Genomic DNA, 57,440 nt, shown 5'->3' on the forward strand with positions numbered 1-57,440 from the left:
CGCCGCCCGCGCGCCGCTACCTGCACTGCTACTGGGTTCAGTCGCATCGCAACAATGACGTGGTCGTCTGTGCGGCGCATGCAACGCATGTGCCGCGCATCGGATGAGGCCACGGTGATCGGTCTGCAGGGATGTCCATGTCCGCGCCCCGTCAGTGCGCGGGCATCCGGTACGGCGCGAAGGCGTCGTTGCGCCGGATGCATCCACGGTCATCGCCCACCCGCTGGTGTGTTGGCAGCTGGCGAGCGTGGCCCGTCTATCCATCATCGGAGTTCACCTCATGCACGTGCACGAACGTTTCCGTTTGCCCTTGCGTCGCGGCTTACTGCTGCACGCCACCACGCTGGCCTTGGTGCTGGTTGCCTCCAGCGCCAGCGCGGCGACCGGCGAGACCAAGGTTTACGGCACGCAATACGCTTACAACAATAATTTCAACGACAGCAACAACAACATCAAGGCGACATTCGGGTCTGGCAGCACGCCCAGCCTGACGGTCTCCTACAACTTGCCCAGTGGGCAGTTGTACGGTTATCCGGCCATCTGCCGCGGTTGGCATTACACGATGAACCCGGCCACCGACAGCTATTTCCCGCATCAGGTCTCGAAGGTCGGCAGCCTGAGCGGCACGCTGGCCTTCACCACCAAGGGCAGCGGGCAGACCGGCGACTTTGCCTACGATCTGTTTTTCCGCAAGGACACCAGCAAGGGCAATCCGCAGCTGGAAGTGATGATCTGGGGCGCCAACAATTCGTACCCGCTGGGCACGTTGACCGCGTCCAATGCATTCACCTCTGGCGGCGTGACCTACGATCTGTGGGAAGGCAATAACTCGGCCGCCGGGTACTACGTCTACACCTTCATCCCACATGGCAGCGCCGGCAACAGCAACGCGCTTCCGGCCAAGGGCAACCTCAATGTGGACGTCAAGGCGTTTTTGACCAGGTTGCAGACGCTACGCGGTGGCGATGGTCGCTACAGCAGCGAGCTGTATCTGCAGGTGGTGGAAGGCGGTTTCGAGGTGACAGGCGGGATGGGGACGGTCTCGCTGACCGGCTCGATTGCGGCCAAGTAACTGCTGCGAATCTCCATCGATGCGATGTGGCGATGACGTAGTCGATGCATGCGTCGCGCGACGTGGCGTATGTGTGTGCGTCACCTGATGCGGCGCCTCAAAAGATGACACCGCCAGCTTGAGTCATGACCATCACTGCACGTGCGTGTGTGCAGTGGTGGTCATGTAGGTGCTTCCAGGGCGCAAGCGATTTAGAGCCGCTAACAAACCTGCAATGCTCACCGCCAGGCAGGCGCGGCCGACGCTCGGTGCGGCAGGTGCCATGCGTGCACTCCGGTTATGGGCGCGCCGTCCACATCCACCTGACGACTGCTCGCTGCGTTTTGTGGCCAGTCTTAGAGCAACTAAAAACGACGGTGCTCAGCGCCAGGCATGCGCGGCCAGTGCTCGGCACGGCATGTGCTCAGCATCCACTCCGGTTCTGGGCGTGCCTTACCCACCTGGCCACTGCTCGCTACGTTTTGTTGGCCGCTCCTAGAGCGCCACTAATTGGATGCTGTCGAACACCACCGCGGGGCTGAGGAAGCCGTTGTCCGGCGATCCCGATGCAAGCCCGATCTCGATGCGGTTGCTGCCGGCCTGCAGCGCCGAGGCGGGGATATCCACCTCATACAGCGTGTTGTTGCCGCGCGTGGTGCCACGGGTGATGCCGCGCGTCTTTGGTTGGTTGGGTGCGGCAGGAAGCGGGCCATTCCAGCGCGCGTTGACGGCGATCTGCGGGCGCGCGCCGACCTGCGCCAGCGGCACGAAGATACGCAGGCGATAGTTGCGGAGTTCATTGGAGGCCAAGGTGAAGTCGATGCGGCTGGGCGTGTTGATGCTGCGCCACTGCACGGCCGGAAAGCTTCCCACGCTGCTCGACCCGACGGTATAGGTGACCGGTGTCCAGCGCATGCGCGTGTCGGAAGGGTGCGCACGCGGCAACAACTCGGCATGGCGAAATCCGGCCGGCGTGCCATCGAGCACGCCGATCTGCCATTTCACCGTGCCCGGTAACGCCACCGCCTGCAAGGCCGCCTGCGCGGTGGCATTGGCGAATACTTCGACATCGCGTTGCGCCACTTCCAGTTCGCCTTGATACAGCGTCATGCGATAGCGGCCCGGCCGCACGCCGGCAATCTGGTAATCGCCGCCGCCGTTTGCAGTGGCCCAGTATTGCGCCTGCTCGTTGCGCAGGCCGATCACGGCCGGCTGGCCGGACAGCACGCCGCTGACCCGCCCGCCCACCGCACCACGCCCGCTGCCGGCCAGATAGCCGCTCAATCCCAGTGTGGCATCGACAAAGTCGGTGCTCAGCTGCGCACTGCTCGGTGCGCCGCCATCGGTAAACAACAGGCCGTACACACCCTGCAGGCCGCCGCGAAATGCTTCGGTCTGGGTATGGTCGGAATACATGTAGTTGTAGAGCTCATGCGTTACGCGGGTTTTCTGCGTGGCGATGTCCTTGAAGAACGGACCACCAGCACTGCGCTCGCGATTGCCCATCAGCATGAACACCGCAACGCCCGAGCCGCTGACGCCATGTACCTGGTCGTCGATCATGCGGCGCGCCGAATAGAACTTGGAGCTGGTGCGTCCGTCCGGCAGCAAAAACACGTCTTCGCCTTCGATCACGGTGCCGACATTGGAGTCGGGTTCCTGCTGCGCGGTGGGCAGCTTGGCGACGTTCAAGCGCGCGATGAAGCGCAGCTCGCCCACTGGCAGCAACGTCGGCGCATAGGTGGCCATATAGATCGCATTACGGCCCTTGCGTGCGATGTAGTAATGGGTCAGATCGCCGGCCTTGGCCGACACCACGATCGCCCCGCCCACGACGCGTGCCTCCACGTTGGCACTGCCCAGTCCCGAGGCGATATGCGAGCCCTTCGATTCGGTGGTCTGCAGCTCGTTGTCGCGGTAGCGCATCGACACGATGTCGCCGTTGTTGGCGTTGACCGAAAACACCAGCTCGGCGCCGGTGTCCACCACCACGCGGTCGCCGCTGCGGGTGAATCCGAAGGCGGCCATGGCAGGCGCGCTGACGCCCCCGTACAGACACAGCGCGCATGCCAGCGTGCGCAGGATGGAGTGGCGCATGTTCAGTTCCTTAGAGCAGCTAATCAACCTACGGTGCAATCGCCAGGCAGGTGCGGCCGGCGCTCGGAGCGGCATGTACCACTCGTACGCTCCAGTTCTGAGACGCACCTGACGACTGCTCGCTACGAGGTGTTAGCCGCGTTTAGTTGAGGGGAGGACGTGGCCGTGATGCCGATGCGCGATGCTAGGCGGGCTGGACCTTGGCTGCGACCGCCGAAGATGCAGAGCGTGCGCCCGGTTCAAACTTCAGCAATGAATCTAAGTGCGGGTCACGCTTGTACTGCGACCTGGAGACGGCGCGTTGCTGCATGACCGCGATGGCTGCGTTTGGTCGTAGCTGTTTCAGGGCTGCTCGGCTTGGCTCAGCGCGTCACGTGCGTTGGCGATGGCGTCAATCCATTGGTCGCGTTTGCCGATCACAAACCGGTGCTCGTCGCCGTTGTCCACCTGCACGGCCAGCGACGTCGGTGCCACTGGCAGCAGCCCGAACAGCCGTGTCCAGCGCGGTTGCAGCGACACGATCTGGCTCAGCGGAACGGTGAGCGAACGCGTTTGCACATTGAGCGCGTGCGGCTGGAACAACAGCGCGTTGGCGGTGAGGATCAGGCGTCCGCCCACCGCCTCGATCCCGCGCTGCAGATTGGCCGGTGCCTGGCGCAATACCACGCGCTGGATCGAGCGCAAGCCGCCGCCTTCAAACATCATGTCACTGGGAGGGGTCGGCGGCATCGCAAGCACGGCGCGGCTGCCAATCCCATGCACCTTGCGCGTTGGCCAGACGGACCTGCCAGTGCTGGGTGTCGTCGCTCAGACAGGTTGCGGTGGCCTGCAGTTGCGTGCCGAACCACTGCGGTGCGCTCAGTTCGGCGATACCGGTGGTGGCATCCTGGCTGAGCAGCATGCTGGTGGTGGAGATCAGCGTGCGCTTGTTGAAATCCAGGACGCGCCACTGCTCGCCGTCCATGCCGTCGACTTGTACAACGGCCAGATAGCGGCTGCGGTCCGGCGAAATCACCACCTGGGTACCGCCGGGGAGCTGCTTGCCGCTGCGGGTGTCGATCAACACGCCGGCAAAGCTGTCGCCATCACGGTGATGCAGCAACACATAGGCATCGCGGCGATCGCAATAGCGGTACTCGGCGCCATCCAGCGGCTCATCGTAGGGTGGGCTGTCGTCGAACATCTGCGTGCCCGCATCGGTTTTCACTTCCAACCGATGCGCCCCCACGCGCCGCACGCGATCGCCGGCGTCTGCGGCAATGGCGGCGGTTTCCTGCGCTGCATCGTCCAGATCTTCGCAGTGCAGCGTCAGTGCTGTGCGGGCAGGCGTCGTGGCGGCAGCAGCGATCGCCCCGGCACTCGAAGGCGCTGCAGGCGCGGTATCGCGCCCACAAGCGCTCAGCGCAAGTACGGTGGCAAGGGCGGCGCAACGGGTGATGGTCGAAACCAGAGGGGTAGGCATGGCAGTCCAGGGCGAACGGGATCAATCAACCAGCATCAATCAACCAGCATCAATCAATGAGGGGCGCTGCAGGCATTGCGCGTCGTCGAGGTCGCAACAGCGCATCGCAACCAAAGGACATCACGCCGCCGATGGCATACATCAGCACGTCGTGCAGCGTTGCGGTGTTGCCGAGCGCGATGTAGGCCGCACTGCCTGGGCGCAGGCCGAGCCGGTCGGCCAGATGGATGGCCTGCAATCCTTCGATCGCGCAACCGATGCCCACGGCCAGGAGGCAGGCCCATCCGGGCGGGCAGCCAAACACGCCACGCAGCCCGCAGTAGACCAGCGCCACGGCGAGTACATCGCCCAGGCTGCCGCGCACCCACTCACCGCCGATCCATCCGGCAGCGATCGCCACTTCGATCAGGAACAGCGCCACGCCCACCAACACGTAGCCCGCACGTGCACGGAATGACAGGTCGCTCATGGCGTTTTTGCGGCCGGCCGCTGACGGCCCATGGTGAAGGAACTGACGAGCGGAATGCGGATGCCGCGTTGGCGGTCGTTGACGGTGACCTGCACCTGCCAGCGGCCGGGCGGGTCGCTGGCCTCCGCGCGCACGCCCAGGCTGACCTGCGCCAGATAGACATGCCGCGGATCGCCCTCGATCTGCGTCTGCAGACACGGCGCATCGACGGTGTTCTGCTCGGCATGCCCGGTGGGGTCGATGACGCGGATGCTGCACACCACATCGGCGCGCCGTTGCGCATCCAGCCCCGGGTTGGACAGGAAGATCAGCACGAACAGCGTGTCGCCGGTGGCGACGTGGTCGACCTCGTTGAAGTGCGGAGCGGTGTCGCTGGGCGTGTTCCACTTCTGCTGCCAGTCCGCATCCGGGGTCAGTAGCAGGCTGGCGCCCATGTCCTGCACGGTCTTGCGGCTGGGCGATTCTGCAACCGATTCGCCCTGCGCGTTGATCCATCCCGATTGCGCCATGCCCGAGAGCGGCATCAAGCCCAGGGAGGCAGCGATGATGGATGGCATCAGGCGGCGCGGCAGGCGCATCGGCAGTCCTTGCAAATGGTGCCGGCACGCTGCCGGCGAGGGTGGATGCGCGGGCCGACGCATGCGCGGGCCTGCGCTGGCGAAACCATTGCGATACACGACACGCATCCACACAGGCGGCACGCACGTGGGGCGGTGAAATGTGCAGCAAGCGATCCCCAGTTGAGCGTGGCCGGCGCAGAAGAATCGCAGTGTACGAGGCGTCCATGTCGATTCCGAGCACCGGCCGCGCGCACCTGGCGGCCGCCCAGCTGTTGTGTTCGCTGGTCTTATTTCAAATACGCACGCGGTAGCGGTCCAGCCTGCTGCATGTAGCGGTCGCGCAGTTCGGTCTGACGCGAGCGCATCGGCATCTCGCGCCCACCCAGCCACACCTGCTCGGCGTAATGCGCCACATCCAGCGGGTCGCCGTCCCACAGCACCAGATCGGCCTGCTTGCCCACTGCGATACTGCCGATACGATCGGCCACGCCGAAGATCTCCGCAGGCACGCGGGTCAGCCCGGCCAGGCCGGATTCCCACGGCAAGCCATTGGCCACCGCATTGCCGGCCAGCTGACGCAGCTTGCGCGCGTTGTGCGAGGCATCGCCGCTCTGGGTGAAGCTGACCTCCACACCGGCGGCGCGCAGACGCGCGGCGTTTTCCAGCGTGGCGCCGATCTGATCGAAGGTCGATGGCAGATCCGCCAAGGCGTTCACCAATACCGGCACCTTGGCCTGCGCCAGTTGCGGCGCCAGCTTCCACGCTTCGGCACCACCGGCGATGGCGATGCGGACCTTCTCGCGCTGCGCCCAGCGCAACAACTGACGGATGTCGGCGGCGCGTTCCACTTGCACCACGATGCGGCCTTGCCCGGCCAGATACTTGGCCAGCACGCTGCGGCCCATCGGGGTCAGCAAGGCATGTGGCGAATCCGCCGGCACGCGGCCGCGCGCTTCGGCCACCAGCTGATCGAGCAGCATCCATTGCGCTGCACGCGAGCTGCCGGTGAGATCGGATGCTGCCGCGCCAATACGGATGAACAACGCATGCGGGCCGACCGGGTCCGGGCTGCCGTCCAGCCGCACGATGCCGCCCTGGCCGGCGATGAAGGCGCCGCTGGTGGTGGCGCCGAGCGCGGTGAAGCCGATGCCTTCCACACGCGCCACCGGCACCAGCACCGAGTCGGGGTTGTAGGCCAGGGTGACGTCGAACTCGGGGCGCATCGGTTGCTCGGCCAGCTTGAGGCCGCTGTCCACGGTGCTGTCTTCGCCGGACACTTCTTCGATACCGATCTCGGTGATGCCGCCGAACAAGGCCGGTGTCAGCGGACGTCCCTTGGCATCGACCACGCGGCCATCGGCAGGCGCGGCGAGGTTGCTGCCGATCGCGCGGATCACGCCGTTTTGCACCAGCACGTCGGTGTGTTGCAGCGTGCCCTGCGCGGTGGCGGTGTGCACGGTGGCATCGCGGATTAGCACCTGCTGTGCGACGGCAGGCAGTGCCAGCGCGGCCATGACCAGCGCGCTCAACGCGCGCAGACGCGGGCGGGCGAACCGGGCGCGGCTCATCGTGCCACCTCCTGGCCCAGCATGAAGTCCGACACCGGCTGCAGGGCGCGGTTATGCCGGTCGTAGACCTGCGCGCCGTCGATATACACCTGTTCGGCCAACGCATAGGAGCTGAAGGGATTGCCGTTCCACACCACCACATCGCCCATCTTGCCCGGCTCCAGCGCGCCGGTCTGTTGCTCGATGCCGAGCGCCTTGGCGGCGTTGCTGGTGAGCCAGCGGATGGCGCGTTCGGGCGCAATCTCGGTGCCGCTGCGGCGTGCGTTGGCGATCACCTTGGCGGCCTCCTGGTTCAAGCGCTGGATGCCTTCTTCCGAATCCGAATGCACGATGGCGCAGCTATTGGCCGGGCGGTCGACCATGGCGATGTTTTCCTGGATGCCGTCGAAGGCCTCCATCTTGAAGCCCCACCAATCGGCCCACAGCGCGCCGCAGACGTTTTCCTGCGCCAGCCGGTCGGCCAGCTTGTAGGCCTCCACGCCGTGATGGAAGGCGGCGATGTGGAAGCCGAATTCCTTGGACAGGTCGAGCATGGTCGCCATTTCGTCGGCGCGGTAGCAATGGATGTGCACGCGGATATCGCCGTTGATGGCGCCGGCCAGCGTGTCGAGTTTGAGGTCGCGCTTGCCGCCGGCATCGCCGCTGCTGTCGTTGTCGCCGCCGCTGCTCCACCAGTGGCGCTTCTTGGTGGTCTTTTCAGGCGCGTTCTTCTGCAGATACTCGGCCGCGTCAATGAACGCGGCGCGGTAGCCGGCCACATTGCCCATGCGCGTGGCGGGGCCGCCCTTTTCGCCGTAGACGCGCTTGGGGTTTTCGCCGCAGGCCATCTTCAGGCCCCACGGCGCACCGGGAAACTTCATGCCCTGGTAGGTGGTGGAAGCCACGTTCTTGAGCGTGACGCCGCGCCCGCCGATCAGATTGGCCGAGCCCGGCAGGATCTGCAGCGAGGTGATGCCGCCGGCCAGCGCGGTGCCGAAGCCCGGGTCCTGCGGCCAGATCGAGTGCTCGGCCCAGACGTTCGGGGTGACCGGTGCGGTCATCTCGTTGCCATCGCTATGCGCGCTGACGCCGGGGCTGGGATACACGCCCAGATGCGAGTGCACGTCGATGATGCCGGGGGTGACCCATTTGCCGGTGCCATCGATGCGGCGCGCGTCGGCGGGCGCTTCGAGTGCGCGGCCTACTGCGGCCACCTTGCCGTCGCGCAGCAGCACGTCGGCATCGTCCAGCCGCTGCCCGGTGCCGGTCAGTACCGTGGCGTGCTGGATCAGCACCGGACCGGACGCGAGCGCGTGGTAGGTGCTGGGGTAGGGGTCTTGCACAAACCGCGATGCCGCAGACGCAGGCCCGCACAGCAGCGCCGCGCCAAGGGCGGCGAACAGAATGGAACGCATGGATTTCCCCGGTGAAACGAAAGCGTAGGCCGCAAACCTAGCCGCCAGCGCCGTACTTGCCAAGTGCTGGAGGTCGGGGAGCGGTGGCCTCATCACATGCGCACGTGCATGCTGTGCCGTATTCGTCAGGGGGAACGTCGATGATTGCCAAAACAGAGCGCAACAAACAGGCCGATGTGGTGCTGGCCTTCTGGGAACTGGCCGGCTCCGCGCGCTGGTTCACGCATAACGATGCGTTCGATGCCAACTTTCGCCAGCACTTCAGCGAGCAGCATTTTGCCGCCGCCCGCGGCGACTACGCGGACTGGATGGCGCGTGCCGAAGACGCACTGGCGCTGTTGATTCTGCTGGATCAATTCCCGCGCAATGCGTTCCGGGGCAGTGCGCACGCCTACGCTACCGACGGGCTGGCATTGCGTTACGCCAAGCAGGCGCTCGAGCAGGGATTCGATCAACAGGTCTCGGCGCAATTACGGCTGTTTTTCTATCTGCCGTTCGGGCACGCAGAGGATCTGCAGGAGCAGGCGCGCGCCATGCAGCTGACCGCTGCATTGGACGATGCGGAAGCCACGCGCTGGGCGGCGGAGCATCAGCAGATCATCCAGCGCTTTGGCCGCTTTCCGCACCGCAATACGGTGCTGGGGCGCGAGACCACCGCCGAAGAGCAGCAGTTTCTAGATGACGGTGGGTTTGCCGGTTGAGAACCGGCGTGGCCTGTCCACGCCAAGTACGTTGAGACCGAATCTGCACCCCCTGCGCGATGCCGCAACCGGCATCGCACAGGGGGCGGCAACCGGATCAGCAGCCGCCCGGCAATCCTTCCGAGCGCCAGCCGGTGCCTTCGCCGAGCAGCAGATAGAAGCCGTAGCTTTCGTAGCCGCTTTCCGACAGTACGAAGTCGAGCGTGCCATTGCCGTCGATATCGCCGAACTGCAGCAGGTGCGTGCGCAGTGGCAGGTCCTCGCAATCGTCGCAGCCACTGGCCGCGCTGCCGCGGCGAAACTGCCAGCGGTTGCCGTCGTGTTCAAAGATCGCCAGCACGACGAGCACGCCGGTCGGGTTGTCCGGGTTGCCGGTCTTGGTCGGGTGGTTGGAGGTGAGCACCGCCACGCGCCGCTGCGGCTGCTGTGCATCGGTCACGATCTGCAATGACGCCGTGTCCTGCGCCCGGTCCGCAGCGAAGGCCGCCAGTGCTTTGGACAATTCCGCCGGCTTGACGGTCTTGCGCAACTGCGCGGTGTCGCCGGCCTGACGCAGCAACTCGGTCTGTTCGGCAGCGGTGGCGGCGCGGCCGGCGAAACGCTTGCCCGGATTCAGATCCACTGTCGACAACAGCGGCGAGTGCGACAGCGCGGGGTTGCCCTTCAAGCGCAGTTTCGAGGTGCCGCCGCACATGCTGTTGTCGTCCACGGTCAGTGCAGCAAGCCGCACGTTGGCGCTGGAAACGCCGTTATCGAAGGCCTGCAGCGGCTGGCTCAGCAGCGACTTGGGCAGGGTGGAATCTTTGGCCACGGTCTTGCCCAGCCACACCGGAATGTATTCCAGCGGATCCTCGGACGGCTGGCTGTCGTAGGTCTGTACCAGCAGCACAGCGCGGGTGGGTTCGGCGGCCTGTGCGGCCAGCGGCAACAGGGCGGCCAGGGCGAGCGTTATCAGAGAGGTTTGCATTGCGGCGGGGTCCTTGTGGGTGTTGATCCATGAAAAAACGGACGCTCCAAGGAGCGCCCGTTTCGGTATGCAGTGGTGCGTGGCGTGTCTGGCCGCGCTCAGTATTTCGCCACGCCGTTGTCCACCTCGTCCGACCAGGCGTCGATGCCGCCGGTGACGTTGTAGACGTTGCTGAAGCCCAGGCCGCGGAAATGCTCGGCCGCCTGCAGGCTGCGCCCGCCGCGATGGCACAGGAACGCCAGCGGGGTGTCCTTGGGCAGTTGCTCGATCGCCAGGCGCTCGTGCGCGTCCAGGGTGCGGAACGGTGCATTGACCGTCGCCAGTGCACGTTCGTCGGCCGGACGGACATCCACCAGGGTCAGGCTGCCGGCCTTGAGGCGGTCGTCGGCATCGCGCACCGACAGCTCCTGCACCGGCTTGGGCGCGTTGGGATTGTCGATGGCCAGGCCACGGCCACGGATGTCGTCCACCCAGTCGATGGTGATGCCGTCGGCGCGGCGCGCGCTGGCCAGGTCGAACTGCACGCGCAGGCCGTTGGATTCGGCCGCGATGGCGTTCGGGTTGGTCGGCGCCAGCTGGAAGTTCGGCTGGAAATTCGCATCGATGGCCAGCGTCAGCGACGCATCCGGGGCATCGGCCAGCGCGCCCTTGAGCATGTCCACCGCGGCCGGGGTGATGGTGATCTTCGGCGGGCTGCGATCCGGCGCCTGCAGGCCCAGCATCGTGCTCAGCTCGCCGCTGTCGGCCATCTGCAAAATGATGTCGCTGCCGCCGATCAACTCGCCATCCACGTACAGCTGCGGAATGGTGGGCCAGTCGCCGTACGCCTTGATGCCCTCGCGGATCTCCTGGTCGGCCAGCACGTTGACGTGGGCATAGTCGATGCCCAGTCCGTCCAGCACGCCGATTGCCTTGGCCGAAAAACCGCACTGCGGCATGCTGGGCTGGCCTTTCATGAAGAGCACCACGCGGCTGGATTGCAGCAGCGTATCGATACGGGAACGCAGGGCGGGGTCGAGGGACATGGCAGCACTTCGGTGAGAGCGTGGAGACTGGGCATTCTACGCCGCGTGGCATCATGCGGCATGACCACGCCGGAAACGCTGTATCGCATCCCCTCCCACCCCTACCGCTGGGTGGGCTTGTTCGCCCTCTCGCAGGTGGCGGTGGCGGTGCTGTGGTGGCATCTGGGCTGGGCCTGGGGCCTGCCTGCGCTGCTGCTGTCGCATGCGGTATTCGTGGTGCCGGTCTTCCTGCCGCGCGCACGCTTGTACTCGCCGGTGGTGGCGCGGCTGCCCGGTCACGCGCCGCAGGTCTGGCTGACCATCGACGATGGCCCGTCCGACGACACCCCGGCCATTCTCGAATTGCTCGATGCCTACGATGCCAAGGCCACCTTCTTTGTGGTCGGCGCGCGTGCCGAGCGGCGGCCGGAGCTGGTGCGCGAGATCGTGCGCCGCGGGCACGGCATCGGCAACCACAGCCATACCCATCCGCAGGCCTGGTTCTGGGCGTTGGGGCCGCGCCGTATGGCGCAGGAAATCGGTTTGGCGCAGCGCACCCTGGCCAGTATCACCGGGCAGGCGCCGCGGCTGTACCGCTCGGTGGTCGGCATGACCAACCCCTTCGTCGCCTCGCCGCTGCGTGCGCACGGGCTGACCCGCGTGGCCTGGAGCGCGCGCGGCTTCGACGGCGTGCGCTGCGAACCGGACGCCACTGTTGCGCGGATCGTGCGCGACCTGCGCCCCGGCGCGATCGTGCTGCTGCACGAAGGTGCCGCGCACGGCCATAACCTGACCATCCTGCGTGGCGTGCTGGACGCGATGCGGCTACGTGGGCTGGTGGGAATCGTGCCGATGGCCAGGGCGTCGAGCAGTTGCAACGACTCTCACAGTTCCTAGCTGACCGACATCCTCAGATTCAGCGGTGGCGGTGACGATGACCTGCCTTCGCGCAAGGGTGCGGTGGTGCGGCGCTTTTGCGGGGCGCTGCTGTTGATGCGATGGCGTTGAACCGGATCAAACGTGGCGTAGCTTCATCGGCATGGCGCTGGATCAGGCGCTGGGTGCCGCTGCTGCTGGAGTCGGGCGCGCCGCCGCTGCGGGAGGCGTGGTTGTGCTGGACGCGGGTGTGGGCGACTGGCGACCGGCCGGCATGCCGCTCGTTGCGCTTGCTCCGGTGGGTGCACGACTGCCGCCTGCCGTAGCTGCTGCAGCACTAGGCGCAGCCGCGGCAGGGCTGCGTGCGGCGGCCGCAGACGGTGCTGTCGGTGCGGTAGGTGGCGGGCGCGCCGCCGCAGGCGCGGGTGTGGCATTGGTCGGCGACGGGTTTGCCGGGCGTGGCGTGGTGCTGCCGGCGATCGCGGCGTCCATGCCGCTGCGCCGTTCGCGCTCGCCGGTGAGTTGCGCCTGCATGCGCGCAGTACGCGCCGCACTGGGGTCGGGGATGTCCGCAGAGGGATTCAAGGTGGCGCTGCGAATGCGATCCGCCTGGGCTTGCGCGGCCATCTGGTTGAGCGGCAGATAATCGCTGTGGAAGTTCAGTTCCACCGAAGAGCTCAGATCCAGATCGGTATTCATTTCTTCGGTGCGCTGCGAGCGCTGGGTGGAGACATAGCCGATGTTGTTCTCGATCTCCGCACTCGCGCCCCACGCCCCCATCCCGAATTTCCCCGAGGCCTTGACGCGGTTCTGCATGCTGAACTGGCTGCCGCGGTCTTCATTGGCGGCACTGCGCGTATCGATATGAAAGCGCATTGCGGCATTGATGCGGCCGCTGTCCACCACGATGCGCTGCATGCCCATCGCCACCATCGTGGCCAGCATCTGTTGGCGCTGGCGGGCCAGGTAACGGCGTGCCAGTGGAACCAGCTGCTCCGGGTTGGAGGCGTCCACCGATTCGTCGTCGGCCAGACCCAGCGTTGCGCGGATGTCGTCGGCCACCGGCATGCTGGCGCCGGAACGCAGGCGGAGCCGCTGTTGGTCCTGTTCGTCCGGGTCGGGCATATCGGCTGGATCCGGTGCGTCGTATTCGATCGCTTCGGGAAAATGCTCTGCCACCCACTGGCGAACCTGCGCAAGACCGAATTGGGTGCGCTCGAAACCGCTGGCCGAGGCCGAAACGGCGCCCAGCAGTTCGACGTATTGCTGCATTTGCTGGGCGTTGGAGTCGAGCATCGCGCGAAACACGCCGTTGATCAGATCGGTGACAAAGCGTGGAAACGACACCGCGTTGAGCACACCGCGCGTGGTGTCGGCAATCCGCTGCGCAGCGTCGCCGAATGCGGGTTGCTGCTCTTGCGCGCGCGCCAATACCGCCGGCGCAGTCCGAGCGATCTGTTGATCTGCGGCATGTTCCTCGGCAAGCAGATCGGCTGCCAACGCCGACACTGTCACCATGGAGCGTGCCAGCGCCTGACGGTCGTGCGGTGTCAGTGCCTGGTAGTGAGGCGCGCGTTCGAGCACCTCGCGCACGGCGGCGCGAACCCAGGGCTGTGGCGCATGCCCTGGCGGCATGCTCGATGCGGTGAGCGAGATCGGCGGCAGGATGCGGGCGGCAGGCATGACGGGGCCTCCAGGCCTAGGCCGCCGGCTGCGGAAGCGACAGCAACCAGCGCTGCGCAGCCGCCATCACTGCGCCATCTTCGGCGCGTGCGGCCTCCAGACCGAGCGGCATGGCCAGGTCTTGTGCGGCCAGCCATGCCAGCACTTGCTGACCGTTGCGCCCCTGCTCGGCGAAGGCCTGTGAGTGCGCAGTGCCGGGATTGGCAACGCCGATCAACATCCATAGCGACTGCACGCCGAAGGCCAGTTGCAGTTGGCGGTCGCGCAGCATGCCCAACGCAGCGTTGAGATTGTCCACGATCTCGCGCGCGGCCATCGCTGCCATCGCATCGGCACGCTGCGACAGAAACTCGCCCATCGTCTGCGCGGTGGCGGCCAGGGCGACGTCTTCGCGCATGTCGCGGCCATCTGCTTCGGCGACAATCGCAGTGCATAACGCCTGCATCAGACGATCGAAATGCGGTTGTTCGAAAACGCGCTGGAAGATCGCATTGCGCTCGGCTGCGCTGAGTCGTTCGCGGCGGCTGCGCCAGAACGTGGCCAGCGATTGCGTGCCAGGCCCGAGCGGCTGGGTGATCGCGCCGCTGGCAAACAGCGCGGCGATTTGCTCGGCAGCCGGCAAAACGCCAGCCTGTTCCAGCGCAGCGGCAAAATACAATGGTGCAACTGCCAGCAGGCGCGGCCGATCCTGCGCATCCGGTGCGCCGGGCGGCAGGTCGATCTCGCCCAGTTCGGCCAACGTGCGGGCCAGCGCCGCGTCGTGCACCGCCACGTTTGCCTGTGCCAAGGCCAGCGCCTGCAGCAAGGTCGCGTAGGGATGCGGCCAGGCTGCAGCGATGCGGGGTGCAGAGGGCGGGCGCATGCGGCGATTCCTCAGACGGCCGGTGCGGCGGCAGGACGACCAGCGGCCGGCGGCGGATTCGGGTTGAACGGCGTGGCATTGCCCTGGATGCTGGCGATCATGCCGGGCGAGGCCAGTTTTTCCATCGGGAAGTAATCGGATTTGAAGTTCACCCGCACCTCGCCGGTCAGTTTTGCCTTCATCTCCTGATCCGAGGACGACTCTTCGTTGACCGAGGATTGCACCGTGGTCATGTGCCGCTGCACATTGGTGTTGACGGTACCGGCAGCCCCCCAGCCCAGGTTGATGCCGGCGCCGGATTTGCGGCGGTTGTAGCTGGATTGCGTGTCGTATAACGAAGCGCCCGCGGTGCGCTGCGCAGAGTCGGAGGCACGGAAGTCGAACACCACCTTGGCATTGATCGCGCCATCGGTCACCACGATGCGGTTGATGCCCAGGATCACCATCGACGAGAGCAGCTGTTGGCGGCTGCGTGCCATCTGCAACCGCGCGCCTTGCACCAAGCGTGTTTCCTGCTCCGGGTCGGACAGGTCGGTGATGGGTTGGGCCAGCTGCATGTCGTCCTTCATCTGCGTCAGCACCGCGCCTGCCTGATCTTCGTCGCGCACGCCCACGCGCGGGCCGGTATCGCCATCGGTCTCGATGGTCAGCGCCTCCGGAAAGCGTTCCACCAGCCAGTCGCGCGCATTGTTCATGCTGATGTTGTCGGTAGCGAATTGATCCACCGTCTGCGCCACCGATTTGAGCAATTCGCCGTAGGCATTCATCTGCTGGATGGAGGCATCGACGATGGCCTGGAACACGTTCTGGATCAACCCGCCGACGAAGGCAGGAAAATCCACCGAGCCGATGTACTTCTTGAAGTTGTCGCCGCCTTGTTCCACCGAGGCGGCAGTGAAGTCGCTACCGGCAAACGTGCCGATCTTGTCGGATGCCTTGTTTTTGGCCTGGCCGACGGGGTCGGCGAGTGCGCGCGCGCTTGGCGGCGTGTCGCGCGCAAGGATGCCCCCATCGGTGGAGAGCTCCTGTTTTGCCAGTCCGTCGGGGTTGGACATGTAGGACGCAACGCGCACCATATTGCGTGCCATTTCCTGCTGCTCGGCCACTGGCAACTGGCGGAAGCCAGGCGAGGATTCCAGCAGGCGTCGCACCTGCGGCCGCACGGCCGCCAGAGTGTCGTCGTCGAGCCAGGCGGGATGACCGGAGGTTGCACTGAAACTGTCTGTGGCAAGTGCATGCATGGCAGTGGTGATCCCAGGTCATGCCGCAGGTGGAGCGGAGGGCGCAGCAGCGGTGTTACTGCCAGGGCGGTTGGTGGCCAACGATTTCACCATGCCCGGTTGCGCATTCATCTGGATCGCCGCAATCGACTCGGGATTGGCCAGTTTTTCCAGCGGCAGGTAATCGCTCTTGAAGTTCACCTCGACTTGTCCTGCCAGGCTTGCCTTGGCTTGCAGCGAAGAATCGCTCTGCAATTGCGAGGTGCTCATCATCTTGATGATTGGTTGTTCGTTGTACTTGTAGCTGCCCTTGGCGTAGTAGCTGCCATCGCGCTTGTCGCTGGAGCCGTCGGCACTCTGGCTAGAGGTGCCGCCATCGCTCTTGTAGTCGTAATCGCCTTCGTAACCGCGCGTTTTCTGCACGTTGCCGAACATATCCTTCTGATGATCCATCTTGCTGGCACTGTAGCGATAGCGGCTGTCGTCGCGCGCCTGGAAGTCGTACAGCACCTTGGCCGAGATGCGCCCGTCGGTGACCACGATGCGGTTGATGCCCAGCATCACCAGCGTGGCCAGCAACTGCTGGCGGCCGGTAGCGATCTGGGTACGTGCAGCGGGCACCAATACCGCTTCGACCAGATCGTCGTTGAGCGTAGTGACCGGTTTGTCCAGCGGCAGCGATTGATTGACGCGTGCGATGGCGGCGCGTTCGTCGACATCCTGGCGCATCACCACGCGCGGTTGCGGTGGCGCACCGGTGTCGCTGCTGCCACCGAAATCGCCGAATGCATCGTCTCCCATCTGCAGCTGAAAGATGTCCGGAAACTGTTCCACCAGATGATCGCGGCCCTGATTCTGGGTGGTGTTGTCGTCGCGAAATTGATTCAGGCTTTTGGACACGTCGGCGACCAACTTGGCATACGCCTCCATCTGCTCGATCGACGAGGTGACGATGGAGTGGAACACGCCATTGATCAGCCCCGAGACGAAGGTGGGGAAATTGACCGCTGCCATCAATGCGCCGGCCTGCTGTACGCCGGTCTTCAGGGCCTGTCCGAACTCTGGCTGTTCTTCCTGTTTCAAGGGCGTGGAATCTTCGCCAGCCATCGCGCGCACGGGCGCGCTCTGCTGTTTCAGGCGCACGCCATCAGGTTCGGCGAGATAGGCGCCGATCTGCACCAGCCCCTTCGCCAACACTGCGCGCTTGTCGGCAGGCAGCTCATGAAACGCGTCGCTGCGTTCCAGCAACTGACGTACGGCCAGGCGTGCGGCGTCGTGTGTTTCGCGGTTGCCAGGCGGTGTGGCCGTGCGCGCGCTGGATCCGGCTGCGGGAAAAATAGCACTCATGGCAACTCCTGCACGACAGGGGGGCGATGGAAAGGCGATAGGTGATGCGACTCACTGCAGGGCGCGCGCGTCTTCGATGGCTTCGCGCATTTCGAACTCGATCGGTCGTACGTACAGGCTGATGCGTGCCGGCGAATTCGGCGTCACCCGGATACTGAGCACGGAGAAATGCCCTTGTTGCTCGGCATCGTCCATGCCGAAGGCATCCAGCCAGCGCGCCAGCGCAGCCAGTTGCCGGGGGCGCTCGGCCAGGCCGAGTTTGAGCAGATCCAGAAAGCGCGCCGGCAGGTCCGGAATGGCAGCGAGCAGGACTTCCAGTTTCAACTCCGCACCATCGGGCGCATCGCGCAGGCCGATCAGCACACCACCGGCCGGCAGTTCGAACCGCCCGCCCAGGGCGACGCCAACCACGCGCATCAACCCCGGCAATTGATGGCCGATGCCAAGCCGGTTCATCAACGGGCCCAGTCCATTCACCGCCAATGCGCCGCGATGTAAGAACGTCACCCGCTGACTACCGGTATCGCGCTTGCAGCCGATCGAGGTGAAGATCGGCACCAGTCCGGGAAGTTCGTCGCAGGCCAGCTTGGTCAAGCGCGACAACGCGGGCGCCAAGGCATCGATCTGATTGGGCAGCAGCTCGTAGTAGATCTTGGTGGCGTAGAGCCCATCCTGATCGAACGCGCTACCGAACCAGGCGCCGTAGTTCATCCAGCTCAAGCCGCCGAAGCCGCGCCATGCTTCGCTGCGCCTGTCGAACCAGCGCAAGGCATCCTGGCCGAAGATCGGCGCGATCAACCTGCGTGCCTCGCGGGTGGCTTCATCGCGTCGTGCGACCGGTGAGGCCTCCGGGCCCAACGGTTCGATGGTGAAGCGCAGCAGGTTGGGTTCGGATTCGGAAAACGAGGGTTCGTAGGGCACCGCACCGGGTGTGAGCGAGTTGCGTGCGTACGACACATCGTCGTCGGGCAGGTAGAAGGTGCGGTCGATCAAGCCATCGACGTAGGGCAACGGGTCGCGGGTGCCCAGCGCCTTGGCCGCCGAACGCAGCGATTGACGGACCAGATGTTTGACCGCCTGCGGGCGATCGTCATGAGTGCGCATGCGCGTGCTCCTTACAGACCGGGCAGGCTGATGCCCGCCTGGTTGAGCAGATCGCGCGCGGCCTGCGGCATCTCGATCGGACGGCTGGTAATCACCGGCGATTCGGCTGGTTGTGCGTACTGCTCGACGCTGTTGTCCTGTACGCCGCCCACCGCAAGCCATTGTTCGCACGCCTGCAGCAGATCCCAATCGGTGGGATCGACGGTGGGTTGGTCGCTGCCGCGTAGCTGCGGGTTGGTGAGTGCGCTGATCGAAATGACTTCGCCATAGCGGCCTTCCAGGCGTTGTCGCGTATTGGCGATCCAGCGAATGATCACCGCACCGGCGCGGGCCTGGGTACGGAAGCGGCTGGTATTGCGCGGGCCTCCCAGGTAATTGGCGTTGACCTGGTCGATCACCTGCCACATGTCGCGTGCGCCGAACGCGCCACGCACTTCCGGGTCGCTGAGCAGGTCGCGGTATTCCAGGATCATCTGCTGCAACTCGGTGGCAGCGAAGTAGGCGATGCCATAGCCGCTACGCGACAGGCTGGCGCCCAGGTCGCGTGCGGCCTTGCGCACCTGCTCCTGCGAGACCGCCACCGGTACGTTGGTGCGCAGCATGCGGTCCACACTCAGTTGGCGTCCGAACGAAGACACCGCCGACAGGAAGCGCAACCACAGCTCGTTGAACTCGCGATTGGGTTCGTTTCCGTTCGGGTCGCCACCAGGTGCGCCGAAGCAGCGCATGTACAGGTCGCGGCGCTCGCCTTCGGTGATGCGTTCGGCGGCCGTCTTGTAGTAACGGAATAGATAATCGCCGGCTTTGCCGCGTCCCAGCGGCAACATGCCGCTGCGGAACAATTCGACGATGCGTTCCACCACCTGCGGCATCCGCGTCTCTTCCAGCATGTAGGCGAAGTAGATCGCCTGCACGGCGTTGAGATTCTCACGCACGATTTCCACATCGGTGGAATCTTCCAGATCGGGCAGGATGATTTCCATGGCCGACGGGGGCGCGCCGGCCACCACGCCGGTCTGCATCTCGTACCCGTTCTGCAGATGACTGGCCAGCCAGGCGTTATCGGCACCGATGCCGTTGCTGGCAAGCCGGCGCACGGTGGCGGCGAGATTGCGCGAACTCAACGCGCAGACGGTGTCTTTTGCGGAAGGTCGGAAATCGGTGTCGGTGCTGTAGCGGTCGCGTCGGTCTTCGGGATTGTCGTCGGGCCACTCGCAACCGACGATGTCCGCATCGATCAGCCCCGAGGCGATCTGCGACTGGATGGTGACCTGGTAACGCGGCACCAGTAGCTCGAAGGCGGCGTCGAACAAGGCGCGGTTTTCGCGGTACTCGCCTTGTGCGGCGCTGACGCGTTGCACGAATCCGCGCAGGCTGGCGTCGGTGTAGCCATCGAGCTGCAGCAGCCCGCAGATGCCGATGATTTCGCGCTCGTCGCAGCCAAGCGGGCCGCGTAATTCCTTGGGCGAGCGTTGCGAGCCGATCAGGCCGTATTTGTGGACGTTTTCCGTCGCACAGGCAAGTTTGTTCCAGTCCTTCTGTTGCTGGGTCGCAGTCACCAGCTGGTAGAACGGATCGACCACCACGTCGCTGGACAGCTTGGCCTTGATTTGCGCCAGTTCGTCGAGTTGCCGCGGACTGAGCCCGCCGCTGGTATCGGCAGTCTTGTCGATGGTCTGCAGCACCTGACGGCGTGCACGCAGTTCCTGGCGCTTCTTGGTTTCGCGCTCGCCGAGATCGACCAGCAGGATGCGATTCATGGTGTTCACTCCGGGATCGGACGGTTTGGGTGAAGGAGGTTTGCTGGAGGCGGTGCTGCTGGCCGCGGCCGCCTTGCTGCGACCGTTGGAGCGTGGTTTGGCTGCCGGGGCGACCGTCTTAGGGGTGGACTTCTTGGTAGTGCGCTGGGTCGCCATCGAACGTTCCTCGGCAGCGGGTGGGAGGTCAGGCCGCCACCGGCGTGGACGACGCCGGGACGGTGGGGGAATCGGCTGCGCTGTCTTCGTCGCGCAGTTGCAGGTCCAGATAGGCATCGAGCGCGCGGAGCGCCGCATGCGCATCGAGCACGCCGGCACCGCAGTCGGCGACGCCGGCACCGCCAAACGGGCGCGCGCTATCGCACAGCAACTGGCGGGCGGTTGCGCCATCCAGTGGCCAGGCGCGGCGTTGCGCGCGCGCTGCGAGCAAGCCGCACGCCGCCGCAACGAAGGGAGCGGCAAAGCTGGTGCCCGAGGCGCTCTGGTAGCCGTCCAAGGCACAGGTGCGGATATCGCGTCCCGGCGCGCACAGGGCAACGTGCGCACCGCGCGTGCTGAAGCTGGCGGGCACCAGGTGCGCATCGATACCGCCCACGGCGATCACGCCGTCGTGTGCAGCGGGATAAAAACGCTCATGCAGCCCGGAGTTGCCGCTGGCGGCCACCAGCACCACGCCACGTGCCAGCGCGTAGCGCACGGTCTCTTCATGCGGTGCGGGCGCATCCGGCAGCAATGCCGATTCCGGCGTGCCGAAGCTCATGTTGATGACTTTCACGCCCAGATCGATCAGACGCTTCATGCCGGCATCGATGTTGTCCAGCGCACCGACACCGACGCGGCGATCGCCAGCCTCCAGCGCGGCGCCCAGCACGCGTGCCGGGGTGAGTCCGCATGCGCCTGCGCCACCGGGTGCGATCTGGCGACCGCTGGCCACCAGGATGCCGGCACAACCGGTGCCATGGCCTACTTCGTCCTGCGGACGTTCGCCGGCACGGCGATAGTCGCCGACCAGCGACAACCCGCCGACCGTTGCCGGGTCCAGATCCACGCTGTCGAATCCTGCGCGCAAGTGTCCGGCCAGTTCGGGGTGCTGCAGCGCCACGCCGGTGTCGGCAAGGCCGATCAGCACCGCCGGATCGCCCGGTTCCAGTTGCAAAGCCTGCGGCAGACGAATGGCCTGTTGCGCCCAGCTCTCGTGTGCGGCCAGGTGCGCTGCCGGGCCCGCAAGCGTGCGCGGGGTGCTGCTCAGATAATCGGCACCGACCCGCTCCACGACCGGGATCTCGGCCAACGCCCGCAACAGCGCAGGCAGCCGGGCGCCATCGCGTAATTCCACCCGCAAGACCCGCGCGACGCCGCTCAGTTGTTCGATGGCATCGAAGCGCTGTGCGCCACTGCGGCGGCTTTGCTGGCGGCCCAGGCGCGCGCTATGCAGACGCACCGCGCGGAAGGCATCGCCGTGGTGACGCAACAGCCGGTCGATCGGCCCGTGGTCCACCGCGTCGCTCATCGGTGTGCCGTAACCCTGCACTGCACGCAGCCCCGGCAGATGCTCGGGCACTTCGCCTAGTCGCAGCGTCAGCAGCAGGCGGCGTGGCAACAAGGCGGCATGATGTGAGACGGTCATGTCTGCGCACTCCATTGACCAAGACTGCCTGCGCGCAATGGCACGCAGGCGCTGCGCCCATCCTCGAAGTCCAGCTGCGCATCGCAGCCGAGTTGGCTGGCCAACGGTGCCAGCACCAGCTGTCCGTCATCGGCCGAGACGATGGGAATGTCGATTCCCGCCGCACGCACCAGCGGTAGCCTGCCGCTGCGCAGTCCCGGTGCGCTCAGGTGCACACGCGTGCCGCTGTTGCCATCGCCATCGCTCGCCTGCACACGCGTCACACGCGGTGCTGCGGCACGTAGCAGCGCCTGTTGCAGGCGATTGACCGGCATCCGCGACAGCCGTGCGATGACATCGGCGCCCGCGGTTTCCTTGAGCTCGTTGAGCTGAGTAACGGTGCGCACTCCGATCCGTTCGAGCTGGCGTTGTTCCTCATCGGAGAACTGGTCGCCAAGCGCGGTCTTGAGACTGAATTCGGATTCGTCGGCGCGGAAATCTGCCGCGTTCTCTTCGATCATCGGTTTGGTGATCGTGGTCAACGCCAGCCGCACGGTACTGGCTTCGCTTTCGCCGGGACCCGCCGGGCGCAGATAGACATCGTCGTCGAGCATCTGCACGAACACGCGCAAATCCAGCGTCACGTCTTTCACCGCGAAGGTCAGCGGCAATTTGCCCACACGTGCCTTGATCGTCATCGCGGCCTGCGCCTTGTCCAATTGCTCGGTCAATGCCTGGATGAACAGGTCCAGTGGAACGCCAAGGGTTTGTAGCAACGGGGGCAGTTGCGCGCTCATGACTGTTCTCCCAGCTGCCAGACCACATGCAGTAGCGACGGCGCAGCGTTCCAGTGATTGATGGCGAAGCTGCGCGGCACATCGGCCAGCAGGCGGCAACCGCTGTCGCGCAGGATCGGGCGCAGCTCCAGCGGCAGGCGCATTTCCACATGCGTCAACTGCATGCCAGCGCGGTCTTCGATCGCCAGCAGGCCAGCGTGCAGTTCTTCCAGCAATCCGGACAGTTCGCGCAACATCACGCCGCTCCTTCAGCGGGCGATGGTGCAGCCGGCGGCGCCGCGGCGGGCGCGAGGTTACCGGCGGCGGCACGCATGGCAGGTGCGTTGCGTTGCACCAGCGCCACCTTGGCGGCATCTGCCAGGCGCTCCAGCGGCAATGTCTCGCTGACGAAATTGAGCTTGACCTCGCCGAACAGATCGGCGCGCACGTTCGATTCGTTCTGTGCATTGACCTGCAATGTCGACACCATGGTCGAGGTCTGCCCGGCATAACTGGAGGAGCCGCGCTCGCCCCAATTGTCTGCCTGCGCGGGATCGCTGCCGGTGGCATAGCCGACCTTGGCCACATCTTGTGCAGCGGCGCGAAACATCACCTTGCTGCTGATGCTGCCATCGCGCACCACCACCCGGTTCATGCCCAGCAGCACCATCGTTGCCAGCAGTTGCTGACGTTCGCTGCCGACCTTCAACCGCACCTGCGGCAGCACGCGTTGTTCGAGCAATTCGGCGGTGAGTTCCTCGTCGGCCAGCCCATAGTCGGCCAGCCATAAGGGTTGGCTGCCAGTCGTGCGTGGCACCAGCTCCGGCACGGTGCGCGCGCCGCCATCGGGGAGCAGCAAGACGATATCGCCGGGATAGTGCGTGGCCAGCCAATCGCGCGCCTGATTGAGCGAGACGTTGTCCTCGGTGAACTGATCCACCGTCTTGGACACCGCCGCCACCATGCTGGAATAACTTTCCATCTGGCGGATCGAGGCATCCACGATGGCGTCGAACGTGCCATGCACCAGTTGCGCGACGAAGCCCGGAAAATCCACCTCATTGACCATCGCACCGGTACGCCGCGCGATGGTCTCGGTCGCCTGAGGCTTGACCGTGGCCGTTGCGTCGCCAGCCGGCGGCGTTGCCGCGGTCGGGCCGGCCAGCGCACGCGCTGCCGCCGCAGTGGGGCGCTGCGGAAAGATCAGGTTGCGGTGGCCTGGAGCGCTCATGACCCGCTCAGCCCGCGACCACGGCGTCGGCCGGTTGCGCGACCCAGGTGTTGCTGCGCTCATGCCGCCCATCGCCGAGCAGACGCAAGGCGATCCGCGCCTGCGGGTTGCCCTGCGCGAGCCCGCTGAAGCGGTAGTCCACGATGACGGCCAGCGCCGCAACACCGCTCACTGCATCCGCATCTTCGATACGCGCCGTCACCTCGACGCCATGGCTCAGCAGGGGCGGGGTGCCGGCGGTGATGCGAACTTCGCCGACGCTGCCGTGATCGGCAACAAACTCCAGCGTGATCGGCAGCAGAGTTGCTGCACCCTCCAACGCCGGCCAGTCATCGAGCACAAGACGGACATCGATGGCGGCGTTGCCGGAATCGATCGGTGTGGAAACGGCAGGCTTGCGGCCTTCCAGCTGGTCGAGGGTCCAGCGACAAGCGCCCGCACTGCCGCGCACCACACTCATGCGGGTACCGGTCACCCGGCTGGGCGTCACTGGCTCGCGCTGTTCGCCGGTGGCAGACGTTGTCTCCAATGCCTGCGCACGCACCGACGCTGGCGGCCTGGCCAGGCGCAACTGAGCACCGCCAAGCGATGCGGCGTGCGTGCTCGCTGCCGGTAGGTACAGCACACGCCAGTCGCCATAGTCGTCGGCAGCCATTTCACCGAATGCGCTTGCAAATTCCTGGAACGGCAACCAGTCGGCATAGCCTTGATTGGGTGGGTTGAAGACGACCGGATCGTTGTCGAAGGTCTGCCGGGTATCCCAGGGATTGAGAATGTTGACGATTGCGCTCGACGGATCGGCCAGATCGCCAGAGATACCGCTGAGCACCACCGCATGCGGCGCACCCACGATGACCACCCATAGCGGGCCATGCCGGTTCAACCAGTCCGCCCACTGTTGCGGCGTGTGGTACAGGCTGGTGTTGGAAGGTTGTTCGATAGCGTTAAAGCCGTAGCGCTGTCTGACCGCGTCCAGCAACTCGAAGCTATAGGACGTCGACAGGGTGGTGCCGACCTCGTTGGCCAGCGTTTCCGGGTCGATCGACGCGTGGCGCCGATACGACAACAGCATTGCCATCGCCGCCGCCCAGCAAGCGTGCTTGTCCGGTTGCGCGATCAAGGGCACGTCGTATTCGTGGACGGGCGCATCGCTCAGCGAACGCGTGGACAACGACTGCGCAGTGGTCGGGTAGAGGATGCGCACCACCTCCGGATGGAAGCGTTCGCTGAAGGGAGCAGGCGCGCTGGCGCTGCCGCCGCCATCGCCCGCCATCAGCCAGCTAACGAGCTTGTCCTGGAAGCTCTTCCAGAGCCGGTCGGCAGCAAAAAAGCCGATAAACGCGCCCGGTCCACCGGTCCAGCGATCGGCACCACGGGTGTAGAACACGGTGGTGCCGTTGTCATCGCGGATTCCGAATTCACGGTGACCGCTCACTGGATGATCACCGGACCATTCGGTATGCACAGTGGTGAAACGCCAACGTGTCGGCTCTACCAGGCTTACGACAACCGACGCATTGTCGGGACCACCGATATTGACTTTGAAGACGGTACCGACGGGAGTGGACGACTCCCATCGAATGTCGTCCACACCGCTGTCGTACGGGATGAATTCGCTGTAGGCAGTATCGACAAAATCGTTGAGATGCAGTCGCAGGTGTTCAAGAACCTCAGGACCGCTCCAACCATCGGGTAGACGCTCGCAACGCACTTCATAACGGTCCAGGCTGAGTTCGCCCTGTGCATCTGCGATGCGCTGAACCGACATCCCGCGTGCGCTGACGGCCTGTTCCACCGCGGCCGGTGCGCGCCAATTGAACAGGTCGGCCCACTGCGGCGCGTAGCGCTGCGCGCGTTCGACATCGTCCGGCCCGATGATCAGTGCGCGCGCGTTGGTGGTGCTGCGTGGTGGTGCGGGTCGCGCATGCGGTGGGGACATTGCCTGCCCGGTCTGCATGGCGGAGCCAGACCGACGCGGCGTGGCGCCGTTCTGCGAGTCCTGTACGCCCAGCGAGAAGCTGACCGCCTGGCTCCAGTCCAGTGCTTGCTGGCGGATCCAGGCCAGCTTTGCGTCAGTCATGCGGCAACCCAGATTGGTCGTCGCGTCATGTTGGGCCACATGCACGCCGACCACGTGGGCACGCGGTGCCTCGGTGGTGTCGATGTAGTAGACCGGCGAGCCGCTGGTACCGCCCAACGACTGCACATCGTAGGCAAACGTGTCGTCTGTCGGGAGCTGACGGATACGCCCGCCGTGCATATGTTGGCGATCCGGGTCGATAACGGCATTGACCACGGTGCCTGCAGTGCTGCTATCGAGCGAACGCGCTGCATAGCCGCTCACGACGATCTGTTCTTCGCGCGATTGGGTCAGTTCTTCCAGAATGTCGAAGTACTGCGGGTAGGCAACCGCGTTGGCCTCCGGCACGCGAATCAGTGCCATATCGAAATCGCGTTGGGATGCGTTGTATGCGGGATGGATGACCCATGCATCCGAAGTGACCTGAAAGCGCCCGAACGGCTCGCTTTCGGTGGTTGTTCCTGCATCGTGTTTGCCGGGCACGATGATCAGCGCACGCTTGCCATCTACTACGTGGGCGGCGGTCAATAGCAGACGCGGCGCGATGAAGAATGCGGTGCCAGCCGGTTCTCCTTCATCGCTGTCATTAAGACGTCGCACCTGGCAGATCGCGCTGTAGGGCGCAACGGTGGTATTGACGACGCCAAACACCCAGCGCGCACTGCTGGCAAAGAACGCCAACTGCGCCAGCAGCGCTTCGCCCAACGTTGTGGGGCTGTCGTATTGATCGATCACGCGCAGTGCGTTGACTGGGGCCGAGCCATGACGTGGCGTCTGCGTCGAAGACGGCGCGCGCACAACTGGCGCCGAGCGTAGCGTCGGCACCGCCTGCGATGCCGGGCGCCAGCTCTGCGCGGCTGCGGTTGCTGCTGCGGTATCGGGCGATGGGGACGCGGCCGGCGTTGATGCCTCTGGTGACACGGTGGCGGCCGGCGTGGTTTGCGCGGGCGGCGTCGCGGAGGCAGGGGTTTGCCACAGCTCATCCGAGTACCCATCGCTGTAGCCGCCGCGGCCCGGATCGTTGGCTGGCGCAACTCCCGCCGCGGGCGCCGCGCCGACCACCGCATCGGCGCCCCATGCCAGCGACGCGCTGTCGCCGCCGTAGCCGTTGTTGCCATCGCTACGCGCGGTACGTCGCAGGCTGCGTTCGGTCAGCCCGGACAGCGAGACGTACATATTGCCACGATCGGGCATCTGCACCTCGATCGGCCGCGCGCGGTCGCGTTCGCTGTAGGTCGCCAAGCCAAAGTACAGCCGCGGCTGCCCGACAAAGCGCGCAACCACACTCGGCGGTACCAGATACATCGCATCGCGCCCCTTGGTGCCGGGCTGCACAAGACTGGAAAAGAACGTGCGCGAGGTGCGGCGGGCGCGGTTTTCCGGCTTGAGCAACTCCGGGTCGGTGGCCAGCCCGATTTCGAACAGCGGGGTGTCGCTGCGCACGCTGAAGCTCAGCACATTGAAGCGGTCGTTGACGCTGTCGCGGGTGGCGCGGATGCGGGCCATACGGAACTCCTAGCGGCGCTTGCGGGGTGGAAGAGCGGCGTGCGGCGGTGGCGTGGAGACGGGAGAAGCGGGCAGAGCTGCAGTGGGATTCGGTGCGCTGTCGATGTCGGTCGCGATGTGTTCCCAGAAGCGTTGCTGGGTGTCGATGCCGATACTCTCCAGATGGGGTTGCATGAAACTCATGGCCTGCTCGAGATGACGGAAGAACGTGCGTTCGCCGGATTGCACGTGCTCGATCGAGCCGCGCCATTCCCGTACCGTGTCGTCGCCGTCGCCACGCTCTCCCCAAACCCGGACGATGAAGGCGGCGGTTCGGTCCTCCAGCAGTGCCATGCCCGCGCTCCGGGTGAGGTGGATTCACGCTAGGCCGCCTGCATCACCGATGCATCACCGCCAGATCACCGGTGAATCACCGCGCCGTCTTCCTGTGTGATGCAGCAGTGATGCATCGCGACGTGCAGCCCAGGCAGCGTCGGTCCATACGCCTGGTTGCCGGGGCGCGTACGGGTTGGGAAAGGGACAGCATGGGCAAGCGATGGCGCGTCACCAGCTAGTCGCCACGGTGGCTCCAGCCGGTATCCCAGTCGGGCAGCGCAGGTTGCAGAGAGGGTCGGTCGCGCGCATCGCGCAGCAGCGGCACCTCGGTCGGGTCGCACGCCGGGACGGCGGCATTCGCCTTATGCGGCAGGCCGCACTTCGTACGCCATGCGCCGGGCTCGCCGATACTGCAGCAAGGCAGCTGCGCGCGATGGACCAGGCTGGTTGCAGCAGCGCGACGCCGCAACGAACACGCAGATACCTACGCGCTCGGCATCGGGCAGCGCGGCGGGCGCCAGTGTTGGAGAACTCAGGGTTCCAGGAACTGCAGGCTCAATTGCAGTTGCGCATCTGCCGCGGCCAGGCCACGACGTGCGTTTTCGATCAGCATCTGTGCGTGCTGGCCGGCGCTGTCGGCAAACGGGAAGGGGCGTGCAGCAGGTGAAGGCACCGTGTCTTCTACGCTCGTCCCGATGGCACCGTCGGCAATGCGGTGATAGAGCGTCATGGTCTCGCGCATCGGTTGGATCGCCAGCTCGCGCCGCAACAGCTCGCGGCAGCGCTCGAACTGGCATAAGGCATGTGCGCGTTGTCCGTTGAGCACAAACAATTGCATCAGTGCGCGGTGCACATCTTCGCGCAGCGCGTCGCTGTCCAGAATCGCTTGTGCATGCCGGATTCCTTCGCCGTAGTCGCGCCGGATCGTGGCGATCTGAACCAGGCGCCAGAGCGCGTTGAGATAACTGCGGCGATGTTTTTCGCGTTCGCGCAGCGCCCAATCGTCGGAGACATCCATCAGGATGTCGGAGCGGTACAGCGCGACGCCGCGTTGCAGTCCGGCGATTTCCGCCTCGGTCATCTGCTCGGGTGGCTTGCTCAGGCCTGGCGCGATGTCCTTGCTGAATTCGGCGACATCGAGCCAGACGTCCATCGGGCCATCCAGGCCGATCGCACCGCGCCGGTCGCACACGATCAGATCGCCGTGATCCAGTGGCGGGGACTCGACGATGCGGCGCAGGCGCCACAGGGCGGTATTGAACGATCCCGCCGTCGCGCCGGCATCGCGTTCGGGCCACAGGCTGGCAATGAGCTCGCTACGACTGAAATACCGATGCTGGCCGATGGCCAGATAGGCCAGCAGACTGCCGCAACGTCCGGAGACCGCAACTGCGCGTCCTTCGTCCTGGGCAACGGAAACCGAACCGAACAACCAGATCCTGAACATCCTCGCCATCCTCGCTCGAATGCAGCCAATGTCCATTCGGCACACCTACGCCTGCGGCCCCTTCCGCGAGCGCCCCATGGTGGGCAAAAAGTCCGATCCACACCGATACGAGACATCCCCTTGTTGTCCCGGCATCCCGTGCCGTAGGACGGCCGGCGTGTGAGGGCGCGATCATGCCACGGCTGTTCGCGCAGGCGTAGCGATGGCGGACAGACGGCAGTCGCGTGTCAACCGCGCAGCGGATGCGCTGCGTCAGCATCGCTGACCATGCAGTCGACATCCTGCGGTCGACACCATGCGACGATCGTCCTCCAAGGCCGTTTCCGGCGGCTGCACGCGACGGCTTCCCGGGCGAATGCGCGGCATCGCGCGCGGATTACCAGGCACGGCCTGCGCGGCCGTTTTCGACGGGGCGGCTGCGCGCGAAGGCGGGTAGGCGATGCGCCTGCGTATTGACAGTGATACCGACTGGAAAAACACTCATCAGCTTGTGTCGGCAAATTCGTCCGAGCGTCGCGGCCGCATCAGGCCTTACGCCGGTCTGATGTTCGATCTGCACGATCGCCATGCGCTGTAGGTCAGCTACACCGGCATCTTCAAACCACGGAACAACCGCGACCGTGGTGGCTGCTATCTCGCCCTGCTGGAAGGCAATCGCTACGAAGTCGGAGCCAAGGGAGTTCCAGGCACCACGTTGCGTGCGTCGCGTGCGCACGTCAGCGATAGACGGTGCATGCAGAGGGCGCATCTGCTTGCACCGTTTTCGCCAAGACGGCAGTGCTCAGCGCGGCTCGGCCACGATCAACCAGTTGTTGAAGGGCGTGTTGCCGTACAGCGGCGCGAAGGTCGCGCGCAGGCCGGCCGCATCCAGGTGGGCCTGCAGGCTGTCGCGGGTGGGGTAGCTGCGCGGCATGCGCTGCATCCAGCCGCTCAGATGCGCCAGCACGTCGGTCACGCGGCTGGTGCGTCCGCGGCCGCTGGCATCGCCCAATGCGCTACGAATCACCAGCTTGGCGCCGGGTGTGAGCATCTGCGCCACGCTGCGCAGCAGGCTGGCCTGCATGTCCGACTGCAGATATTGCAGCACGTCCAGAATGGTGACGCTGCCCTGATGCTGCGGCCATGCGATGCTCAGATCGACCACTTCGAACTTGGTATTGCCCAGATGGGAGCGTTGCGCGATGTGCTGCGCGCGGCGGATCTTGGAAGCATCCACATCCACGCCGTGATACGCCAGCGCCTGGCCATCGGCACGCAATGCATGCGCCAGCAAGCCCAGCCCGCAGCCCAGATCCAGCACCGGAGCAGTGGTGCTGCGCAGCTCGGCCAGCACACCGGGATACAACGGGTCGGTGCGCAGCTTGGCTTGCGTGTAGTAGTAATCGTAGCGGTTGCCGAGCGGATGCTTGGGCAGAAAAGCGCGTGCGATCGCCAGCGCTTGGGCGCGGCTCATCGGTTGGGTGGCGGTGCTGTGCAATGTCGTTCCTTGGCAATCAGGCGTGCTGCACGGCTAGCTTAGAGCCAGTCGCCCCGATTGCGGTAGGCCCGGTTGGCGGTTTCGCGATGCGCGGCTGCGCGTCGTGGCGCTTTAGGCAGGCGTGTCCACAGATCCGACAGCGCCCAGCGCATCGCGCGCTGCAGGCAGCGCCATCGCTGCCCAACGCGCATACATCGCACCGGAGGGATGCAGGCCATCGTCGACCAGCATGTCGACAGCATCGCCGCCATCGCGACTGATGGCGGTGATGTCGACAAACCGCACTGCGCGCGCTGCGCAACGCTCTGCCGCCACGCCGTTGAAAGCATCGATCTGCGCCGCGATCAGTGCCGCATCGCCACCTTGCGCATGCGCGAATGGTGTCAGCCCCCAATCCGGAATCGACAGCACTACCACGCGCGCGGCATGACCGCCGGCAAACCCGATCGCGCGCTGCAACAATGTATCGAACTGGCTGCGGTATTCGTCCAGCGAGCGCCCGCGGTACTGGTTGTTGACGCCGATCAGCAGACTGACCAGATCGAACGTGCCCTGCGGTGCGGCCGCGTCGATACCGGCTTGCAATTCGTCGGTGGTCCAGCCAGTGGTGGCGATGATCTGCGGTGGCGCCACGTTCCAACCGTGGGCACGCAGACCATCGACCAACTGCATCGGCCAGCGCTGCGCAGGCTCGACGCCTTCGCCGATGGTGTACGAATCGCCCAGCGCCAGATAGCGCAGCGGCGTACCAGGCGCCGCCATCAAGCGACGCTGCGCGACTTGAGTGGCACCACTTTGGTCACGGCCTCGGCACGGCGTGCCAGTGCGCGGTCGATGCGCGCAAATACATCGCGCATGACGCTGGCTTCCGGCATCAAGGTCACGCGGAAGTGATGGCGGTACGGCACGTTGAAGCTGGAGCCGGGCACGACCAGCACGCCTTCTTCGTTCATCAGGTCCAGCGCAAATTCGTGATCGTCGAAATTGCGTGCGGCCGCGCCGACCACCGCCGGAAATGCGTACAGCGCCCCGGCCGGTGCCACCAGCTGCAGATGCTCGCTTGCCGCGCAGGCCTCGATTACCGCACGGCGGGTTTCGTACAAACGGCCACCGGGCGCGCACAACGCGGAAATGGTGTCTGGCCCGTTGACTGCGGCATCGATGGCGTACTGGCCCGGCACGTTGGCGCACAGGCGCAAGGCGCCGAGCAGGTCCATCGCGTTACGCAGGTCGTTGATGCGCGATTGCTCGCCCGACAGCAGCGCCCAGCCCACCCGCCAGCCGCAGGCGCGGTGCACCTTGCTCAGTCCGCCGAAGGTGATGCACGGGTGCGCACCGGCCAGCGGCGCCACCGGCACGAAAGCCGCGCCGTCGTACAGCACCTGGTCGTAGATTTCGTCGACCATCAGCAGCAGGTTGTGCTTGGTCGCAATCGCCACGATGCGCTCCAGCAACTCGCGCGAATAACTCGCGCCGCTGGGATTGTTGGGGTTGATCAGCACGATGGCGCGGGTGCGCGAGGACACCAGCGTCTCGATCTCCACCGGGTCCGGCTGGAAGCCGTTCTCCGGCGCGCAGCGGTAATACACCGGGCGGCCATCGTTGAGGATGGTGGCCGCCGACCACAGCGGATAGTCGGGCGAGGGCACCAGCACTTCGTCGCCGGGGTTGAGCAGGGCGCGCAGTGACAGGTCGATCAGCTCGCTGACCCCGTTACCGACAAAAATACGGTCAGGGTGGGCATCGGGGTGCTGACGACGCGAATACGCTTTGGCGATCGCCTCGCGCGCTTCCGGCAGGCCCTGCTGATGGGTATAGGGATCGGTGCGGCCCATGTCGTCGGCAATCGCGCGCTGCAGATGCTCCGGCGCGCGGAACCCGAATGCACCTGGGTTGCCGATATTGAGCTTGATCAGCTTGCGGCCCTGCGCTTCCAACTCCCGCGCTCGTCGCGCCAGCTCGCCCCGGATCTCGTAGCGGACTTCGGACAGACGCTCGCGGATGGCGAGCGGCTTTTGCGGGGTAGTGGACATGCGACGGGCCGGTTGTAGGCGTGAGGCTTGGCATGGTAGCGGAAATATGACAAGCGGACATGCTTGCATCGGCAACGATGTCAAGTGGGGCCACCCCTGCTGCTCACTATTAGTAGGTATGGCCATTAAGGAATGACCCGACCGCCATCGGTGGCTGCGTCTCAACCTGAGAGACGCCCGATTGAGAAAATAGATCGTCAGCGAGGGGTTGGCTGATTGACAGTTTCTTAACATCCCAAGATTCTATTCCGTCACTTGAGCCTGTCGGCTCTCAGCAAGGATCGCGTTATGTCAGGGGGAAGTGCGTCGCTCTCGTTAGTCGAGGGCGGCTCGTCGGTGGATGGTCGACCGGATCTGGGGCTGCAGGGACTCGTCCTTTTGGCGCAATTTCACGGAATTGCGGCCGATGCGGCGCAGCTGGCGCATGGCTTTGGCCGTGCGATGGGCGATCATCAATATATTCTTCGTAATCCTGAAAATAACGTTGGTAGAAACATTGTGATCGAAAATATTTTTGCAGGGCATGGGTAAGTGGGCGCTAAAATCAGCTCTGTTGCATTAATTAATTTTGGATTTTTGATTAATTGTGCGTTGCCGTTAACTGTTTTTTCTGTATCAGGGTACTGTATCGAATTCATTGCATCAAAAATGGTTGGTTCAAATAATCATATTTGGTTGAATTCCCTCAAAACCAGCTTCCCGGAAGTTGCGTTTTTAGTTACTATCTCAGGGCTTGTTGCTATCACGCTCTCGCTAATTCCTTTGTTCATTGCTGCTTCGAAAATATCGCTTGTTAGGTTGGCGATCTTCAAAGATACGGTAATGATTTCAATCCACAAAGAAGGTAGGCCTTATAAATTTTCTGGGTTGATAGCTCCTCTGGCGACTTCTGCTATTTCATTGATGGTGGTAGTTTGGGCTCCTGTGTACGGCGGAGGTGCATACTGGTCGGAAAATCCTGGAATTTTCTTCATCGCCCAAACCGTGATTTTTTGTCTTTGTTGCGTTTCCAACTTGTGCGTCATGGTTTGGGGGGGGCGGCATACTTTAAACTGAGGGGAGTCAAGTGAATTTAATCCGCAGGGGAGTATTGGGCGTGCAACGCGATTTTGGAAAAGGAAACGCCAAGCTGATTGCCATCCAGATCGATTGAGCCAATGTGCGAATTAAGGTGGCGATAAGTTTGGACATCGAGGTTAAAATGACTGGGTACCAAAGGTATGCTGATAAATCGGCGTTGACGCCGCAAGGAAAATGCACGTCGGCCTAGTTGTGAGCTTGCTGGGTCTGCGTCAACGCATGGGATCTCTAATGAAGTCGAGAATGAATTGGCTGGAACGATGGAGCGGATCATTTCCCTGGATATTCTTTCTTGTTCCATTATTATTTAGCAAGACTGCAGTAGCGTTGGGAATTGCTGATTTTTGTATTTTTCCTGGATGGAAGTTGTTTTACGAGGAAGTCTTAGGGAGTTCTGAGGGCTACGGTTTGACTACGACAGCGTCGCTGCTTTTGTCTCCCCTCATAGTGCTGTGGCTTTATTCGACCTCGGATGTTCCTGAGGTTTACAGCAGGCCGAAAGCTTTTTTAGCTGCTGCATTGGTATTTGTTCTTTTTCTCGGATTTCTTCTGGCGCTTTTATTCGGGCCTCCGATTGAAGCAGCTGAAAGTTCAGGAAAGGGCATGTTGCTAATCATCAAGCTGGGGCGGTTTCATCTATTGTTTAGCTTGGGGTACGGGTTATTCGTTGCGGTATGTGCTGTTTTTGGCTATTGCTCATGCGCCATTGTATGGGCTGCACTGAATCGATTTAATAAAGATGGAATGGACTTGTAGCTGCTTCGCTGGCACTAGTCGGAATAATTACCCGCAGTAGCAATGTGGTTTTCGAGATGTAGGGATGTTCAGCACCAAAACTGATGGCTCGCCTGAGGGCGCAACTGCTATGGGCCGGTGTGTCTTACTCTGTTCTGCCCAAAACACCGAGCTTGGGTTCGTGCTCCGAGCGAAACGTGGCAAAACAGGTCGTACCCCCTAGAATCCCCCGATGAGCGACACACCCCCCAACTACCCCACCCTCCAATCCATCGGCTGGCCCTGGCCCGGTCCTCCTGAGGAGGCTGCCTGGCAGGCGGTGTTTGCCGCGCATCCGCAGGCGCTGCCGGCGCGGGTGGTGGAGCAGCACCGCACCGGCTATGTGGTGGCCGATACGCCGGAGGCCAGCCTCAAGGCCGAGTCGTTGCCGGAGTGGCAGCGGCCGCGCTTCCCGAGTCATGAGCGGGCGGCGGTGGGCGATTGGGTGCTGATGGAGGGCAAGCGCATCGTGGCGCTGCTGCCGCGGCGCACCTCGATCAAGCGCGGGGCGGCTGGTGAGCATTACCACCAGCAGGTGATCGCGGCCAATATCGATACGGTGTTCATCGTGTGCGGGCTGGATGCGGACTTCAATCCGCGCCGCATCGAACGCTATCTGCTGCTGGTAGGGGGCGGTGGCGCGCAGCCGGTGGTGGTGCTGACCAAGGCCGATCAGACCGAGTACGCCGAGGATGCCTTGGCGGTGCTGGAAGAGCTGGAGGCGCAGAACATCCCGCTGCGTGCGGTCAATGCCAAGGATCCAGAGAGCGTGGCAGCGCTGCGGCCGTGGTTGGGCGACGGGCGCACGGCGGTGCTGGTGGGCTCGTCCGGTGCGGGCAAGTCGACGCTGACCAATACCTTGCTCGGCACGCAGAAGATGAAGACCAATACGGTGCGCGAAAACGATTCGCGTGGCCGGCATACCACCACGTACCGTGCGTTGATCCCGTTGCCAACCGGCGCCTGCCTGATCGATACGCCCGGCATGCGCGAGCTCAAGCCAACCGGTGAGGAAGATCTGGCTGAAGGCGGTTTCTCTGATGTGGAAGCGTTGGCGGCGCAGTGCCGCTTCAACGATTGCGCGCATATTGCCGAGCCCGGTTGCGCGGTGCGCGCGGCGATCGATGCCGATACGCTGGATCCGGAGCGTGTGGCCAACTACATGAAGCTGCGCGAGGAAGTAGCCAGCGCGGCCGAAAAGCTCGCCACCCGCGTTGCGCAGAACAACCGCGGCAAAGGCTCGGGCAGGCGGCCAGCCAGCGTCGATCGTCCCGGACGGCGCTGATGCCATCGCGCAAGGGGCCGCCGGACATCGTCCATCATGCGGCGCTGGATGCGCGCCTGGTCAAGGCCGTGCGCGGGGTGCGCCTGCTCGCCCTGGCGAGCTGGCCGCGCTCGCTGCAGGAGCCGTTTCTGCAGAGTGTGGCGCGCGGGCAGCCGGAGCTGCCGCAGGTGGACTACCCGGCGCTGGATTTTGGCGACACCCGGCGCGAGCTGGCCGCGATTGCGAAAGCCGCCGACCCGCATCACCCGATCGGCGCGTATCTGATCGATTCGACGCATAGCTGGAGCCTGGCGGCCGGTCTGCTGGAATCGCTGGGCACCAGTGCGGTCAGCGACTATTCGGCGCAGTTGTTCGGCGTGCCTGACGACCCGATGCCCGGCAACGGCCCGACTACGCGCGAAGCGGCGCGGCATTTCATCCAGATCGCGCAGGAACTCGATCGCGAGTTGCTGGCGCCGGAAGAGCAGGTGCCGGTGTCTGCCACCGCCTTGCGCATGCAGCTGCAGAACGACCTGGATGCGTTTTTTGAAGGACGCGTCATCACCGTCACGCTCGATCCGGATCTGCTCGCCAAGGCCGCGGCCGGTGCGCACCGGATCCGTTTGCGCACCGGCGCTACCTTCAGCGATTACGACCGTGCGCAGCTGTTTCATCACGAGGCGTTGGTGCATTCGCTCACTGCGCTCAATGGCCGCGCGCAGGTGCATCTGCCCAGTCTGGGCATTTCATCGCCACGCACCACCGCAACCCAGGAAGGCCTGGCGACGTTTGCGGAGCAGATCACCGGCAGCATCGATATCGAACGCATGAAGCGCATCAGCCTGCGCATCGAAGCGATTGCGATGGCGCGCTCGGGCGCCGACTTCATTGAGGTGTTCCGCTATTTCACCGAGAGCGGGCAGAGCGCAACCGAAAGTTTTTCCTCGGCGCAACGCGTGTTCCGCGGTGTGCCGACGGAAGGCGGCGGTGCGTTTACCAAGGACACCGTCTACCTGCGTGGCCTGGTCGCGGTGCACACCTTCTTCCGGCATGCCTTGCAGCGCGACCAACTGCAGCTATGCCGGTATCTGTTCGCCGGCAAGATGGCGCTGGGCGATGTGGCGCGCTTTGCACCCTTGTTCGATAGCGGCGTGCTGGTCGCGCCGCGCTGGCTGCCGCCGTGGGTGAGCCGGATCAGCGGGCTGGCCGGCATGCTGGCGTTTTCGTTGTTTGCCAATCGCATCCGCATGGATCAGCTGCAACCGCCGGCAATGAATGTCTGAGATGGCACACAGCGTTCGATGAAATGCGCGTGCGCGATCACATGTTGATCGCGTCGGTGAACCTGCGCATGCAAGGCCGCGCGTTCTACACGATGTTGCAACGAACCGGACTGCACACTGCATGCCTCGCCCGTTCTGGGCCATAACACGAGGCAATGCGATGAAAATCTTGATGGTGCTCACGTCCCACGACCAGCTGGGCGATACCGGCAAGAAGACCGGCTTCTGGCTGGAAGAATTCGCCGCGCCGTACTACGTTTTCAAGGACGCTGGCGCCGACATCACCGTGGTCTCGCCGAAGGGCGGCCAGCCGCCGCTGGACCCGAAGAGCGACGAGCCCGATGCGCAGACCGAGGCCACCAAGCGCTTCAAGCAGGATAGTGATGCGCAGAAGGTGCTGGCCACCACGCATCGTCTTGCTGACGTCAAAGCCGACGATTTCGATGCGCTGTTCTATCCGGGCGGCCACGGCCCGCTGTGGGATCTGGCCGAAGACAAACAGTCGATCGCGCTGATCGAAGCCTTCGCCGCCGCCGACAAGCCGCACGGCCTGGTCTGCCATGCGCCGGGCGCACTGCGTCACGTCAAGGGCAGCGATGGCAAACCGCTGGTCAACGGTCGCCGCGTCACCGGTTTCACCAATGGCGAAGAAGAGGCCGTCGGTCTGACCAAGATCGTGCCGTTTCTGGTGGAAGACGTGCTGACCGAACTCGGTGGAAAGTACGAAAAGAAGGCCGATTGGGCAGTACATGTGATTGCCGACGGCACCCTGGTGACCGGCCAGAACCCGGCGTCGTCTGAAAAGACCGCAGAGACCTTGCTGACGCTGTTGAAGGCTTGAGTGAGAGCGGCCAAGAAGCGTAGCGCCTAGCTGTCAAGCGTGGAAGGTGTGCGTGGGAACCGACGTGCACGAGTGGTGCATGTCGATTCCGAGCATCGTCCGCGTCTGCCTGGCGACTACGCGCTAGCTTTGTTGGCTGCTCTTTGCTGTCGAAGCGTTGTCGAAGCGCTGTCGAAGCGCTGTATTGGTGGTGTGCGTGGTTTGTGCAGCAGCTTTCGCGGATGCGTGTCGCTGCTGCAAACTCAAGCTCGGCTGAGTGAATAACGCTATCGCACGCGTGATAGCGGATCGGCACCTCTGCATGGGTGCTGCCGAGTACTGGGAGGCCTAGCCATTCCCGCGCAAGACATTCCAGCGCAGTGGCTCAAGACATTCCGGCGCAGTGGCTGTAAGACGCGCCGACGCGGTGACGTAAGCACGCGTGGTACCAATGCAGTAACGCTAGCCCCTCTCCCGTCGGGAGAGGGGTTGGGGTGAGGGTACGGTTGACGCATCGCCAAGACCCCGCACCCGCATCGTTCAAACAAAACGCGCCAACCAGCTCCCGTACTGCAGGCAGTGCACGGCGGAGGTCATCGACCAAGACCAGCAAGTGCCTTCTCAAGCAAAACGTACCAACCAGCGCCCGTACTGCAGGCAGCGCTAGGCGCAGGTCATCGACCAAGAACCGCAAGTGCGACACTCAAGCAACATGCTTCAACTAGGCCCCGTATTGCAGGCAGTGCAGAGCGCAGGTCATCGACCAGCACCCCGCACCCGCATCGCTCAGTCGATACGTTGCAACCAGCGCACCGCATACCCAGGCAGCGCAAGACGCAGATCATCGCCTAGCGGTTCTGCAACTGCATCGTGCTTGTCGGCCAACACCTGCCACCGGCCACTCAGCTTGCCGGCAAACGCCACATCGAGTAGTTGATCGCTAAAGTTGTGGACGGCGACAAAGCTGTCGCCACGCGTCAGCGCAAACAGGTGGACGTTATCCAACGCCACACTGCCCAACGGTTGATCCGCAGCAAGTGCCGCTAGTGCCGTGCGTTGCTGGATTAATGCGTGCAACCGCTGATAGACCTGCCCGCTCACGCTGCTGTTGTCGTGGCGCTGCGCGGCACGTTGCCAGTCCATTGCCGGACGATGCAACCAGCGGCCTTCGTGCTGGCGCTGCGTATCCATGCGGTAGCTGATGTCGTTGGGCAAGGCGAGTTCGTCGCCCATGTAGATCAGCGGAACACCCGGCATCGCCAGGGCAACCGCGTAGAGCAGCACCAGCCGGTCCACTGCCATGGCCAAAGCTGCCGCATCACCCGCATCGTGCGCCGCCTGGATACCGGCGAGTGCCGCCGCCATGCCGTTGGTGCCGTGCACACCATCACCGCTGCTCTGGAAGCTTTCGCCACGCGCGTAGCTGCCCGGTAGCGCATTGGCGTAGAAGCGCGCGACATCGCGCAGCGAAAACGCCGGTTGCGTGGCATTGCCCGCGGCTTCGTGCTGCAGCACATTCCAGCCGATGTCGTCGTGGCAACGTACATAGCTTAGCCAAGCGCAGTTGGACGGCAGCGGAGGGCTGTGTGCAATGACCTGATGCAAAATATCGCCTCGTTGCAGCGCCAGTGCCGACCACCCGGCTGCCATCAGCGTGCTGTGGTAGGCCAGGTGGCATTCGTGGCCTTGATCGGCGCCGCTGCCGAAGTAGGGCGGCAGTTGACTCATCGGCACGATGGCTTCGGCCTTCATCGCCACCGACGGCGCAACGATGTCGGCGACCGCACGCAGCGCCACCAGCAAGGTATGCGCCTCGGGCTGGTTCATGCAGTCGGTGCCGGTGCGCTTCCACAGATAGGCGGTGGAATCCAGGCGGAACGCTTCCACTCCGAGGTTGGCCAGCTGCAGCATTGCCAGCGCCATGTCGCCGAACACGGCCGGGTTGCTCCAGTTCAAATCCCATTGGTAGGGATAGAACGTGGTCCACATCCATTGTGCGGTGTCGTCCACCCAGGTGAAGTTGCCCGGTGCGGTATGCGGAAACACCTGCGCCAGCGTTGTTTCGTACTGATCGGGCAGGCTGCGGTCGGCGAAGTGATGGTAGTAATCGAGATAGCGTGCATCGCCCGCGCGTGCGGCTTGTGCCCAGGCGTGATCGTCGGCGGTATGGTTGAGCACGAAATCCGCACACAGGCTGATGCCCGATGCGCGCAGCCGCGTGGTGAGCGCAACCAGGTCGTCGTTGCTGCCCAGGCTCGGCTCCACCTGGCCGTAGTCGCTGACCGCAAAGCCGCCGTCGTTGTCGCCGGCGCGTGCGCGCAGAAACGGCAGCAGATGCAGATAGCGCACGCCCAGTTCCTGCAGGTACGGCACGCGCTCGGCCACGCCCTGCAAGGTGCCGGCGAAGCGGTCCACGTAGGCACTGTAGCCCAGCATGTGCTGTGCGCCGAACCAGCCCGGCTTGCGGGTGGCGTCTAGCTGTTGCAATGCCTGCGGGCGTTGTTGCGCGCTGCTGCCGAGCGCGCTCAACCACTGCGTCAACCACGCTGCGTAATCGGGGCGTTGCCCATACAGCGACTGCAGTGCATCCAGCAGACGTGGTGCATGTTCGTCAAAGCGTGCCAACAACGGCTCGGCGCGCCGTGCATCCAGCGGCGCGGCAAAGGCCGCGCGTGATGCGGTGGAATCGATGGGGGAGGTGCTCATTGGAAGCCGCCGGGCCTGGGCCCGGCGCGGGGTCCTTAGAAGTCGTAACGCAGGCTGATGCTGGTGGTGCGGCCGGCAATCGAGCGCGCGCGGATGATGCCGTTGGCCGGAATCGTGGCTTCTTCGGCTTCGGTCAGACCAAAGGTGTTGAACAGGTTGTTGACGTTGAGCGCGACGGTGAGCGAATCGGTCACGCGGTAGTCGCCGAACAGGTTGACCTGCGTATAGCCGGGCATCTTCAGCTGGTTGGAATCCTGCGTATAGGCGTCGGTGGTGCCGATCAGATTCACGCCGAACTGGTAGCCGTCGCCGCGATAGCTCGGGGTGAGCTGCCAGATCACGTCGGCTTGGCGACGCGGCACATTGCCAGTATTTTCCGGGGTGATCTGGTCGCGGGAAATTTCTGCATCAGTCCAGGTCAGGCCGCCGTTGACGGTGAAGCCCTCGTAGCGGTAGCTGGCTTCCAGCTCCACGCCGTGCGCTTGGTAGCTGCGGTTGAAGAAGCGCTGGCTGGTGACTTCGAAGTTCTGTTCCTGGGTGCGTGCAGAGAAGGCGGTGGCGAACAGGCTCAGCCCGTCGCGACGCCACTTCAGGCCGGCTTCGGCCTGCCGCACCACGTTGACGCCTTCATCGGACGACACCGAGCCGTCGTCGCGCACCACGCCGAACAACAGGCGATCGGCATTGGCGCGTGCGCCGCGGCTGATGCGGGCGAATGCGCCAAGGTCGTCGCTGATCAGGTAATTGCTGCCCAACGAATACGACAGGTAGTTCCAGTCGTAGTCCACCGGGCGTGCGTTGGCGGTGTCCACGGTGGCCACGCGCTGTTCCACCGGCTGGATCACGCCGTCGCCGTTGACGTCCAGGTTTTGCGCAATCGCAGTGCCGCTGTAGTTGCCACGCGCATCGCCCATGTCGTAACGCAGGCTGCCGTCGATGCTGAACTTGCCGCTGTCGAAGGTGAGCGCGACATACGGCGCGTTGACGTCGTAACGCACGTCGTAGCTGCGGGTGATGCAGCAATCGCCCCAGAACGGCGTGCCGTAGGCATACAGGCCGTTCTGCGAGCGCGACACGCCTGCTGCGTCGACCACGTTGAGCAGACGCGAGTCGCGACCCAGGCTCTGCACGTAGGAGTTCCAGGTCCAGTCCATGTCGATGGTCTGGCGCGAGCTGTAATAGCCCATGCGCAGATTCAGCGTGCGGCCGTCGCCATCGAACTCGCGCGAGAGGCTGAGGTCGTTGGTGACGTTGCCCAGATCGTTGATGGCGACGTTGAACAGATGCGTGCGGATGGCATTGCCGGTGTAGGCCTGGCCGGCATTCGGGCCACCGGCCTCCACCAGCTGCGCGCCGGCGCCACCGATGGACGATGCCAGCGAGGTGGCGTCGGTGACTTCGGCCGGGAACGGGCTGACGAAGCGGCCACTGTTGTCGGCGATGCGGAACTTGTCGCTCAGGTTCCAGCCATTGCCCAGGTCGAACCAGGCTTCGGCGCCGATGGTGCGCGAGATCGGGTGCATGCCATCGCCCAGATCGGTGCGGCGCGGCTGATTATTGCCATCCAGGCCGAAATCGGTGCGGAAATTACGGCTGTACAAGGTGTCGTTGCCAGGATCGAAACCGGGGAAGCCGCCCAGGTCCGGCGAGCCGTCGCGGCCACGCACCGAGGTAGGCACCGGCAGGTAGCCAGCGGCGCGGTCGTTGAGGTATTTGCCGTACACACGCACGTAGCCGTTCTCGAACAGACGGGTGAGGTTGGCCTTGAGTTGGCCGCCCTTGTCGGTGGTGTAGCCGGCATCGCGCACGCCGTCGCCCTGGCGGAAGAAACCGCCGATGTTGAACTGCCAATGCTCGGCGAACGGCGCGCCGTAATTGAAGTCGATGCGGGTGTTGTCGTAGTCCAGACCGCGACTGACGCCGATGCTGCCGCCTTCGGTGTCGCCGGTCTTGCTGATGAAGTTGATGATGCCGCCGGGCGCATTGCTGGTGAACGTCGACGCCGAGCCGCCGCGGATCGCTTCGATGCGATCCATCGTGAAATCCGAGCGCAGGAAGATATCGGCGTTGCCGAAGGCGATATCGCCGAACTCCATCACCGGCAAGCCGTCTTCCTGCAGCTGCAGGAACTTGGCGCCACCGGAGGCCACCGGCAGGCCGCGCACGGCGATGTTGGCGTTGCCTTCGCCACCGCTGGACTCGGAGCGGATGCCGGGAATGTTGCGGAAGATTTCAGCGGTGCTGCGCGGCGCCGATTGTTCGATCGCCTCGGCGCCGACGGTGCTGACCGACACGCTGGACTTCAACTTGGTGGTGGCGGTGGAGGTGCCGGTGACGAACACCGAATCCAGATTGACCGCGGCGCTGTCGGCAGCCGGCGGAGTGGCGGGCGCGGCAGCGGCGTCCTGAGCCAGCGCGGCGGGCGCGCACAGGCAGGAAACGACCGCGCAGGCCAGGGCATGCAGGCGCAGGGTGTGCAAGGTGGACATCGCGATTCTCTCTCTCACAGGTGGTGGTATGCCGACGCCTGCATCGTCCCCTCCCAGGGAATGGCCGTGCGGCCTGCAGCGCGAGCGCAGTAATACGCTCGAATACAATCGATTGCAATCTTGCGTTGCAGCATTTGATCTGGATTCGCTAGTCTCAATTTCCTTAAAGACTGCGTGTTGCGGCGCAGCGTTACAATCGATTGCATAAGCCGCAGGGTACAGTGCGCTGCGGCCACTGGGAGCCGCACCGATGCCCAGGGCCTTGCATGTCGTCGACCGCTCCTCCGCTTTCTTTCGCGCGCATCCTGGCGCTCAACGCCGGTTTCTTCGGTGTGCAGTACAGCTTCGGGTTGCAGCAGAGCAACATGAGCCCGATCTACAACTACCTGGGCGCCGACCACGCCAGCCTGCCGTACCTGTGGCTGGCCGGGCCGATCACCGGGTTGGTGCTGCAGCCGTTCGTCGGCGCCTGGAGCGATCGCTCGGTGACGCGCTGGGGCCGCCGCATGCCATACATGGTGCTGGGCGCGCTGGTGTGCAGCCTGTGCCTGCTGGCGATGCCGTTCAGTACCGCGTTGTGGATGGCGGTGTGCCTGCTGTGGGTGCTGGATGCTGCCAACAACGTGGCGATGGAGCCCTACCGTGCGTTGGTCAGCGACGTGCTCGCGCCACCGCAGCGGCCACTTGGGTATCTCACGCAGAGCGCGTTCACCGGCCTGGCACAGACGCTGGCCTATCTCACTCCGCCGTTGCTGGTGTGGTTCGGCATGAATCAGGATGCCGCCAACGCGCACCATATTCCGTACATCACCATTGCTGCGTTCGTGATCGGTGCGGGGTTTTCCGCCGCGTCCATCCTGATCACCGCGCGCAGCGTGCGCGAGCCTGTGATTGCGCCGGCCGAGATTGCGCGCATGCGTCAGACCGGTGCCGGCCTGGGCGCGACCGTGCGCGAAATCGTCAGCGCCCTGCGCGCGATGCCGCCGACCATGCGCCAGCTGGCGCCGGTGATGTTGTTCCAGTGGTATGGGATTTTCTGTTACTGGCAGTACATCGTGCTGTCGCTGTCGACCACCTTGTTCGGCACCACCGACGCCACCTCGCATGGGTTTCGCGAGGCTGGTCTGGTCAATGGGCAGATCGGTGGGTTCTACAATTTCATCGCGTTTCTGGCGGCCTTTGCGATGGTCCCCGTGGTGCGCCGTTTCGGCCCCAAGTACACGCACGCAGCCTGTCTGTTGGCGGCCGGCGTCGGTATGTGGGTGTTGCCGGGCATCGAGAACCGTTGGTTGTTGTTGTTGCCGATGATCGGCATCGGGCTGGCCTGGGCCAGCATGATGGGGAATCCGTATCTGATGCTCGCCGACAGCATTCCGCCCGAGCGCACCGGCGTGTACATGGGCTTGTTCAACCTGTTTATCGTGCTGCCGATGCTGATCCAGATCGTCACCCTGCCGCTGTATTACGAGCGGTTGCTGCACGGCGACCCGCGCAACGTGATCCGTCTGGCCGGTGCGTTGATGCTTGCCGCAGCGGTGGCGATGCTATGCGTGCGAATTCGCAAGCCCAAGACTGTAGCGGTGTAACTGCTGCGTTTGCGTTGTTGTGCCGGCCACAGTAGCAAGTATTATCGCGCGGCCGCCGCCGCACAGCGCGCACGCTCTTACGATTCCCGATTCCCGATTCCCGATTCCCGATTCCCAGCCTCACGCCGACTCGCGCACCACCAGTTTCACCGGCATTTCAACCGATTGCACCGCCTCGCCTGCGATCAGCGCCAGCAGCCGGTCCACCAGCAGGCGCGCGGCCAGACCGAGATCCTGCCGCACGGTGGTCAGCGGTGGCTGGCTGTAGGCGGCCAGCGGAATATCGTCGAAACCCACCAGCGAGATGTCCTGCGGAACGCGATGGCCGGCTTCGACCAGGGCGCGAATGGCGCCCACGGCGATCACGTCGGAGGCCGCAAACAGCCCATCCGGCGGGTCGGTCTTCTTGAGCATGGCGCGGGTGAGGCGGTAAGCATCCTCGCTGACGAAATGGCTGCGCGCATGCAGGCGGGTGTCGAATTCCAGCCCGTGCTGCTCCAATGCGTGACGGTAACCGGCAAAACGCGGCGCCACTTCGGGCAACTGGTCGTCGCCCAGAAATGCGATGCGCTTGCGGCCGCTGGCGATCAGGTGTTCGGTGGCGAGCGCGCCGCCCTGAAAATTGTCGCTGCCCACGCTGATGTAGGCCTGCCCATCGATGCGGCTGCCCCACACGGCCATCGGCAGGCCATCGCGCGCGGCTTCGTCCAGCGCGGCATGTTCGGAACTCTGCCCGAGCACGATCACGCCATCGGAGCGGCTGCCGCGCGCAAGCTGTTCCACCCAACCATCCTGGTGCCGGTCCAGCTTGGACAGCAGCATGCTGTAGCCGCGCCCGGTGAGTTCTTCGGCCAGCAACGCCAGCATGGTCATCAGAAACGGATCGGATAGCGGTTGATCCAGTGCGTGCATCATCGGCACCGCAACGCTCACCGTGTTGGAGCGTTTGGCGCGCAAGCTGCGTGCGACCGGGTCGACCTGATAACCAGCATCGGCGGCAATCTGCTTGATGTAGGCGCGGGTGCGCTCTGCCACCACCGGGCTACCGGCAAGGGCACGTGACACGGTGGACTCGGACACGCCCGCCATGCGTGCGATGTCGGCCATCTGCGGGCGTGCATTCTGCGAGGTGCGTTCTGAGGGTTTGGCCATGGCAGCGCACTGCGGAAAAGCCAGAGTGTAATCAGTTCGCACTAGAGGCGGGTTGTTCGCGTAGTGGCGGCCGCTTGTGCGCAACGGCGCAACGCCATCGCGCACACGGGTCCTAGCTTTGTGATCGCGGTTGGGTGTCGCGTGCCGGCAGGGTGCTGGGGCTGGGCAGCGCGTCATTGTGCATCCGCACGTGCGGGGCCAAGAACCGACAACAACACGGAGCGAGCGGCTGCCAAGCAGGTGTGGGCGGTACACAGCAACCGGAGTGTGACGCCTCAGACCTGCCGATGCCGAACATCGACTGCTCCTGTTTGCCGGTCGCGGAGTCGTTTTGTTGGTCGCGTTGCGTGATCGCGGCTGGCGTGCCGGGGTGCACTCCGACAACCGCTGCGGCCCACGGTCCGTGTCAGCCCATGTAGAGGCCGCCGTTGACCGCGTAGTCGGCACCGGTCACATAAGCGGCATCGTCGGAAGCCAGCCACGCGCACAGGCCAGCGACTTCAGCCGGCTTGCCCAGCCGACGCATCGGCACCGAGGTGGCCAGGCGGTCGAGCACGTCCGGCGGAAAACTGCTGATCGATGCACTGGCGATATAGCCGGGCGAGATGGTGTTGACGGTGACCCCGCGCGAAGCGACTTCCTGCGCCAGCGCACGGCTGAAGCCATGCATCGCGGCCTTGGCGGTGGCGAAGTTGATTTGCCCGATCTGACCCTTGTGCGCACTGACCGAGCCGATGTTGACGATGCGTCCCCAACCACGCGACGTCATGCCATCCACCACCTGCTTGGAGATGTTGAACAGCGAATGCAGATTGCTGGCGATCACCGCATTCCAGTCGTCGCGCGTCATCTGCCGGAACAAGGTGTCGCGGCTACCGCCGGCGTTGTTGACCAGGACATCGATCTCGCCGACTTCGGCCTTGACCTTGGCGAAGGCGGCAACCGTGGAATCCCAATCGGCGGCATTGCCTTCGGAAGCGACGAAGTCGAAGCCCTGCTCGCGCTGCTCGCGCAACCAGGCCGATTTACGCGGCGAATTGGGCCCGCAACCGGCAACCACGGTATGCCCGCTGCGCGCCAGCTTCTGGCAGATCGCGGTGCCGACACTGCCCATGCCGCTGGTGACGTATGCGATGCGAAGCGTCATTGGTGTAACTCCTTTGGAGTTGGGAATGGGGAATCGGGAATCGGGAGTGGGGAATTGGTAGAGCAGGAGCCGCCTTTGCGGCCTGCGTTCTCCATGTGGAAGTCAGGAGTCGAAACGACAGCACAGCGCCGCCATTACGATTCCCCACTCCCGATTCCCCATTCCCGGCGGCGATCAGCGCGCCAACGGAAACAGACCAAACAACAACCCGCCGCCAAGCATCAGCATCGAAATCAGCACCGCCCACTTGAGCGTGAAGCGTTGATGGTCGGCAAAGTCGACCTTGGCCAGGCCGACCAGCAGATAGGTCGATGGCACCAACGGGCTGAGCAGATGCACCGGTTGCCCGGCGAGCGAGGCGCGGGCCATTTCCACCGGGGTGATGCCGTAGTGGCCGGCCGCTTCGGACAGGATCGGCAACACGCCGAAGTAGAACGCGTCGTTGGACATGAAGAACGTAAACGGCATGCTGACGATCGCCGTGATCACCGCCAGATACGGGCCCCAGCTATCCGGGATCACTGCCAGAAAACTGCGCGACATCGCCTCCACCATGCCGGTGTTGGACAGGATGCCGGTGAAGATGCCGGCGGCAAAAATCAGCGACACCACCGACAGCACATTGCCGGCGTGATTGACCAGCCGGCGGCGTTGCTCGGCCAGGTTGGGGTAGTTGATCATCAGTGCCAGCGCGAAGCCGATCATGAACAGCACCGGCATCGGCAGGATGCCCACCACCAGTGCGGCCATCAGCGCCAGGGTCAGGATCAGATTGACCCACAGCAGCTTGGGACGCTTCATGTCCTCGGTGTCTTCCACGCGCGGCAAGGCGTCGTTGTCTTCGGGGATGCTGGTGTCCAGCCAACTGCCATCGGCCGGCAGGCGCACCACGCCCAGGCGGCGGCGCTCGCGCATGCCCAGATACCAGGCCAGCGCGATGATGCCGGCAATCGCCAGCAACATCGCCGGCACCAGCGGCACGAACACATCGGCCGCATCCACGTGCAGGGCAGTAGCGGCGCGTGCGGTCGGGCCGCCCCACGGTGTGAGATTCATCACGCCGCTGGCCAAGATGGTGACGCAAGTGAGATTGAGCGCATTCATGCCCAGGCGCTGGTACAGCGGCAGCATCGCCGACACGGTGATCATGTAGGTGGTGGAGCCGTCGCCATCGAGCGAGATCAGCATCGCCAGGATCGCGGTGCCCATCACGATCTTCAGCGGGTCGCCCTTGACCAGCCGCAGGATGCGCCCGACCAGTGGATCGAACAGCCCGGCATCGATCATCACCCCGAAGTAGAGGATGGCGAACATCAGCATCACGCCGGTGGGCGCGATCTTCTTGATGCCCTCGAGCATCATGTCGTTGATGCCGGTGCCGAAGCCGCCCAGCAGTGCGAACACAATCGGCACCGTGATCAGAGCCACCAGCGGCGACAGCCGCTTGCTCATGATCAGGTACATGAAGGTGATCACCATTCCGAAACCGAGCGCGGTCAGCATGCGGGCAAATCCTTTGGGGCGTGCAGCAGGGAGAGGGTGGAGCGCACCGCTGCGCAAGGCGCGCTGCGGTGGTGATGCGAAAACCTAGGAGCGCGAGTCATTGCGCGACTGCCAGAACAGCAAAGGTGAACGCCGTTGCACGTGTAAGGCGCTCGCGCTGCATCGTTGCGACGCGTGCCAAAACACCTTGAAAACCTGGCGCGTCGAAGCAGCGCATCAGAAGTCGTACTGAAACCGGCCGGTCACCGCCAGCGTGTGATCGACCACCGCATTCATCGTGCGGTCGCGGTTGCGGCTGTCGATCACGTTGAGCATCACGCGCAGGTTGGGCTTGAAATACCAGTTGCCGCCCAGCGTCCACGACTGCGTGCTGGCATCGATGAAGTTGGGCTGGCCATCCAGATTTTGGTCGCCGCGCATGTAGTCGTAGCGCAATGCCAGCTCGAACGCGCCGCTGGGGCGATTGGGCGTCTTGATGCGGCTGAAGCGGCCGGTCTTGCGATCGTATCCGCGCGATTCGCCGGTAACGAACCAGCTGACCAGGCCATAGCTTGCCAACACCTTGGCATGCTGGCTGCCATCGTCGAGCAGGCCGCCGCTGAATTCGCTCTGCCACGACCAAGGGCCCAGCACTTCGGCATATTCCAGCGACCACTTGTCGAAGTCGGTATCGCGGCCATCGGCAAACCGCGCCAAGGTGATGCGGCTATTGTTGGCCAGATCGTTTTCAGGGCGCGGGCGGATCAACAGGGATGCCGCACCATCGCTGCCCGGATGCGAATAGCGCTCATGCGCCAGTGAAATGCCGAGGTGGCGCAGACGCGCTTCGCCCATCTCCGGCGCAAAGGTCAGACGTGTCCCCAGCGCACCGCCCTTGGTGGACGAGTTGTCGATGCTTTCCAGGCTGTAGAGCGCCGTGGACCAAGTGGCATCGGGGCGATTGGCTTGCCAGGAAATAGCCTTGCGATAGATCGGCGCCAGCGTGGTGGAGGCATAGCCGCGTTCCAGAAACGGGCCATAGTTGGAGCCGGTGCGATCATCCAGCGAAAAGTACTGCTTGAACTGGCCCACGGTCAGCGTGCCGGCAGAAAACTTCTTGGCGATATAGACATCGCGCGCCAGGATGCCGCGGCTGCCGGATTCGTACTGCAGGCCGGCAAATTCCGCCTCGGCCTTGTAATTGAAGCCATAGAACTTGCCTGCCACATCCAGCCACACGCGGCGGAACTGGGTGTCGTTGCGCTCGGGCGTGCCGCGTTCGTCGTTGTCGAATACGGTGAAATCCCAGTGCACGCGCCCGCCTACCTCGGCAGTGACCGGGCCCGCGTCATCGGCCGCGTGCGCCGCCGGTGCCAGGCAGATCGCCGCGCAGGCGGTGAAGGCGCGCAGACGCAAAGTGTCGTTGATCACAGACCCTCCCAGGCACATGTGTGAATCACGTTCAGCGATGCACCACGACGACTGCCGTGGCGCGTTGGCTGCAGCCTAGTCCCGCAAAGCTGTCATGGACCTGTCGTTTGGGGCGGGGATTGGGGAGTGGGGATTGGGGATTCGCAAGAGCTAGAGCGCAAACGCGGCAAGCTTTTGCTTTCGTGGCCTGTTACCTTCCGGCGGCGGCCAACCGCCGTTACGAATCCCCAATCCCCACTCCCTAATCCCCGCCCAATGCGCCTGCTGCTAGTCGAAGACAATGCCGATCTCGCCGATGCCATCGTGCGGCGCATGCGCCGTAGCGGGCATGCGGTGGATTGGCAGGCCGACGGGTTGGCGGCGGCCAGCGTGCTGCGCTATCAGAGCTTCGATCTGGTGGTGCTGGATATCGGGCTGCCCAAGCTCGATGGGTTGCGCGTGCTGGCCGGGATGCGCGAGCGTGGCGATACCACGCCGGTGCTGATGCTCACCGCGCGCGACGGCATCGAAGACCGCGTGCAGGCGCTGGACGTGGGCGCGGACGATTACCTGGGCAAGCCGTTCGATTTCCGCGAATTCGAAGCGCGCTGCCGTGTGTTGCTGCGCCGCAATCGCGGGCAGGCCAGCGAGGTGGTGCAGATCGGCGGATTCGTGTTCGACAACGCTGCGCACACGGTGATGCTCGACGGTGCACCGATCGAATTGCCCAACCGCGAATACCGCCTGCTGGAAATCCTGATCGGGCGGCTGGGTCAGGTTGTCGGCAAGGACGAAATCGGCAACGGTCTGTTCGGCTTCGACGACGATGCCGGGCCCAATGCGATCGAACTGTATGTGGGCCGTCTGCGCCGCAAGCTGGCCAGTGCGCCGTTACACATCGTCACTGTGCGCGGTGCCGGTTACAAACTCGAAGAAGCCGACCCGCATGCGCCGGTGGAGCCGGGTAGCGATGGCTGAGCCGCTGACGGTGGCGCCGTCGATCCGGCGCACCTTGCTGCTGTATCTGGGCAGCCTGTCGCTGCTGGGGGCGGTGGTGCTGTTCTTTGCGGCACGCGATTACGGCGAGCGTGCGGCCAACCGGTCCTACGATCACCTGTTGGTGTCCTCGGCGCTGTCCATCATCGATAGCGTGGCGCTGGTCGGTGGCGACTGGCAGGTGGATCTGCCTTACGCCTCGCTGGATCTGCTTGGCATGGCGCCGGAAGATCGCGTGTTCTACCGCGTATTCGATGCGCAGGGTCGCACCATCACCGGCGAAGACACGTTGCCGTTGCCGGCGCGCGCGCCCAGCGATGAGCGCCCGTTGTTGTTCGATGCACAGTACAGCGGCGAGCCGGTGCGTTTTGCGGTGGTCATGCATCGCGTTGCCTCGGCCTCGGGGCAGGGCGAGGTGCGCGTGCAGGTGGGACAGACTAGGCGCGCGCGCGATGCGGTGGCGCGCGATGTGGTGCTCAATGCCTTGGTCGCAATCGGTGTGTTGTCGCTGCTGGCGTTGGGATTGGTGTGGCTGGGCGTGTACCGCGCCTTGCGGCCGTTGCAGCGCATCGAGCGCGACCTGTCGCGACGTGAGCCATCGGATCTGAAGCCGCTCAACGTGCCGGCGCCGCAGGAAATGCAGTTGATGGTGACCGCGCTCAATCGCTTCATGGCGCGGCTGTCGTCCAGCAACGAGACCTTGCGTGCGTTCATGGCCGAGGCCGCGCATCAGATGCGCACGCCCTTGGCCGCGTTGCGTGCGCAGGCGCAGCTGGCCATGGACGACGATGACCCGCGCGACATGCAACGCAGCCTGGCCGCGATCGAGCGCAACGCCAGCCACATGAGCCGCCTGCTCAATCAATTGCTCAGCGATGCCAGCGTGATCCATCGCTCCAACCTGCAGCGCTTTGCCACGGTGGACCTGGCCGAGGTGCTGCACCAGGCATTGCATGAAGCGCTGCCGCGCAGCGAAGGCGCGCCACGTGTGCAACTGGCCATCGACCCGCAACCGGCGCTGCTGCGCGGCGACGCGTTGCTGCTGCGCGAAGCGCTCAAGAATCTGATCGACAACGCCTGCAAATACGGTGGCGCCGCGCCGCTGCAGGTGGCTTTGACCAGCGACGGTAATCAGCACGTGCTGACCATCGCCGACCACGGGCCGGGCATTCCGGCCGCCGAAGCCGAGCGCGTGTTCGAGCGTTTCGTGCGCGGTCCGGATGCCCCTGCGGGCGGCGCGGGCCTGGGGCTTGCCATCGTCAAGCGCGTGGTCGAAGCGCATGGCGGGCGTATCGATCTGGCCAATCGCATCGGTGGCGGATTGATCGCCTCGTTGCATTTCCCCGGAGGAACCGCGTGATGCGCAGGCTGTGGGCGATGGTGTTGCTGCTGGTGCACGGTTTGGCCTGGGCAGCGCCGGGCGATGTGCGGCGCTTCCCCGCACAGGGGCCGATGCATGCGCAGCTACGCGTGCAAGGGTCCACCGATCTGGAAGTGTTCGGCGCGGTCATTCAGGACTACCAGCGCCTGCATCCGGGCACCGAGGTGATCTACGAAGATGTGATTGCCTGGGACATCTATGCGCGCTACCTGCATCCGGGTGCCGGTGCGCCGATGGCGGACATGCTGATCAGCGCCAGCATGGATCTGCAGACCAAGCTGGTGAACGATGGGCACGCGCTGGCCCACCGCTCCGCGCAGACCGAAGCGCTGCCCGCCTGGGCGCAATGGCGGCACGAGGTATTCGGCATCAGCTACGAGCCGGTGGCCATCGTCTACAACACGCGCAAACTCGACCCATCACGCGTCCCGCGCACGCGACGCCAGCTGTTGGCCTTGTTGCGTGCGCCGGATGCGCCGTTGCGCGGCAAGGTGGGCACCTACGATGTGGCGCGCAGCGGGGTGGGCTATCTGTTCGCCACCCAGGACGGGCAGGTGGGCAGCATTGCCGGCGCGCTGCTGGCCGCGTTGGGCGCAAATCAGGTCAAGCTGGAAGAGCGTACCGGCACCTTGCTCGACCGCGTCAGTCGTGGCGAGTTGCTGCTGGCCTACAACGTGCTCGGTTCCTACGCGCAGGCGCGCATCGATGCCGGTGCGCCGCTGGGCATCGTGCAGCCGCAGGACTACACGCTGGTGGCGCTGCGCACTGCGGTGATTCCCAAGACCGCACCGCACGCTCCGGAAGCGCGCAGGTTTCTCGACTATTTGCTGTCGCCACGCGGGCAGCAGGTGCTCTCGCGCGAAGCGCGGCTGATGCCTATCCTGCCGGCCGCCGGTGGTCGTGGCGGATCGGCGCAACCGCCGTTCCGGCCGATTCCGCTCGGCCCCGGCCTGCTGGTGTATCTGGACAAGCTCAAACGCCGCCAGTTCCTGGAAGCGTGGCGTGCGAGTACGCAGCCGCCGCGGTAGGGCATGGCATTCGCGGTGACGCAGAGCGTCATGCTGGTGTGGTCGTTGCCGGCCAGCATCATCGGCGGTCGCGCAATGCCGATACAGTGGTCGCCTGCTCCGCACAGTGTCAGCGGGCCTCAGCCACCAGCCGTGGGCAGCCAGCCAGGCGCAGGTGCGGCACACCGACGCGCCCATGTGCCAGACTTGGCAGATGGCCGATCTCACCATTCTCGTCGCCGACGACCACCCGCTGTTCCGTGCCGCCGTGATCCACGTGCTGCAGCAGACCCTGCCGCAGGCGCAGGTCGTGGAAGCCTCCAGCGCCGCCACGCTGAGCGCGATGCTGCGTTCGCACCCGCAGGCCGAGCTGGTACTGCTGGATCTAGCCATGCCGGGCGCGCGCGGCTTCTCCGCGCTGTTGCATGTGCGCGGCGAGCATCCGGATATCCCGGTGGTGGTGATCTCCTCCAACGATCATCCGCGGGTGATCCGGCGTGCGCAGCAGTTTGGCGCGGCCGGCTTCATTCCCAAATCCACGCCGGCCGAATCCATCGGCACCGCCGTGGCCAGCGTGTTGGATGGCGGCACCTGGTTTCCGCCCATGACCGCCGAACGTTCGGAGGCCGACGCGCAGCTGGCCTCCAAACTCGCCCAGCTCACCCCGCAACAGTTCCGCGTGCTGCTGAGCCTGGCCGATGGCCTGCTCAACAAGCAGATCGCCCACGAACTCGGCCTGGCCGAAAATACCGTCAAGGTGCACGTCACCGCCATCTTGAAAAAGCTCGACTGCTACAGCCGTACGCAGGCCGCGGTACTGGTCAAGGCGCTGGAGCCGGAAGGCGAGGGCTGAGTGCGCGGCATCGCTGACGGGCTTGAGGCGGCAAAAGCGTCGCGAACAGTCGTCAGTTGAGTGTGGACGACGTCCTCATCATCGAAGTGTGTGAGTGGTGCCTGCCGCAGAGAGCACCGGCCGCGCAGTCATTGTGTTGGCCGTTCTTGGTTGAGCAGGGCAGGCCGCGGACTGAAGATCGACGCGGCCGGGCGCACCGCGATCTCGAAATGCGAGGTGCCGTCCATGACGCATGTCAGTCCGCTCGCTGGCGATAGAACACCATGCCGCCGTGGTGTAACTCGTCTGTGCTGACAAAGCGGCCGTCGGCAGTGAATCCGCTGTCGTCCCAGTAATGGATGGTGTTGCCGGTCACTTCATAACGGCCCTGGTAGGCGCTTTGCCGTGCATGGCGTGCTTCGTCGTACCGACCGTTGGCCAACAAGGCTTGGCGGATCTGCCCATCGCGGGTGACCCACATGCCGACGTAGGAATGCTGTTGCATGGGCGTATCCCTGTGGAGTGGGGAAGGCGTCGCCGCCACATGGCGTGCAGTGGCAGCAAGCGGTGTGGCGTTGCAGAGCACGGCGGCACCTGCGCCGAGTGCAACGGCAATAGCGGCGCTCATACGTGTATTGGTCATGTGTCTGTCCTGCGTTGCAGTTGGGCGGGTGCACGCTGCAGCACCGCGTCGTAGGCGGCCAGATCCAGGTACGCATCGACCTGCACGGCCTTGCCGTCGCGCATGCGCAGGATCCACACGTAACGATTGCGATAGCGACCGCCGTTGGGCAGGTCGGCGGCGCCTTGCCATTGCACGATGACGTGTTCGCCATCGGCCCAGAGCTGCCGCTGCAGTGGGCGCAGCGGCGACGCCAGGCGCTGGGTCAATGGGCGCACGGCCGTGTCGATCAATGTGTCGCGGCCCCGCAAGGTGCCGGCGCTCGGGCCGGAGCCGTGGATGGTCCACACCACGTCCGGCGACAGCAGTTCTTCGAAGAATCCGGTGCCGCCTGCCTGCCAGCGCGCGAATGCGGCATCGACGCGTTGCGTATTGCATATCTGCTGCGATGTGCCGGCGCAGCTGTTGGCGGCGGCTGTGGGCACCGGAGCGATTGCCCCGGCTGCGGTGAACGCGCTGGCGGCGATGAACAGTGTTGCCGCGATGGCGGATGGTCTGGTCATGTTGTGCTCCTTCGCGTCAGCTGCGCAGTTGCAGCGCGTGCGTGCCGTAGATCAGCTGCTGCGCCATCGGCCGGCCGATGAAACGCTCCGGGAAGATCGGCGACAGGCCGCTGACCCGATCCAGCTGCGCCAGCTGGTCGTCGCTGAACACGATCTCCAGCGCGCCGAAGTTGTCTTCGGCCTGTTGCAGCGTGCGTGCGCCCATCACCGGCGAGACCACCGCCGGATTGCGCAAGGTCCAGGCAAGCGCCACCTGAGAGCGCGAGGCGCCCAACTCGTCGGCCACCGTGCCAACCACATCGGCGATCTCCAGCGAGCGTGCAGTGAGATGCCCGGTCGAGGCGATCACGCCCTTGCGGCTAGTGGACACATCCGCCGCGTTGTCGTCGGACAGATCCGCGCGGCTGTACTTGCCGGTCAGGATGCCGCCGCCCAATGGCGACCACGGCAATACGCCCAGTCCCAGCTCGCGCGCCATCGGTAGCAACTCATGTTCGACGGTGCGCTCGACCAGGCTGTATTCGATCTGCAGCGCGACCAAGGGCGACCAGCCACGCAGATCGGCCAGCGTCTGCAATTGCGCCACGCGCCATGCCGGCGTGTTGCAGATGCCGATGTACAACACCTTGCCCGACTGCACCAGATGCTCCAGCCCGCGCATCACTTCGTCCGGCGAGGTGGTGAAGTCCCATGCGTGCAGATACAACAAGTCGATGCGATCGGTGTCGAGTTGACGCAGGCTGGTCTCCACCGAGCGGATCAAATTGAGACGGTGATTGCCGCCAGAATTGATGTTGTCCGCATCGCGCGCCATGGTGAATTTGGTCGCCACCACAAAGCGCTCGCGACGCGGCTTGATCAGGCTGCCCACGATGCGCTCCGAGCCGCCGTTGGTGTAATTGACCGCGGTGTCGATGAAGTTGCCGCCGCGGTCTGCATAGGCATCGAAGATGCGCTTGGCTTCGCCTGCATCCGCGCCCCAGCCCCATTCCTCGCCGAAGGTCATGGTGCCCAGCGACAGCGGCGAGACGCGCAACCCGGAGCGGCCGAGCAGGCGATAGTGGTCCAGAGAAAGTGTCTGACTCATGCGTTGTATCTCCCGGCAGTGGTGTCGTGCGTCATGCGATGTACTGTGCCGCCGACCGGTGAGTCAGCGTGAGCCTGGTGATCCGGCATCCTTGCCTGATCGTCCGAATCGTCAACGCAGCATCGTCACGCAGCTGCAGCTGCAGCCGCAGTGGCTTGCATGCACTGCAGTGTTCGGTTCGATGTGCGCGGGTCGTTGCCACGTCGATTGCAAGGCGCCAACGATCACGCACCAGCGGTCGCACGGCCCCTGCAGTGGGTGCGCGTATCAGAGACAAGGCGGTGCGCCTTTGTTGGGTTGGAGAGTGAGCGACCAAGACGCCAAGATCTGCGACTTCGCTGCGCAGTGCCCTTGCCCGCCCACCCTCGCGTGTCACGCTGCAAGTACGTCGATGTGGGCTCTTCTGCGGCATCCATGCTGCGTAAGGTCCCGCGACTGTGGGCGGGCAGGGGCTAGTCGAGTTGATCGGTGTGCATAGCTTTCGATAAAATAGTTAGACAAACTGTCTGATGCGGTGTCATTGCAGAACTCTCGACGCTGTGAGTTTGCTGCAGGGCCCTTGCCCGCCCACCATCGCGGGACACGCCGTGAATCCATCCCTGGAGGATCTTACGCGGCATCGATGCCGCGTAAGGTCCCGCGACGGTAGGCGGGCAATGGCTAGTTGAGTTGATCGGTGTGCATAGCTTTCGATAAAACAGTTAGCAAACTGTCTGGTGCGGTGTCATTGCCGCACTCTCGACGCTGTGAGTTTGCTGCAGGGCCCTTGCCCGCCCACCATCGCGGGACACGCCGCAAGTACGTCCCTGTAGGCTCTTACGCGGCATCCATGCCGCGTAAGGTCCCGCGACGGTGGGCGGGCAAGGGCCAGTCGAGAGTGTCGGTGTGCATGGTTTTAAAAAAAGAAGCGACCGACCAACTCTCTGGTGCGGTGTCCTCGCCGCTTGCGGGACCGTGTGGTGGCATGGATGCCGCCACCGAGCCTACAAGGACGTACTTGCGGCGTGTCCCGTGAGCGGCGAGGGCACCGCGCATTCGACCGACTTGGAGGCATCTAACGACGCGACGACTCAACATCGCTATCGTTATCGCCGTGAGCGGATTGAACGATGTAGACACGTCGGTTGCTGAGCGATAGCTCCTTGCCCGCCCACCTCCACAGGACA

Annotated in this window: 49 protein-coding genes, 3 other RNA genes and 1 pseudogene; 17 read left to right on the forward strand and 36 right to left on the reverse strand. The window is 64.4% G+C overall.

All coding sequences use genetic code 11. The features are described from left to right. The first annotated feature begins 280 nt into the window (after positions 1–280). The 3 genes from VC212_RS05640 to VC212_RS05650 all read left to right on the forward strand — a co-directional run bounded on the left by VC212_RS05640 (position 281) and on the right by VC212_RS05650 (position 1,542). Positions 281–1,072 (forward strand): cellulase, encoded by a 792-nt coding sequence (locus VC212_RS05640; protein ID WP_238151853.1) that lies wholly within the window; start codon positions 281–283, stop codon positions 1,070–1,072. Positions 1,073–1,327: 255 nt separating this feature from the next. After that, a non-coding RNA gene (locus tag VC212_RS05645) (sX9 sRNA) lies at positions 1,328–1,403 on the forward strand. Between the two features lie 66 nt (positions 1,404–1,469). Next, positions 1,470–1,542, forward strand: a non-coding RNA gene (locus tag VC212_RS05650) — sX9 sRNA. A gap of 4 nt (positions 1,543–1,546) precedes the next feature. On the opposite strand, the gene VC212_RS05655 is transcribed toward VC212_RS05650, so the two are convergent. After that, entirely contained in the window at positions 1,547–3,148 is a 1,602-nt protein-coding gene (locus VC212_RS05655; RefSeq protein WP_323514746.1) for a rhamnogalacturonan lyase B N-terminal domain-containing protein, read from the reverse strand. Between the two features lie 73 nt (positions 3,149–3,221). Here VC212_RS05655 and VC212_RS05660 point away from each other — a divergent pair. Then, positions 3,222–3,286: non-coding RNA, sX9 sRNA (locus tag VC212_RS05660), on the forward strand. Between the two features lie 204 nt (positions 3,287–3,490). Here VC212_RS05660 and VC212_RS05665 read toward each other — a convergent pair. The 6 genes from VC212_RS05665 to VC212_RS05690 form a co-directional block, all read right to left on the reverse strand. After that, positions 3,491–3,832, reverse strand: coding sequence for a hypothetical protein (locus VC212_RS05665; RefSeq protein WP_323514825.1), 342 nt, complete (start codon positions 3,830–3,832; stop codon positions 3,491–3,493). Positions 3,833–3,854: 22 nt separating this feature from the next. After that, positions 3,855–4,610, reverse strand: a complete 756-nt coding sequence (locus tag VC212_RS05670) for a hypothetical protein (protein WP_323514745.1) — start codon at positions 4,608–4,610, stop codon at positions 3,855–3,857. A 49-nt stretch (positions 4,611–4,659) separates the two neighbouring features. Next, entirely contained in the window at positions 4,660–5,079 is a 420-nt protein-coding gene (locus VC212_RS05675; protein WP_323514744.1) for a DUF2809 domain-containing protein, read from the reverse strand. Continuing rightward, positions 5,076–5,657 (reverse strand): hypothetical protein, encoded by a 582-nt coding sequence (locus VC212_RS05680; protein WP_323514742.1) that lies wholly within the window; start codon positions 5,655–5,657, stop codon positions 5,076–5,078. Before VC212_RS05680 ends, VC212_RS05675 begins: the two co-directional genes overlap by 4 nt. A gap of 269 nt (positions 5,658–5,926) precedes the next feature. Continuing rightward, positions 5,927–7,207, reverse strand: coding sequence for an amidohydrolase family protein (locus tag VC212_RS05685; RefSeq protein ID WP_323514740.1), 1,281 nt, complete (start codon positions 7,205–7,207; stop codon positions 5,927–5,929). Then, positions 7,204–8,601: an amidohydrolase gene (locus VC212_RS05690; RefSeq protein WP_055848281.1), complete on the reverse strand. Its 1,398-nt coding sequence runs from the start codon at positions 8,599–8,601 to the stop codon at positions 7,204–7,206. Before VC212_RS05690 ends, VC212_RS05685 begins: the two co-directional genes overlap by 4 nt. A gap of 140 nt (positions 8,602–8,741) precedes the next feature. Between VC212_RS05690 and VC212_RS05695 the strand changes: the two genes are divergently transcribed. Next, the gene (locus VC212_RS05695; protein ID WP_055848284.1) at positions 8,742–9,302 is read left to right on the forward strand and encodes a DUF924 family protein; all 561 of its coding nucleotides are present in this window, start codon (positions 8,742–8,744) and stop codon (positions 9,300–9,302) included. Positions 9,303–9,399: 97 nt separating this feature from the next. On the opposite strand, the gene VC212_RS05700 is transcribed toward VC212_RS05695, so the two are convergent. Continuing rightward, complete coding sequence (locus tag VC212_RS05700; protein WP_323514739.1) at positions 9,400–10,269, reverse strand: hypothetical protein; 870 nt, start codon at positions 10,267–10,269, stop codon at positions 9,400–9,402. 98 nt (positions 10,270–10,367) lie between these two features. Beyond that, positions 10,368–11,294: a Grx4 family monothiol glutaredoxin gene (grxD, locus tag VC212_RS05705; RefSeq protein WP_055848291.1), complete on the reverse strand. Its 927-nt coding sequence runs from the start codon at positions 11,292–11,294 to the stop codon at positions 10,368–10,370. 60 nt (positions 11,295–11,354) lie between these two features. Here grxD and VC212_RS05710 point away from each other — a divergent pair, with 60 nt between their 5' ends. Continuing rightward, the gene (locus tag VC212_RS05710; protein WP_323514738.1) at positions 11,355–12,170 is read left to right on the forward strand and encodes a polysaccharide deacetylase family protein; all 816 of its coding nucleotides are present in this window, start codon (positions 11,355–11,357) and stop codon (positions 12,168–12,170) included. Positions 12,171–12,323: 153 nt separating this feature from the next. Here the strand turns inward: VC212_RS05710 and VC212_RS05715 are convergent, their stop codons facing one another. The 18 genes and pseudogenes from VC212_RS05715 to VC212_RS05800 form a co-directional block, all read right to left on the reverse strand. Then, entirely contained in the window at positions 12,324–13,832 is a 1,509-nt protein-coding gene (locus VC212_RS05715) for a hypothetical protein (RefSeq protein WP_323514737.1), read from the reverse strand. A gap of 16 nt (positions 13,833–13,848) precedes the next feature. Then, positions 13,849–14,694, reverse strand: a complete 846-nt coding sequence (locus VC212_RS05720) for a hypothetical protein (protein WP_323514736.1) — start codon at positions 14,692–14,694, stop codon at positions 13,849–13,851. Positions 14,695–14,705: 11 nt separating this feature from the next. Beyond that, positions 14,706–15,935: a hypothetical protein gene (locus tag VC212_RS05725; protein WP_323514735.1), complete on the reverse strand. Its 1,230-nt coding sequence runs from the start codon at positions 15,933–15,935 to the stop codon at positions 14,706–14,708. 18 nt (positions 15,936–15,953) lie between these two features. Then, positions 15,954–17,261, reverse strand: coding sequence for a hypothetical protein (locus VC212_RS05730; RefSeq protein WP_323514734.1), 1,308 nt, complete (start codon positions 17,259–17,261; stop codon positions 15,954–15,956). 51 nt (positions 17,262–17,312) lie between these two features. Next, on the reverse strand, positions 17,313–18,365 hold the full coding sequence (locus tag VC212_RS05735; RefSeq protein WP_055848303.1) for a hypothetical protein: 1,053 nt from the start codon (positions 18,363–18,365) through the stop codon (positions 17,313–17,315). Positions 18,366–18,376: 11 nt separating this feature from the next. Then, entirely contained in the window at positions 18,377–20,125 is a 1,749-nt protein-coding gene (locus VC212_RS05740; protein WP_115528894.1) for a hypothetical protein, read from the reverse strand. Positions 20,126–20,309: 184 nt separating this feature from the next. Beyond that, on the reverse strand, positions 20,310–21,749 hold the full coding sequence (locus tag VC212_RS05745; RefSeq protein WP_323514733.1) for a S8 family serine peptidase: 1,440 nt from the start codon (positions 21,747–21,749) through the stop codon (positions 20,310–20,312). Then, the gene (locus VC212_RS05750) at positions 21,746–22,525 is read right to left on the reverse strand and encodes a hypothetical protein (protein ID WP_115513864.1); all 780 of its coding nucleotides are present in this window, start codon (positions 22,523–22,525) and stop codon (positions 21,746–21,748) included. The genes VC212_RS05745 and VC212_RS05750 overlap by 4 nt, the downstream gene beginning before the upstream one ends. Continuing rightward, complete coding sequence (locus tag VC212_RS05755) at positions 22,522–22,761, reverse strand: hypothetical protein (protein ID WP_323514731.1); 240 nt, start codon at positions 22,759–22,761, stop codon at positions 22,522–22,524. Before VC212_RS05755 ends, VC212_RS05750 begins: the two co-directional genes overlap by 4 nt. Further along, positions 22,761–23,735, reverse strand: coding sequence for a hypothetical protein (locus VC212_RS05760; protein ID WP_323514730.1), 975 nt, complete (start codon positions 23,733–23,735; stop codon positions 22,761–22,763). Before VC212_RS05760 ends, VC212_RS05755 begins: the two co-directional genes overlap by 1 nt. A 7-nt stretch (positions 23,736–23,742) precedes the next feature. After that, positions 23,743–27,321 (reverse strand): papain-like cysteine protease family protein, encoded by a 3,579-nt coding sequence (locus VC212_RS05765; protein WP_323514729.1) that lies wholly within the window; start codon positions 27,319–27,321, stop codon positions 23,743–23,745. 9 nt (positions 27,322–27,330) lie between these two features. Beyond that, positions 27,331–27,654: a hypothetical protein gene (locus tag VC212_RS05770; RefSeq protein ID WP_323514728.1), complete on the reverse strand. Its 324-nt coding sequence runs from the start codon at positions 27,652–27,654 to the stop codon at positions 27,331–27,333. Between the two features lie 220 nt (positions 27,655–27,874). Beyond that, a pseudogene (locus VC212_RS05775) lies at positions 27,875–27,973 on the reverse strand (4-phosphopantetheinyl transferase); the annotation flags it as partial. 195 nt (positions 27,974–28,168) lie between these two features. Beyond that, positions 28,169–29,083, reverse strand: a complete 915-nt coding sequence (locus tag VC212_RS05780) for a BTAD domain-containing putative transcriptional regulator (RefSeq protein ID WP_323514727.1) — start codon at positions 29,081–29,083, stop codon at positions 28,169–28,171. A gap of 376 nt (positions 29,084–29,459) precedes the next feature. After that, the gene (locus tag VC212_RS05785; protein ID WP_323514726.1) at positions 29,460–29,831 is read right to left on the reverse strand and encodes a hypothetical protein; all 372 of its coding nucleotides are present in this window, start codon (positions 29,829–29,831) and stop codon (positions 29,460–29,462) included. 33 nt (positions 29,832–29,864) lie between these two features. Continuing rightward, positions 29,865–30,536, reverse strand: coding sequence for a class I SAM-dependent methyltransferase (locus VC212_RS05790; protein ID WP_055850271.1), 672 nt, complete (start codon positions 30,534–30,536; stop codon positions 29,865–29,867). Between the two features lie 135 nt (positions 30,537–30,671). Further along, positions 30,672–31,322 (reverse strand): SGNH/GDSL hydrolase family protein, encoded by a 651-nt coding sequence (locus tag VC212_RS05795; protein WP_323514725.1) that lies wholly within the window; start codon positions 31,320–31,322, stop codon positions 30,672–30,674. After that, positions 31,322–32,593, reverse strand: coding sequence for a pyridoxal phosphate-dependent aminotransferase (locus tag VC212_RS05800; RefSeq protein WP_055848333.1), 1,272 nt, complete (start codon positions 32,591–32,593; stop codon positions 31,322–31,324). The genes VC212_RS05795 and VC212_RS05800 overlap by 1 nt, the downstream gene beginning before the upstream one ends. Before the next feature lie 255 nt (positions 32,594–32,848). On the opposite strand from VC212_RS05800, the gene VC212_RS05805 reads away from it, so the two are divergent. From VC212_RS05805 to VC212_RS05830, 6 genes are all read left to right on the forward strand, one after another. Then, the gene (locus VC212_RS05805) at positions 32,849–33,124 is read left to right on the forward strand and encodes a hypothetical protein (RefSeq protein WP_323514723.1); all 276 of its coding nucleotides are present in this window, start codon (positions 32,849–32,851) and stop codon (positions 33,122–33,124) included. Beyond that, positions 33,125–33,649: a hypothetical protein gene (locus VC212_RS05810; RefSeq protein ID WP_323514722.1), complete on the forward strand. Its 525-nt coding sequence runs from the start codon at positions 33,125–33,127 to the stop codon at positions 33,647–33,649. It abuts the gene before it with no gap. Positions 33,650–33,916: 267 nt separating this feature from the next. After that, positions 33,917–34,429, forward strand: coding sequence for a hypothetical protein (locus tag VC212_RS05815; protein ID WP_323514721.1), 513 nt, complete (start codon positions 33,917–33,919; stop codon positions 34,427–34,429). 211 nt (positions 34,430–34,640) lie between these two features. After that, the gene (rsgA, locus tag VC212_RS05820) at positions 34,641–35,732 is read left to right on the forward strand and encodes a ribosome small subunit-dependent GTPase A (protein WP_323514720.1); all 1,092 of its coding nucleotides are present in this window, start codon (positions 34,641–34,643) and stop codon (positions 35,730–35,732) included. Then, positions 35,732–36,994, forward strand: coding sequence for a flavohemoglobin expression-modulating QEGLA motif protein (locus tag VC212_RS05825; RefSeq protein ID WP_055848338.1), 1,263 nt, complete (start codon positions 35,732–35,734; stop codon positions 36,992–36,994). Before rsgA ends, VC212_RS05825 begins: the two co-directional genes overlap by 1 nt. Before the next feature lie 160 nt (positions 36,995–37,154). After that, complete coding sequence (locus VC212_RS05830) at positions 37,155–37,835, forward strand: type 1 glutamine amidotransferase domain-containing protein (protein ID WP_323514719.1); 681 nt, start codon at positions 37,155–37,157, stop codon at positions 37,833–37,835. Positions 37,836–38,600: 765 nt separating this feature from the next. On the opposite strand, the gene VC212_RS05835 is transcribed toward VC212_RS05830, so the two are convergent. Both VC212_RS05835 and VC212_RS05840 read right to left on the reverse strand, forming a co-directional pair. Next, a complete protein-coding gene (locus VC212_RS05835; RefSeq protein WP_323514717.1) occupies positions 38,601–40,520 on the reverse strand; it encodes an alpha-amylase family protein in 1,920 nt (639 codons plus the stop codon). A 35-nt stretch (positions 40,521–40,555) separates the two neighbouring features. Further along, the gene (locus tag VC212_RS05840; RefSeq protein WP_323514716.1) at positions 40,556–43,009 is read right to left on the reverse strand and encodes a TonB-dependent receptor; all 2,454 of its coding nucleotides are present in this window, start codon (positions 43,007–43,009) and stop codon (positions 40,556–40,558) included. Between the two features lie 266 nt (positions 43,010–43,275). On the opposite strand from VC212_RS05840, the gene VC212_RS05845 reads away from it, so the two are divergent. Then, positions 43,276–44,595, forward strand: a complete 1,320-nt coding sequence (locus VC212_RS05845; protein WP_323514715.1) for an MFS transporter — start codon at positions 43,276–43,278, stop codon at positions 44,593–44,595. Between the two features lie 120 nt (positions 44,596–44,715). Here VC212_RS05845 and VC212_RS05850 read toward each other — a convergent pair whose 3' ends face one another. The 4 genes from VC212_RS05850 to VC212_RS05865 all read right to left on the reverse strand — a co-directional run bounded on the left by VC212_RS05850 (position 44,716) and on the right by VC212_RS05865 (position 49,807). Next, positions 44,716–45,747 carry a LacI family DNA-binding transcriptional regulator gene (locus tag VC212_RS05850; RefSeq protein WP_115554568.1) on the reverse strand — a complete coding sequence of 344 codons (1,032 nt, stop codon included), beginning with the start codon at positions 45,745–45,747 and terminating at the stop codon, positions 44,716–44,718. Positions 45,748–46,153: 406 nt separating this feature from the next. After that, on the reverse strand, positions 46,154–46,894 hold the full coding sequence (gene phbB / locus VC212_RS05855; RefSeq protein ID WP_055848354.1) for an acetoacetyl-CoA reductase: 741 nt from the start codon (positions 46,892–46,894) through the stop codon (positions 46,154–46,156). Between the two features lie 174 nt (positions 46,895–47,068). Continuing rightward, entirely contained in the window at positions 47,069–48,397 is a 1,329-nt protein-coding gene (locus VC212_RS05860; RefSeq protein WP_055848358.1) for a CitMHS family transporter, read from the reverse strand. 216 nt (positions 48,398–48,613) lie between these two features. Further along, complete coding sequence (locus VC212_RS05865; RefSeq protein WP_115554566.1) at positions 48,614–49,807, reverse strand: OprO/OprP family phosphate-selective porin; 1,194 nt, start codon at positions 49,805–49,807, stop codon at positions 48,614–48,616. Between the two features lie 255 nt (positions 49,808–50,062). Between VC212_RS05865 and VC212_RS05870 the strand changes: the two genes are divergently transcribed. From VC212_RS05870 to VC212_RS05885, 4 genes are all read left to right on the forward strand, one after another. After that, positions 50,063–50,764 carry a response regulator transcription factor gene (locus tag VC212_RS05870; protein ID WP_311238531.1) on the forward strand — a complete coding sequence of 234 codons (702 nt, stop codon included), beginning with the start codon at positions 50,063–50,065 and terminating at the stop codon, positions 50,762–50,764. Next, positions 50,757–52,142: a sensor histidine kinase N-terminal domain-containing protein gene (locus tag VC212_RS05875; protein WP_323514714.1), complete on the forward strand. Its 1,386-nt coding sequence runs from the start codon at positions 50,757–50,759 to the stop codon at positions 52,140–52,142. The genes VC212_RS05870 and VC212_RS05875 overlap by 8 nt, the downstream gene beginning before the upstream one ends. Next, complete coding sequence (locus tag VC212_RS05880; RefSeq protein WP_055848369.1) at positions 52,142–53,191, forward strand: ABC transporter substrate-binding protein; 1,050 nt, start codon at positions 52,142–52,144, stop codon at positions 53,189–53,191. The genes VC212_RS05875 and VC212_RS05880 overlap by 1 nt, the downstream gene beginning before the upstream one ends. 193 nt (positions 53,192–53,384) lie before the next feature. After that, positions 53,385–54,023, forward strand: a complete 639-nt coding sequence (locus VC212_RS05885) for a response regulator transcription factor (protein ID WP_055850273.1) — start codon at positions 53,385–53,387, stop codon at positions 54,021–54,023. Between the two features lie 235 nt (positions 54,024–54,258). Here VC212_RS05885 and VC212_RS05890 read toward each other — a convergent pair whose 3' ends face one another. The 3 genes from VC212_RS05890 to VC212_RS05900 are packed head-to-tail and all read right to left on the reverse strand — an operon-like array spanning position 54,259 to position 56,274. Further along, positions 54,259–54,630 carry an Atu4866 domain-containing protein gene (locus VC212_RS05890; RefSeq protein ID WP_323514824.1) on the reverse strand — a complete coding sequence of 124 codons (372 nt, stop codon included), beginning with the start codon at positions 54,628–54,630 and terminating at the stop codon, positions 54,259–54,261. A gap of 11 nt (positions 54,631–54,641) precedes the next feature. After that, positions 54,642–55,187, reverse strand: a complete 546-nt coding sequence (locus VC212_RS05895) for a nuclear transport factor 2 family protein (RefSeq protein WP_323514713.1) — start codon at positions 55,185–55,187, stop codon at positions 54,642–54,644. A 16-nt stretch (positions 55,188–55,203) separates the two neighbouring features. After that, positions 55,204–56,274, reverse strand: coding sequence for an aldo/keto reductase (locus tag VC212_RS05900; protein WP_323514712.1), 1,071 nt, complete (start codon positions 56,272–56,274; stop codon positions 55,204–55,206). Positions 56,275–57,440 lie beyond the last annotated feature (1,166 nt).

The organism is Xanthomonas sp. WHRI 8932A, assembly GCF_035012785.1.
GTDB lineage: Bacteria > Pseudomonadota > Gammaproteobacteria > Xanthomonadales > Xanthomonadaceae > Xanthomonas.

Excerpts from the sequence above, each read along its gene's own strand:
- VC212_RS05715 (WP_323514737.1), bottom strand. The coding sequence starts at position 13,832 with ATGCCTGCCGCCCGCATCCTGCCGCCGATCTCGCTCACCGCATCGAGC.
- VC212_RS05670 (WP_323514745.1), bottom strand. The coding sequence starts at position 4,610 with ATGCCTACCCCTCTGGTTTCGACCATCACCCGTTGCGCCGCCCTTGCC.
- phbB (WP_055848354.1), bottom strand. The coding sequence starts at position 46,894 with ATGACGCTTCGCATCGCATACGTCACCAGCGGCATGGGCAGTGTCGGC.
- VC212_RS05755 (WP_323514731.1), bottom strand. The coding sequence starts at position 22,761 with ATGTTGCGCGAACTGTCCGGATTGCTGGAAGAACTGCACGCTGGCCTG.
- VC212_RS05860 (WP_055848358.1), bottom strand. The coding sequence starts at position 48,397 with ATGCTGACCGCGCTCGGTTTCGGAATGGTGATCACCTTCATGTACCTG.
- VC212_RS05675 (WP_323514744.1), bottom strand. The coding sequence starts at position 5,079 with ATGAGCGACCTGTCATTCCGTGCACGTGCGGGCTACGTGTTGGTGGGC.
- VC212_RS05840 (WP_323514716.1), bottom strand. The coding sequence starts at position 43,009 with ATGTCCACCTTGCACACCCTGCGCCTGCATGCCCTGGCCTGCGCGGTC.
- VC212_RS05760 (WP_323514730.1), bottom strand. The coding sequence starts at position 23,735 with ATGAGCGCTCCAGGCCACCGCAACCTGATCTTTCCGCAGCGCCCCACT.
- VC212_RS05700 (WP_323514739.1), bottom strand. The coding sequence starts at position 10,269 with ATGCAAACCTCTCTGATAACGCTCGCCCTGGCCGCCCTGTTGCCGCTG.
- VC212_RS05780 (WP_323514727.1), bottom strand. The coding sequence starts at position 29,083 with ATGTTCAGGATCTGGTTGTTCGGTTCGGTTTCCGTTGCCCAGGACGAA.
- VC212_RS05770 (WP_323514728.1), bottom strand. The coding sequence starts at position 27,654 with ATGGCACTGCTGGAGGACCGAACCGCCGCCTTCATCGTCCGGGTTTGG.
- VC212_RS05730 (WP_323514734.1), bottom strand. The coding sequence starts at position 17,261 with ATGAGTGCTATTTTTCCCGCAGCCGGATCCAGCGCGCGCACGGCCACA.
- VC212_RS05830 (WP_323514719.1), top strand. The coding sequence starts at position 37,155 with ATGAAAATCTTGATGGTGCTCACGTCCCACGACCAGCTGGGCGATACC.
- VC212_RS05680 (WP_323514742.1), bottom strand. The coding sequence starts at position 5,657 with ATGCGCCTGCCGCGCCGCCTGATGCCATCCATCATCGCTGCCTCCCTG.
- VC212_RS05870 (WP_311238531.1), top strand. The coding sequence starts at position 50,063 with ATGCGCCTGCTGCTAGTCGAAGACAATGCCGATCTCGCCGATGCCATC.
- VC212_RS05825 (WP_055848338.1), top strand. The coding sequence starts at position 35,732 with ATGCCATCGCGCAAGGGGCCGCCGGACATCGTCCATCATGCGGCGCTG.
- VC212_RS05885 (WP_055850273.1), top strand. The coding sequence starts at position 53,385 with ATGGCCGATCTCACCATTCTCGTCGCCGACGACCACCCGCTGTTCCGT.
- VC212_RS05795 (WP_323514725.1), bottom strand. The coding sequence starts at position 31,322 with ATGGCGGCGCCTGGTACGCCGCTGCGCTATCTGGCGCTGGGCGATTCG.
- VC212_RS05720 (WP_323514736.1), bottom strand. The coding sequence starts at position 14,694 with ATGCGCCCGCCCTCTGCACCCCGCATCGCTGCAGCCTGGCCGCATCCC.
- VC212_RS05895 (WP_323514713.1), bottom strand. The coding sequence starts at position 55,187 with ATGACCAGACCATCCGCCATCGCGGCAACACTGTTCATCGCCGCCAGC.
- VC212_RS05800 (WP_055848333.1), bottom strand. The coding sequence starts at position 32,593 with ATGTCCACTACCCCGCAAAAGCCGCTCGCCATCCGCGAGCGTCTGTCC.
- VC212_RS05735 (WP_055848303.1), bottom strand. The coding sequence starts at position 18,365 with ATGCGCACTCATGACGATCGCCCGCAGGCGGTCAAACATCTGGTCCGT.
- VC212_RS05890 (WP_323514824.1), bottom strand. The coding sequence starts at position 54,630 with ATGAGCGCCGCTATTGCCGTTGCACTCGGCGCAGGTGCCGCCGTGCTC.
- VC212_RS05685 (WP_323514740.1), bottom strand. The coding sequence starts at position 7,207 with ATGAGCCGCGCCCGGTTCGCCCGCCCGCGTCTGCGCGCGTTGAGCGCG.
- VC212_RS05690 (WP_055848281.1), bottom strand. The coding sequence starts at position 8,601 with ATGCGTTCCATTCTGTTCGCCGCCCTTGGCGCGGCGCTGCTGTGCGGG.
- rsgA (WP_323514720.1), top strand. The coding sequence starts at position 34,641 with ATGAGCGACACACCCCCCAACTACCCCACCCTCCAATCCATCGGCTGG.
- VC212_RS05725 (WP_323514735.1), bottom strand. The coding sequence starts at position 15,935 with ATGCATGCACTTGCCACAGACAGTTTCAGTGCAACCTCCGGTCATCCC.
- VC212_RS05710 (WP_323514738.1), top strand. The coding sequence starts at position 11,355 with ATGACCACGCCGGAAACGCTGTATCGCATCCCCTCCCACCCCTACCGC.
- VC212_RS05790 (WP_055850271.1), bottom strand. The coding sequence starts at position 30,536 with ATGAGCCGCGCCCAAGCGCTGGCGATCGCACGCGCTTTTCTGCCCAAG.
- VC212_RS05750 (WP_115513864.1), bottom strand. The coding sequence starts at position 22,525 with ATGAGCGCGCAACTGCCCCCGTTGCTACAAACCCTTGGCGTTCCACTG.
- VC212_RS05785 (WP_323514726.1), bottom strand. The coding sequence starts at position 29,831 with ATGCGCCCTCTGCATGCACCGTCTATCGCTGACGTGCGCACGCGACGC.
- VC212_RS05740 (WP_115528894.1), bottom strand. The coding sequence starts at position 20,125 with ATGAATCGCATCCTGCTGGTCGATCTCGGCGAGCGCGAAACCAAGAAG.
- VC212_RS05900 (WP_323514712.1), bottom strand. The coding sequence starts at position 56,274 with ATGAGTCAGACACTTTCTCTGGACCACTATCGCCTGCTCGGCCGCTCC.
- VC212_RS05845 (WP_323514715.1), top strand. The coding sequence starts at position 43,276 with ATGTCGTCGACCGCTCCTCCGCTTTCTTTCGCGCGCATCCTGGCGCTC.
- VC212_RS05815 (WP_323514721.1), top strand. The coding sequence starts at position 33,917 with ATGAATTGGCTGGAACGATGGAGCGGATCATTTCCCTGGATATTCTTT.
- VC212_RS05880 (WP_055848369.1), top strand. The coding sequence starts at position 52,142 with ATGCGCAGGCTGTGGGCGATGGTGTTGCTGCTGGTGCACGGTTTGGCC.
- VC212_RS05835 (WP_323514717.1), bottom strand. The coding sequence starts at position 40,520 with ATGAGCACCTCCCCCATCGATTCCACCGCATCACGCGCGGCCTTTGCC.
- VC212_RS05655 (WP_323514746.1), bottom strand. The coding sequence starts at position 3,148 with ATGCGCCACTCCATCCTGCGCACGCTGGCATGCGCGCTGTGTCTGTAC.
- VC212_RS05695 (WP_055848284.1), top strand. The coding sequence starts at position 8,742 with ATGATTGCCAAAACAGAGCGCAACAAACAGGCCGATGTGGTGCTGGCC.
- VC212_RS05765 (WP_323514729.1), bottom strand. The coding sequence starts at position 27,321 with ATGGCCCGCATCCGCGCCACCCGCGACAGCGTCAACGACCGCTTCAAT.
- VC212_RS05745 (WP_323514733.1), bottom strand. The coding sequence starts at position 21,749 with ATGACCGTCTCACATCATGCCGCCTTGTTGCCACGCCGCCTGCTGCTG.
- VC212_RS05850 (WP_115554568.1), bottom strand. The coding sequence starts at position 45,747 with ATGGCCAAACCCTCAGAACGCACCTCGCAGAATGCACGCCCGCAGATG.
- grxD (WP_055848291.1), bottom strand. The coding sequence starts at position 11,294 with ATGTCCCTCGACCCCGCCCTGCGTTCCCGTATCGATACGCTGCTGCAA.
- VC212_RS05640 (WP_238151853.1), top strand. The coding sequence starts at position 281 with ATGCACGTGCACGAACGTTTCCGTTTGCCCTTGCGTCGCGGCTTACTG.
- VC212_RS05875 (WP_323514714.1), top strand. The coding sequence starts at position 50,757 with ATGGCTGAGCCGCTGACGGTGGCGCCGTCGATCCGGCGCACCTTGCTG.